Source organism: Shimia fortis (assembly GCF_040225985.1).
Classification (GTDB): Bacteria; Pseudomonadota; Alphaproteobacteria; order Rhodobacterales; family Rhodobacteraceae; genus Shimia.
The window spans coordinates 614,538-671,395 of sequence record NZ_JBBPEU010000002.1 but is presented as its reverse complement, the minus strand read 5'-3'; the positions used below and the strand labels follow the sequence as shown (position 1 = coordinate 671,395).

Genomic DNA, 56,858 nt, shown 5'->3' with positions numbered 1-56,858 from the left:
CTGGGGCGGGGATGTGAACCTTTATACCCAGATCGGGATGATCATGCTGATCGGCCTTGCCTCGAAAAACGCCATCCTGATTGTCGAGTTCGCCATGGAACGGCGCGCCAGCGGGATGAGCATCCGCGAAGCCGCGACCGAGGCCGCAGGCCAGCGATTCCGTGCCGTGATGATGACCGCCTTGTCTTTCCTTTTGGGCGTGGTGCCTCTGGTCGTGGCAAGCGGTGCCGGTGCGGCCAGCCAGCAGGCCATCGGTGTAGCCGTGTTTGGCGGGATGCTGGCGGCGACGGTTCTGGGCGTGATCCTCGTACCGGTGCTTTACGTGCTGCTGCAAGGAGCGCGGGAATGGGTCAAGGGCACCAAAAACGATCCTGAACCCGAGGCACCCGCCGAAGGGTAAGGCCCACCAGAAAGTTGAAAAGAGCGCCGGTTCCGGCGCTCTCTTTCTTTTAGCAGGGGGTGGACCCATCCGGCCCTAGATCACGTCTAGCGACACCTTGACCCGATCCATCACCACCGCAGTCTTGAACCGACTGATATTGCTGTTGTCAAAGAAATAGGTCTGGGTAAATTTTTCGTATTCGTGGATATCCCGCACCGTCAGGATCAGTACGAAATCGCTTTCTCCTGTGGTGTAGTAACACTGCTGCACACAGGGCGCGCTGCGCATCCGACGCTTGAACGCATCCAGTTGCGCGCGGCTTTCCCTTTCCAGAAGCACTTCGGTGATGATGGTCATGGGGCTGCCCATCATGCCGGGGTTCAAAACGGCGATTTCCCGTTCAATGGCGCCGCTCTTGCGCAGTTTCTGCAACCTTTTTTGCACAGCCGGGGCGGACAGGCCAACCTCGGCGCTTATGGCGTCCGCGGTCAGGCGGGCATTGCCCTGTACCAGCTTGAGAATAGCGCGGTCTGTCTCATCCATGTCTGAAATTTCTCTCAAAATTCTGTTTGGGAGACAAATTTAGTCGAAAATCTCAAAATTGATACGACTTTCCGCATTCCGACCGGATACGATCTCAGTTAGCATAAGCACGAGGGATCATGTCTGACTTTGTCGAAAATCTTGTGGCGTTGCGCCACGATTTGCACCGTCATCCCGAATTGGGGTTTCAGGAACACCGCACCAAACAAGTTGTCGCCAAGCGTTTGCGGGCGCTTGGGATCGAGGTACATGAAGGCGCGGGCGTTGTAGGCGTTCTCCGGCGGGGGGCGGGCAACCGCGCCATCGGGTTACGGGCCGATATGGATGCGCTGGCCATTTCCGAAACCTCGACGCATGACTACGTCTCGACCGCGCCGGGCGTCATGCATGCCTGCGGTCATGACGGACACACGACCATGCTTTTGGGGGCGGCGGAACGGCTGACCCGTGAAGGAGATTTTGACGGCACGGTCGTGTTCCTTTTCCAACCGGACGAAGAGCATGGCGGCGGTGCCCGCGCAATGATTGACGAAGGGGTGTTGCAGCGGTTCGAGGTGGACGAGGTCTATGCCATTCACAACCTGCCCGGCGCGCCGCTGGGGCAGGTGTCGTCGCGCACCGGCATGATTTGCAGCAGCGAAAGCCTGTTCACCTTCACGATTGACGGGCGGGGCGGGCATTCTTCGATGCCGCATGTCGGGGCCGAGGCGCTGACCGTGGGCGCGGAATTGGTTCTTGCCCTGCAAACGATTGTTTCGCGCAAGCTGCCGCCTGATGCAGGCGTTGTGGTGTCCCCGACCGAATTCACCACCAACGGGCAGCGCAACGTGCTGCCGGGGCAGGCGGTCATCAAGGGCGATGTGCGCGCCCGCGCGCCGGAGCAGCGTGCTGCTGTAGAAGGCTTCATGCGCCAGATCGCGGCGGGGCTGGCTACGGCGCACGGTGTGTCGATCGATGTCGCTTTCCAGACGGATTTTGTTGAAACCTTCAATGCCGAAACCCCGACCGAAGCGGTCTATCGCGCAGGCGTGGCGGCGCGATGTGATGTCTGGCGCGAGCGCCCCGCGATGAGCTTTTCCGAAGATTTCGCGCAATTCACCGCAGCCGTGCCGGGGTGTTTCCTGTTGATGGGCAATGGCGAAGAGGGCGCCAATGGCCAGCCGCTGCATTCGTCAGATTACGATTTCAACGATGCCCTTCTGCCCATCGGGGCCGAGTTCTGGGTGCAACTGGTGCGCGACCGTCTGCCCCACAGAAAGGATGCAGGATGATGCAAGAGTTCCGCAACGCCCGGTTGGGATATGCCCCCGGCGCACCCCGCGATGGCAAAGCCGCATGGCAGGTTCTGTCCCCCGAGGATTTCGCCCGCGCGCAGGCCGAGATCACGGCTTGGCCCGGCTATGCGCCGACGCCGCTTGTGTCTTTGGAGGCACTGGCCAAACAGGCCAAGGTAGCCCGCATTGAGTATAAACACGAAGGCCCGCGCTTTGGCTTGGGCAGTTTCAAGGCTCTTGGTGGCGCCTACGCCGCGATGCGGGTCTTGCAACGCGAACTGTCTGCGCGCCTTGGGCGGGACATCGCGCTGGCCGATATCCGCGCTGGCAAATATGCCGAAGCCTGTCGCGCCATCACGCTGGTCTCGGCCACGGATGGCAATCATGGGCGGTCGCTGGCATGGGGGTGCCGCAACGTGTGTGCTCCCTGCCGCATCTATATCCATGCAGAGGTCAGCGAAGGCCGCGCCCAGGCCATGCGCGATCTGGGCGCCGAGGTCATTCGCATCGACGGAGATTACGATGACTCGGTCGCCGTCGCCCGGGAAGAGGCCGCCGCACAGGGATGGTTCGTGGTCTCGGACACGTCGTGGGAGGGGTATTCCGAGCCGCCCCGCGACGTCATGGCGGGCTATGGCGTGATGACCTTCGAAGCTTGCGAGGCGCTGGATGCCGTACCGACTCATGTCTTTTTGCAAGGTGGTGTCGGGGGGCTGGCTGCGTCGGTCGCGGCGGCGCTTCGCCAGTATTGGAAGGATGACGCGCCACGCGTCGTGGTGGTAGAGCCGGACCGCGCCGCCTGTCTTTTCGAAAGCGCGCAGGCCCATGCGCCAACCGCTGTCGAGATCGCAGAGGAAACCATCATGGCAGGTCTGTCCTGTGGTGAGCCATCGGAGATGGCGTGGGAGATCCTTGCCGAGGAAGCACAGGATTTCGTCACGATCCCGGACAGCATCGTGGCCCCCACCGTGCGCCTTCTGGCCCTTCCCCAAAGCAGCGATCCGGCGCTTGAGGCGGGCGAAAGCGCGGTAGCGGGGCTGGCGGCCTTGCTTGCCGCGCGCTGTGACGCGGGCTTGTCGGTCAGACTGGGGTTGGATGCAACCTCGCGCATCTTGTTGATCGGGTCCGAAGGCGTGACAGACCCCGAGATCTTTGCGCGTATCATGGCCGGAGAGGCCGCGTGAGCCCCGCGCCTGAGCGCGGCTTTCCCGACGCGGAATTTGCCGCTCGCACCGCGCGGGCTCAGGCGCTCATGGCGCAACAGGGGCTTGAGGGGCTTTTGCTGACGCGCGAAAGCGAGGTGCGGTATTTCAGCGGGTTTCACACTCTGTTCTGGCAAAGCCCGACCCGCCCTTGGTTCCTGTTCGTGCCTGTCGAAGGCAAACCTGTAGCCGTGATCCCCGAGATCGGCGCGGCCCTGATGCGCCAGACATGGATCGACGATATTCGGACCTGGAGCGCCCCGTCTCCCGCCGATGACGGTTTGTCCCTGCTGGTCGACTTGCTCGGGCCCCTCGCGGCGCGGGGCGCTTCGATCGGCGTACCCAAGGGCCACGAAACCAGCCTGCGGATGCCGCTTGGCGACTATGAACGACTGCTGGGCCTGCTTGCGGGGCTGGATATTCGGGATAGCACCGACATCATCCGCGCCTTGCGCATGGTGAAATCCGAAGCCGAGATCGCCAAGCTGCGCCATATCTGCGGGATCGGGTCGGCCAGTTTCGCCGCCTTGCCCGAGATTGTGCATGAAGGGCAAGCTTTCGAGGACACGTTCCGCGCCTTCAGGCGCAAGGCGCTGGAACTGGGGGCGGATGACGTGCCCTATCTTGTCGGCGGGGCCGACAAGGGCGGCTATCACGATGTAATCTCGCCGCCCACGGCCCGGCCCCTGCAAAAAGGGGACATCATGATGTTGGACACGGGCGCGACATGGGACGGGTATTTCTGCGATTTTGACCGGAACTTTGCGATTGGCAGGGCCGATGACGCGTCGCGCCGCGCCTATCACACGCTCTGGCGCGCGACCGAGGCCGGTCTTGCTGCGGCCCGCCCCGGTGCGCGTTGCGCCGACCTGTTTCACGTCATGCAAAGCGTGATTGACAGGATGGACGACCAGGGTGGCGATGTGGGGCGTCTGGGGCACGGTCTGGGCATGCAACTGACGGAATGGCCCTCGCTCGCGGCATTTGACAACACGGCCCTTCAGGAAAACATGGTGCTGACGCTTGAGCCGTCCCTTAGCTATGGCGACGGGCGGATCATGGTGCACGAGGAAAACATCGTCTTGCGCGCCGACGGGGCCGAGTTGCTGACCACGCGCGCCGTGCCGGAACTGCCCGTGATCTGAAGGAGGTCCGATGAAACTGTCATTTGAAACGGATCAGGGGATCGGCACACGGGCGAGTTTTGGCGTGGTGCTGTTGCAAGAAGATGAAACGCTCGAGGCCGAGTTAGCCCGCCTCATGGCGCTGGACGGCGTGGCCCTGCATCACAGCCGCATCCGCATGGCGAACGAGATTCGTCCCGATACGCTGGCCCGAATGGAGGCCGACCTGCCCGATGCGGTGCGCATGCTGCCTTCGGCGCCTTCCTATGACGTGATCGGCTATGCCTGCACCTCGGCGGCGACGGTGATCGGATCTGACCGCGTCGCCCGTGCCGTGCAAACCGTGCTGCCCAACGCCGGGGTGACCGATCCGCTGGCGGCGATGATCGCGGCGGGACGGCATCTCGGGGTGCGGCGGCTGGGCTTTGTTACGCCCTATGTGCCCGAAGTTTCGCAACAGATGCGGAACCGGCTGAGCGATGCGGGGTTTGACATTGTTGCCTTCGGCAGTTTCGAGGAAAGTGACGACCGGGTTGTTGCGCGTATCAGGGCAGACTCTATCCTGAACGCCGCCCTGTCGGTGGCGGCGCAAAGCCGGTGCGAGGCGCTTGTGATCGCCTGCACGAACCTCCGGGTTCTGCGCGTATTGCCCGCGATCGAGGCGCGTTTGGGCATTCCGGTTCTCTCAAGCAACGTGGCGCTGGCCTGGCACATGTTGCGGCTTGCCGGGGTGCAGGGCGCGCGCCCTGACATGGGCTGCCTGTTTGCTGCACCTTAGGGCTTGTCCGGCCTCCCAAGGCCGCGTAGCAGGATGGAAGACACAGCTTAAACTGCGAGGCACACATGGCTGACATTATCCGCAAACACACGAACCAACGCATGAGCCAGATGGTCGTGCATGGCGACACGATTTATCTGGCCGGTCAGGTCGGCACCGCTGGCGCGTCGGTGGCGCAACAGACGCAGGATTGTCTGGACAAGGTCGACGCGCTTCTGGCCGAGGCGGGCAGCGACAAGACCCGCATTCTTCAGGCCACGATCTGGATGGCCGACATGGCCGATTTTGACGAAATGAATGGTGTCTGGGATGCCTGGGTACCCGAAGGCTGTGCGCCCGCGCGTGCCACTGGCGAATCCAAGTTGGCCACGCCGGACTTCCTTGTCGAGGTAATCGTGATCGCTGCCAAGGCCTAAACGGCTTTGGCTGGGGTGTCTGTTGCGGGCGCTCCGGCCAGTCCGCGGGCGGCAAAGATCGGGACGGGTTTGCTGATCCCCTTCAGGCTGACCGGGGGCAGAGGGGTGATCTCGAACTGGGTCGCCCCGTCCCCAAGTGCCGCGCGGGTATCCTCTTCCAACAGAACCTGCCCCGGCCCCGCTTGGCTGCACAGGCGAGCGGCAAGGTTCACGGTGGACCCGAGCACGGTATAATCCATGCGATCGCGCGCGCCCATGGCGCCCAGAACCACCTCGCCCGAGGCCATGCCGATCCCGACCTCCAGTGCGGCGCTGGCCTGTTGGCTTTGCATGAAGGCGGCCAGGGCCTTTTCGATCTCGACAGCGCAGGACACGGCGCGCTGTTCCTTTTCGTCGCCGGTGAACATCGCCATCAATTCATCGCCCACGAATTTGTCGATGTCACCGCCATGGCGTTCGACGATCTCGGCCTGTACCTCGAAATACTGGTTCAGAACCTGGATCACCTCTTCCGGCGACACGGTTTCGGAAAAGGCGGTATAGCCGCGGATATCGCTGAACAGCATCGTCACCGCGCGCCGTTCCCCGCCGCGCGACATGGTTTCGCCTTCGCGGGCCTGAATGGCGGACACGGTTTCGTGGCTGACGAATTTCATCAGTTCCAGCCGTTCGCCCAGTTCTCCGGCCATGATGTTGATCCGCTTGGACAGGTCGCCGATTTCATCGCGCGACCGCACATCGGCGACGCGGGCAGCAAAGTCGCCCTGGCCGATCCGGTCGGCCACCCGCCCGATCTTGAGGATCGGTCCTGTCAGCCCCCGCGAAAAGATCAGCGCCGCCGCCGAGGCTGCGGCAAAGCCGAACGCCCCGACAATCAGAATGCTTTGCATCATTTCGTGGATGACAGCATAGGCGTTTTCCTCGGACAGTTCGGTCACGATCGCCCATGGAAACCAGTCGGGAAAGGCATAGGCGCCAAGCATTTGCATCCCGTCCGGTCGGACATAGCTTTCCAGCGCATCGGCGCGCGCCCCCGCCACGATCAACGGCATGGCCGAGGCCACGATCGCGCGATCATTGATGACCTCGGGCCTGTCGACCAGCGATGTACGCCCGGCATGATCGACCACTGTGATCTCGCCGCGTTGCCGGAACGGATGCGCCTCTAGCGTGTCGCGCAGGGCGGCAAGATCAATCCGCGCGACCAGTGTCAGCTTGCGCCCCGCGATCCGGCTTTCCATCGGCAGAGCAAGCGTTGCGATCCAGTCGCCCGTGGCGTCCACCTGCGAAATCAGAGGGCGACCATATTGCCCCGTGCCAGCGATATTGGTGACAAGTGCCCCCGGCGCGCGCAGCATCTCTAGAGGGTCCAGCCCCTGTTCCTGAAGTCGCGCGGAAAACGCCTGATCAGTCACCATCAGCGGCAGGTCCGCGCCTTCGACGCTCAGTTGCAGGGCCACCACGCCGGGCAATTGTTCCATCCCCTCGGTCAGTAGGGATACCTTCTGCGAGACATCCAGTTCGGGATTGTCCACGCCGCTGCGGATCACCGACAGCGGTGCCAGCCAGCGCCCTTCGTAAAACCCGTCGAACTGGTCCCTGATCTGGGCGGCAACGCCGGTCAGGTCTTCGTTGGCGGCGCTTTTCAATTCGTCCCGCGCAATCCGCACGAGGTTTTCCCCGACAAGGGCAAGGGGCACAATCGCCACAAGCGCCGCGAACAGGAAGAACTTGAGCGTGAGGGGAAACCGCATTCGCGCTTACTCGTCCCGGGCCGTGGCCACAACCGTGGCGCTGTCAGTGGCCACACCGCAGGCAAGGCCGGTTGTGTCGCGCGCCGTGACCGTCACCGTATAGGTGCCGGGCGCCCCATAACGATGGCGGGCAATCGTGCTGTTGGTCGACGATTGATCGCCAAAGGCCCAGCTGACCTGCACCGCCTGTCCGTCCGGGTCGCTGGCCGTGCTGGCATCAAAGCGCAGCACATCATGGGCCGCACCCACGGGGGTTTCGCGGTCCGGGCCTGCATCGACCACGGGCGGGGCATTGACCAGAATGCGGGCGCTGTCCTGACCGGCGGCGCAGGCGCTTCCGCTGTCATCGGTGACGGTCAGTGTCACGTCTATCGTGCCACTTTCGTCAAACACGCGCTTTACGTCAGGCCCCTCCAGCGTGACCCCGTCCGAGAATTCCCAGACCCAGCTGGTGATATCGCCGTCCAGATCGCTGCCTACGGCGGAAAAGGCGGTTTCCGCCCCCGGACAGACCGTGCGGTCGGCTCCGGCATCGGCCAACGGCGCCGCGTTCACGCGTACATAGGTTTCGGCGCTGCGGATCGAATTGGCCAGACCCTTCCCGTCATCCGCCGTAACGGTCACGGGATACAGGCCTGGCTGGGCAAAGCTGTGGGATACCGCGGCCCCGTTCAGGCTCTGCCCGTCGCCGAATGCCCAGTTCACAGTGGTGCTGTCCGCGACCTCGATGGCCCAGTCGCGCGGAATGCCCGGGCAGATCGCGGGCGGTGTGGCCAGCCCGGCCAGCGGGGCGGGGTTGACGGTGATCTGTCGCGTCACAGACTGGCTGCTGTTGCCGGTGCCTGCATCGTCGCTGACGCGCAGGGTCACATCATAGACGCCGGGGCGGTCAAACCGGTGTTGGGCGGTCACGCCCGAGGCGGTTGTGCCATCGCCGAAATCCCAGTCAAAGGCCATGATCGCCCCATCCGCATCGCGTGACGGGCTGGCATCGAACGACACCAGCGTATCCATGGCCACCTGTTCGGCGACCGTCATCACGGGTTCGGGCGCGGCGTTCACGATGATCTTGTGACGACTGAAGAGGTTGCCGCAATCCTGCTCTCCACCGTCCAGCGAGGTTTCAAGCTCGGCAAAATAGACACCGGGTTCGGCAAAGACATGCGACACCTCGGCCCCTGTGGCCGTGCCACCATCAGAGAACCGCCAGGTGTATTCGGTGGGATCACCCGTGCCGGGCTCATCCCCGAGAACAGCCGCAAATGTAACCGGTTTTGCGGCTGGGGCGCGGGCCGGCGCGTCGATGTATTGCGTCTTGGCGGGCAGAACCGTGACCTGCATCGTGTCGGTATCGACGGGGCTGCACTGGCCGATGGCTTCGCCGGTGATGGTCAGGGTGACGATCTGGGTGCCGATCCGGTCAAAGGCCTTGACCGGCTGCGCGCCACTGGCGCGGCTGCCATCGCCAAAGGTCCACTCATAGGCGTTCACCGACCCGTCCGCGTCGGTCGAGGCGCTGCCGTCAAGACGCACTTCCTGATGGATGCAGACGGTCCGGTCGGGCCCAGCGTCGGCAATCGGGCCTTCGTTCACCACGATGGCCACGCGATCCAGATCGGTGCCGCGCTCGGATCCGCTTTCGTCATTGACCTGCAGGGTCACGGCATAGGTGCCGGGCCGTTCATAGGTCTTGGTCGGGTTCACGATCTCGGCAGTGTCGCCATCGCCGAAATCCCAGGCAAAGGCCAAAAGATCCCCGTCCGCATCCGAAGATCCCGACCCGTCAAACAGTACGGATTGCCCCGAACAAACCTCGCGGTTGCCACCTGCATCGGCAATGGGGCGCGCGTTGATCGTGACCGTGGTTGCATCTACCGCCCCCGCATTGGCCAGTTGCGTGCCGTCATCCACCCAAAGCGTGACCGGATAGCGCCCTGCTTTGGGGAAGATATGGGTGACCTCCCGCCCCATTACAGGGGGCGAGCCGTCGCCGAAATCCCATCTATAGGCCAGCGCGTCTCCATCGGCATCGCTGGACCCACCACCATCAAGGGTGATCTGCAGGCGGTCGGTGTCGATCTCGGGGCCGGCTTCGGCCACGGGGGTGTGGTTCACGCGGATCGTCACTTCGTCAAAGTCGGTCGCATTGGCGACGCCGCTGTCGTCCTCGACCGTCAGGCGGGCGGTATAGATGCCCGAGGTCGGCCAGGCGCGGTCGATCACCGCGCCTTCCAAGGCGTGACTCAGATCATCGAACTCCCAGCGATAGATCCCGATGCGCCCATCCGCATCATGCGAACGCCGCGCGTCAAAGCGGATGGTTTCATCCGGCGCGATCAGCCGGTCCGGCCCCGCCACGGCGGTGGGCGCAGCGTTCACCGTGATAAACACCTCAGAGTCGTCCGAGGCCCCGCCACCGCGGAAATCATCCGTCACCGACAACCCGATCCGGTAGACGCCCGGCGCCTCGAAACTGCGGGCAAGACGCGGGCCGGTGTCAGTTGTGCCATCGGGGAAGCGCCAGTCATAGCGGGCGATCAGGCCGTCGGGATCCACCGAGGCACCCGCATCCAGCACGAATTCCTCGCCCGGGGCCACGGTCAGGGCGGGGCCTGCATCGGCGATCGGGCTGGCGTTCACGGTGACCTGCATCGTGTCACGGTGCGAACTTTGCGGCGCGCCGCTGTCATCGGTGACAGTCAGAGCCACCTCGTAGGTGCCGGGGTGGCGATAGCTGTGGGTCGGGCGCGGCCCCTGTCCTGTGCGGCCATCGCCGAATTCCCACAGATAGGTCAGAATCTTGCCGTCAATATCGCGCGACGCTGTGCCATCGAAGGTCACTTCCGACGTGGTGACGAACTGGTCCGCGCCGGCTTCGGCCACGGGGCGGGTATTGACGATCACCGGAACGCTGATGGTCTGGATTGCGCTGGCGGTGGCGGAATCATCCATCACCGTCAGGGTCACATCATAGACGCCGGGGCTGGCCCAGGCATATTCGACGGTCTGGCCTTCGCCCATCGCGCCATCGCCAAAATCCCAAAGATAGCTGATGATCGTGCCGTCATCGTCAACCGATCCGCTGCCGTCCAGAGATACCGCTTCGCCCACCGCGACCGGTTCAGTCGGTACCACTGCGTCCGGACGGGGCGGGGCGTTGATGCGGACCCTGACGCTGTCGCTGGTGGTCTGGTTCGCGACACCGCTGTCATCTGTGACGGTCAGGCGGGCCGTAAAGGTGCCAGGCACCTGATAGGCATAGGACACATTCGGCCCCTCGATCACCGTGCCGTCGCCCATATCCCACGAGTAGCGCTGGATGGTGCCATCCACGTCATAGCTGGCCCGCCCGCTCAGCCGGATCGCCGCACCCACGACCGAGGTCTGGTCGGTGCCCGCCTCGGCGACGGGGGCGGCATTGACCGTGACCATGCGGGTGGCGATGCCAAAGTTGCAGGGGTGGTCGCTGTCGTCCGACACTCGCAACAGGGCGCGGTAAATGCCGGGGGTGTCATAGGCCTTTTCGATCTCGGCCACGGGGGCGGTGCTGCCGTCTCCGAAGGTCCAGAGATAGCGCGTGATCGGCGAATCGGAGGGCACCGAGCCGCTGCCGTCAAAGGGGATCATCTCACCCGGGGCCACCGTGATGGCCTGACCGGCTACAGCGCGCGGCGCGACCCTCAGGTGCACGGGGACAAACCCCTCGGCCCCGCGAGCGGCCCGTGTGCCGGGCTCCAGAACGCGCAGACGAGCGGTGGGGCGGCCCGGCGCGCCATAGCTGTAGACGATGACCGGCTCGTCCGAGGTGCTGCCATCGCCGAAATCCCATTGATAGCTAAGGCGCGGATCGGCGCCTTCGACACTGGCATCAAAGGCGACCGAGGAACAATCGGCAAGGGCACGGGCGCGCGGCGCGGCCACGGGGCGTTCGGGGGCCATGACCGCGCGGGGTGGCAGCAGGAAAGCCAGCGCCGCACCGGATGGATCAAAGGCGCTGAGGGTGATGTCATTGGGGGTTTCAAAGCCCCCGCGCAGGGTTACGGCCAGCAGGTCTTCGTCCGTCTCGATGGCTTGCGAGGCCCATGTGTTCTGGCCCGAGGCAGGCAGCGTGATGTCCGAATACATCTGGTTCAGACGCAGGTCGGCGGCAGCCCCGTCGAAATTCTGCACGGTGATCGGCGTCTTGTCGGGGTTCCAAAGCTCGACCCGCGTACCGGCCGGTCCGCCGGGCCAGCGGATCGTGGGCTGATAGGTCATCATTTCAAGGCCGTCCGGCGCCTTATGGCGGTCGCGCGCAAGACTGACATCGACGTTGAAACCGTTGCCGTCATTGCCGCCGGTGCCCAGAACGTCCAGACGGAACCATGCTCTGTCGCCGATCACTTCGCCCTGACGTGCCCGCACTGCGCCCAGCGAAACCCATGTGCCATCGGTCTTGGCATCGGCGCGGAACACCTCTTCGCGCAATTGCTTGCCGGGGCCGGGGTCACGCAGGGTATGATTGCGCACCGGGCCGGGGCGGGCGCCATCCGCCACTGCGACCGGGCGTTCAACGCCGGTAAATGCAGAGTCGCCGCCATAGATACGGAACACCGTTTCGGTGTCGCCATGCCCGCCATAGCGGAAATCATGCGCGCCGCTCATCTCGGGGTCGAAGACCCGCACATAGATCCGGTCGCGCAGATCCTTGGGCACGCTGAAAAAAATCTGTTCGCGGTAGTCGATATCACCTTCGCGCGTCGGCGCAAGACGGCCATAGACCACCAGCAACCCTTCATCGGGCGGGGCGGCCCTGTTTTGCGCGACCAGCGGCGCGGGCAGGGCAAGAACCGTGCAGAGACCAAGGGTCAGGCGCCCCATGCGCTTGCGTTTCAAAGTTGCCGTCATCACCAGATCGCCTCGTTTCCTGCATAGTCCTGAAGGATGACCTCGACCAGCTCCACCTCGCCCGGCTCTGCCGGCAGGGTGGCGCGGCACAGTCCCGCCGCGCTGTCGCATCTGAGATATCCTTCGCGTTCCGCGTCGCCGACCATCACGATGAACTGCGCCGCCTGCCGCAGCCCCGATATGTCGCGCGCCTCGACCGAGATTTCGATCGGGCCGGTGTCACCCTCGGGCCGGTCAAGCGACACACTCACGATTTCCGGCGGATCAAGGTCCAGCACGGTTTCCACCGCCAAGAGACCGACATTCCCCGCCGCGTCCAAAGCCCGAAGTGCAAACCGGTTGCGCCCCGGCGCCAGGGGCAGCGACAGGGTAAAACGGCCATCGCTCAAGGCCTCGTCGCGCCCATCCACCTCAAGCGACACCGCCCCGGTGACTGTGCCGGCAAGATCGAGCGTTTCTTTGAAAGAGGATCGAGGCGGGGGCGCATCAAGCGCAACAACGGGTGGGGTCTGGTCGCGCTGTACGGCGAATGTGCCACGCCCGAGTTCCTTGCCGCTGTCGGAGAGGATGGCGAGGTCATAGCTTTGTATGGTCTCGACCGCTGCGATCAGGAACCCGATCTGCCCGCCGTCAACAACCTCGGTGCGGACAACTTCGGTGCCCTGCATATCTGTCACGACCACGCTGCGCCCGTCATCCGCGCTGGTGCGCGCAAGAACGGTCAACTCAGCATTGCGGGTCACCAGAATATCGCCGTCGCGAGGCAGACCCGCATCCAGCGTAATCGTGGCGGTTTCGCCCGGTCGGTAGGTGATGGTCTGGGTCTTGGTGCTGGTGTTGCCAGCGGCATCCACCGCTTCCAGCAACAGGGTATTCGTCCCCGGTTGCAGGGTCAGCGGCACAATAAAGCTACCATCGACCCCGATCGTGACATCCTGTCCGTTCAGTTGCAGCAACGCATCCTTTTCCGAGGCACCCAGCACCTCGATCTCGGGGGTTTCCACGGTGATCGCATCCGGCGGTGCAAACAGGGCAAGGAAAGGCGGCGTAGTGTCAATGCGCAGTTCGAACGCGCCGGTTTCGCTCCACTTTCCGGGAAGGCCCAGCTTGTCCAGTGCCGCCACGCGCCAGAAATAGGCCCCCGGAGCAAGGTTCTCGGCACGGAAGGCGGTGCCGCTGATGCCCCATTCTGAGACGACCATCTGGTTGAACCCGCGATCCGAGGCCAGTTCCAGCCAATACCCCGCCGCGCCGTCATGCGGGCGCCAGCCCAGCGGAACGTTGCTGCCAAAGACCTTGGCATTGCCCAAGGGGGCGGTCAGGGTCGGACGGTCCAGCGCCTCGGTCTTGAGGGCCTGACCGTCCGGCGTGATCACGACGCCTTCGTCCCGCCCGAGGCTCACATTCTGCGTGCCGGCCTGAATATCCAACGCCGCAGCGTCGTAATTCACGAAGCGGGCGTTCTGGTCATCGTTCTTGATCCAGAAATCATTGGACTCGGTGGTTGTCTTGATGCCCGGAACGTCGATCTCAAAGCTATCCTGATCCGAAAGCTGGTTCAGCAGCGCATAGAAATCCCCGCTTGCAAGGCTGACCTTCGTCACTTCCTTGCCAGTCAGCGGATCCGAGCGCATCCGCTGGATCGTCGCGTTGGAATTGGGGTTCAGCCGCAACCGGCTAAGATCGCGAAAGGTCACCTGCGTGGTCGAGTTTGACAATGTCCGCACACGTTCAAACTCCACGAGGATATCGCGCAACGCGCGGTCACTCCAGGCCGCTTCGGTCGGGTCGCGCCCTTCCACATTGCCATGAATGTCGGTGATCAACGCCTCGGCAGACCGGTCACGTTGCTGGACCGAGATGTCAAAGGCCTCGTTGGCGTGTTCGGTGGCCACTTCGGCATGAACCACAACCTCTTGCCAGGCCCCTTCGCCCCTGTGAAAAATGGCGGTCTCGCGGTTTTCAAAGGCGGCCCCGATCTGTTCGGGCGCAAACAGACGCGCGCCCTCGGCGGTGGCTTTCTGGATCGCGGTCAGCGACGCCAGAAGCGCGTTGTCGGCAAAGGCCACCTGTTGCACAGGCATTTGCACGATCATGCCCGGCGTCAGGTCGGCAGGCGACGGCACCTGATTGATCCTGAGCACGGTGGGCCAGAGGTCGGGATCATTGAGGTGGCGCGCCACGAAATCGCGCAAGGTTTCTTCGCCGGAAAAGGTGATCGGCTCGTAAGGGGCGTTCAGGGGGCTGTCTTGGGAGGGCGCAGAAATGGCAAGCCCACCGATCATGATGGGTATCGCAAGGCACGCCGACCACAGCGCCGCGCGCAGCAGATTTACGCTCTTCCTTGGGCGCAACATGCCCGTCTCCCGAAAATGTCTTGACTGAAACAAAAAATAGTACTGCGACAATAATCCGCAGTTTGACCGAATAATCAAGAAAAATGAGATGTTTCCGGGTGAAACGGAATGCGCTTCATTCCCGTGATGAATTTATCCGCACGTTCAGAAAACCGATGGCGGGACGCCTTCTGGTCCTGTTGTCAGGCAGTGCGGTTGGCAGGCATGTCCGGTGCATTGCCCTGACAAACTGCCCGGACAATCTCGGCCACGGGTTTCAGGCGGTCCGACATCGGGTTGCTGCGCCGCCAGATCATGCCGATGGTTCGGCTGGGCTGGGGGGCGGGAAACCGGGCAACCGCGACGGGCGCCGAGCGGGTTTCAACAGGCACCGCCATTTCCGGGATAAGGGTCACCCCCATGCCTGCGCCGACCATTTGCACAAGCGTGGTCAGCGAGCTTCCGTCAAGGCTTTCACGGGGCAGGGCGGATTGGATATTGCAGAAAGAGAGGGCCTGATCGCGAAAGCAATGCCCCTCTTCCAGAAGCAATAGCCGCATTTCCCGTAGGCTGCTGGCATCTGGCGTCGGCTTGTCCGCGTCCGCCTCGGGGCGCACAAGCACGAAAGCCTCGTCAAACAATGGGGTTTCCACGAACGCGGGTTCCGATACGGGCAGGGCCAGAATGGCCGCGTCCAGCCGCCCCGCCCCCAACGCGTCGAGTAGTTTCGAGGTCTGGGTTTCGCGCACTTGCAGGTCCAGCTGAGGGTAGTGATAGGTCAGGTGCCCGATCAGGCGTGGCAAAAGGTAAGGCGCGATGGTGGGAATCACCCCAAGCCGCAGGCGCCCCGCCAGCCCGTCACGGCTGGATCGGGCAAAATCATCCAACTCTTCGACCGATCGCAACACGGCTTGTACTCGTGCAGCCACTTCTTCCCCGATTGCGGTCAGCCGCACCTGCCGCGCGCCGCGTTCAAACAGCGGCAGGCCCAATTCTTCTTCCATTTCTTTGATTTGCACGGAAAGGGCCGGTTGCGAGATGGCACAGGCCTCGGCTGCGCGGCCAAAGTGTTGATGGCGGGTCAGAGCCTCGAAATAGCGCATCTGTCGGAGGGTCAGGTTTGTCATAGTTTTTGGTTATCACGACAATCAGAAAATGCAACTTTGGATTATCAAAATCCTTTGTTAGGCTCATCTCGGAGACGCATCGGAGCGGGCCGGACATTGGGTCTGGCTACGCCCCCATGCAGGAAGCGTCGAAAGACAATCAGCGACAAAGGGAGTGTAAAATGGACGGAAACAATATCGGCAAATGCCCGGTGATGCATGGCGCGACGAATGTCAGCATGCGATCCAACAGTGACTGGTGGCCGAACCAGCTGAACCTGAAGATCCTGCATCAGAATTCCGAGAAATCGGATCCGATGGGGCAGGGGTTCGATTATGCCGAAGAGTTCAAGAAGCTTGACCTCAAGGCGCTGAAAGAAGACCTCTATGCGCTGATGACTGACAGCCAGGATTGGTGGCCTGCGGATTACGGCCACTATGGCGGTTTTTTCATCCGGATGGCATGGCACAGTGCGGGCACCTACCGCGTGGCAGACGGCCGTGGCGGTGGCGGCACTGGCCAACAGCGTTTTGCGCCGCTGAACTCGTGGCCGGACAACGGCAACCTCGACAAAGCCCGCCGCCTGCTGTGGCCGATCAAAAAGAAATACGGCAACCAGATCAGTTGGGCCGACCTGATGATCCTCGCCGGCAACTGCGCCATAGAATCGATGGGCGGCAAGACCTTTGGTTTTGCAGGTGGTCGCGCCGATGTGTGGGAACCCGAGGAAGACGTCTATTGGGGCGCTGAAACCGAATGGCTTGCGCCGACCGAAAACCCCAACAGCCGCTATTCGGGCGAACGCGATCTGGAAAATCCGCTGGCCGCCGTACAGATGGGCCTGATCTATGTGAACCCCGAAGGCCCCGACGGGCAGCCCGATATTCTGGCTTCGGGCCGCGACATCCGCGAAACCTTTGCCCGCATGGCGATGAATGACGAAGAAACCGTTGCGCTGGTCGCGGGTGGCCACACCTTTGGCAAGGCTCATGGCGCCGGAGATCCCGCGTTGGTCGGCCCCGAGCCCGAGGCTGCGGGCATCGAAGAGATGGGCTTTGGCTGGATCAACGCGCATGGCACGGGCAAAGGCGGAGACACTACCACTTCGGGGATCGAAGGCGCATGGACGGCGAACCCGACCCAATGGGACAACGGCTATTTCGACCTCCTGTTCGGCTACGACTGGAACCTGACCAAGTCGCCTGCGGGCGCATGGATCTGGGAACCGGTCGGCGTCAAGGAAGAGGACATGGCCCCCGACGCGCATGACCCGTCGAAGAAGGTCAAGACCATGATGACCACCGCCGACATGGCGATGCGCATGGATCCGATCTATGGCCCGATCTCGCGGCGATTCCATGAAAACCCGGAAGAGTTTGCCGATGCCTTTGCCCGCGCATGGTTCAAGCTGACCCACCGCGACATGGGCCCGCGGTCCCTGTATCTGGGGGAAGAGGCCCCGACGGAAGAACTGCTGTGGCAGGACAACGTCCCAGCCGTGGATCATCCGCTGGTGGAGGACGCAGATATTGCCGACCTCAAGACCCGCATCGCGGCCTCGGACCTGACTGTCCGCGAGATGGTGTCGACTGCATGGGCCTCGGCCTCGACCTTCCGTGGCTCGGACAAGCGTGGTGGGGCCAATGGCGCGCGCATCCGTCTTGAACCGGCGCGTGGCTGGGCCGCGAACCAGCCCGAGCAACTGGCCCGCGTTCTTGGTGTGCTGGAAGGCATCCAGAGTGATTTCAACGCCGCCGCAAGCGGGGGCAAGAAGATCTCGATGGCGGATCTGATCGTTCTGGCTGGCGGTGTTGGCATTGAACAGGCGGCCAAGGCAGCCGGGCACGACATCACCGTGCCGTTCACGCCGGGCCGCACTGATGCCACGCAGGACCAGACCGATGTCGAAAGCTATGGCGTGCTCGAGCCCGAAGCTGACGGGTTCCGCAACTATGCGCGCACGGCCTTTACCATCTCGCCCGAGGAGCTTCTGGTCGACAAGGCCCAGCTGCTGACCCTGACCGCGCCGGAAATGACGGTGCTGGTGGGTGGTCTGCGCGTGATGGACACCAACCACGGTGGCACCGCCCACGGTGTTCTGACCGACCGCCCTGGAACGCTGAGCAACGACTTCTTCACCAATATCACGGATATGGGTGTTGCCTGGTCCGCGTCGGATGTGGAAGGCGTCTACGAGGCCCGCGACCGTGCCACCGGCGACGTCAAGTGGACCGGCACCCGTGTCGATCTGGTGTTTGGCTCGAACTCGCAACTGCGGGCCCTTGCCGAAGTCTATGCTCAGGACGATGCGCAGGAAAAATTCCTTGGCGACTTTACCGCCGCCTGGGTCAAGGTCATGGAAGCGGATCGCTTTGACCTGAAATAAGCCAACAGGGCGCGGCCGGTGTTTCGGCCGCGTCCCCTACACGTCTTTCAGCAAAAGATCGGCCACATAGCGCGCATTGCGCCGCGCCTTTTCGGCGTTCAGTGGTCCTTTCGACTGCGCCGCTTCAAGCCAGACACCGTCCATGTAACACTGCAGCGCATCGCGCACGGTGTCCCTCCGTTCGGGATCGGGGAGCAGCGATTTCAACTCGGCCCGGAAATGGCTGGTCACGCGCGACCGGTTGATCCGGTGCAAGCGCGCCAGCGACGCGGTATAGGGCGCGCTGGACCAGAACTGCATCCAGAAATTGCAGTGTTCTACCGTGAAGAACCGGTCATCGAAGTTGGCATCGAGCACCGCGATCAGGCGATCCTTTGGCGTCTGGGACACGGCATACCGGTCCAGCATCGCCGCCTTCAACATCTTCAGAAGACGCCGCATGGTCGCCTCCATCAGGTTTTCCTTGGACCCGAAATAGTAATTGATGCTGGCCGCTGTCGCGCCGATTTCCTGTGCGATTTCCGTCATCGTAACAGCGGCATAGCCACGTTTGTGCACTGCCGTGATCGTTGCGTCGATCAGCTCTTCATGCCGGATGTCGCGAATTCGTTTTCTGCCCATGACCGGTATAGTGGCAAGCCACATGTACCCCCGCAACAGGTATTTGTGCCGAACATTCAAACAAAAAATTATACGATCATTTAAGATTTGGATTTTTCATGCTGGAAATTGGTGCTACGGTTGGTGTCCGGGGCATGGAGGATCCAGAAAACTGGACCCGCCCCCACCACCGGACGGAGCGCGAAGATGGATACACACCCCAAGGCCAGCCATTTCATCAATGGCCACTATGTCGAAGACACGAACGGCACGCCGATTCCCGTGATCTATCCGGCGACCGGCGCACAGATTGCCACGGTGCATGCCGCGACACCGCAGATCATCGAGCAGGCGATCACCGCGGCCCGAGCGGCTCAGGTCGAGTGGGCCGCGATGACCGGAACCGAGCGGGGCCGGATCCTGCGTCGGGCTGCCGACATCATGCGCAGCCGCAACCATGAGCTTTCGGTGCTTGAAACCTATGACACTGGCAAGCCGTTGCAGGAAACACTTGTGGCGGATGCGACCTCGGGTGCGGACGCGCTGGAGTATTTCGGCGGTCTGGCAGCGACGTTGACCGGCGAACATATCCCGCTGGGCGAAGACTGGGTTTACACGGTGCGGGAACCGCTGGGGGTGTGCGTCGGGATCGGGGCGTGGAACTACCCGACCCAGATCGCCTGCTGGAAAGGCGCGCCCGCGCTGGCCTGCGGCAATGCCATGATTTTCAAACCGTCCGAGACCACGCCGCTTTGTGCTTTGAAAGTCGCAGAAATCCTGCATGAGGCGGGGCTTCCTGCGGGGCTCTATAACGTGGTGCAGGGCATGGGCGAGGTCGGCAGCGCGCTGGTCTCGGATCCGCGCGTCGACAAGGTATCGCTGACCGGCTCGGTCACGACCGGTAAAAAGGTGTATACCGCCGCGGCGGCGGGCATGAAACACGTCACGATGGAACTGGGGGGCAAGTCGCCTCTGGTCATTTTCGACGATGCCGATCTCGACAATGCCGTGTCGGGTGCGATCAACGGCAACTTTTATTCCACGGGGCAGGTCTGTTCCAACGGCACCCGCGTGTTCGTGCAGAAAGGTATCAAAGAGGCATTTCTGGCCCGGCTCGCCGAACGCGTGCAGGGCGCGATTCTGGGCGATCCGCTTGACGAGGCCACGAATTTCGGGCCGATGGTGTCGGAACGCCAGATGGAGATTGTGAAATCCTATATCGCCAGGGGCACGGCCGAGGGTGCGCGCCTTGTCTGTGGCGGCGGTCAACTGGACAAAGACGGGTTCTGGCTTGAACCCACCGTGTTCGCCGACGTGACCGACAACATGACCATCGCACGCGAGGAAATCTTCGGACCTGTCATGGCCGTGCTGGATTTCGACGACGAGGCCGAGGTCATTGCGCGCGCCAATGACACGGAATTCGGCCTGTCCGCCGGTGTGTTCACCCGAGATATCAGCCGCGCGCACCGCGTGATCGGCAAGCTGAGGGCGGGAAGCTGTTTCATCAACTCCTACAACGATGCGCCGGTCGAGGCGCCGTTTGGCGGGGTCAAAGCCTCGGGTGTGGGACGCGAGAACTCGAAAGAGGCGATCCAGCACTATAGCCAGGTCAAATCCGTCTATGTGCGCATGGGCGATGTCGAAGCGGCGTTTTAAGAACGCCCGTTTTGGGGAAGAATGACATGCAAGCGGATTACGTGATTGTCGGGGCCGGATCGGCGGGATGTGCGCTGGCCTATCGCCTATCCGAGGCGGGGCGGTCGGTCTTGGTGATCGAATATGGCGGTTCGGACGCCGGTCCGTTCATCCAGATGCCAGCGGCGCTGAGCTATCCGATGAACATGAAACTGTATGACTGGGGCCTCAAGACCCAACCGGAACCGCATCTCGGCGGTCGTCGCCTTGTGACGCCGCGTGGTAAGGTGATCGGTGGGTCCAGCTCGATCAACGGTATGGTCTATGTACGTGGCCACGCGGGAGACTATGAACACTGGGCCGAGTCCGGCGCAGCGGGCTGGGCCTATGCCGACGTCTTGCCCTATTTCAAGCGCATGGAAACCTGGCATGACAGCGGGCAGGGCGGCGACCCTGACTGGCGCGGCCAGGATGGCCCGCTGCACATCACCCGTGGCCCCCGCGACAATCCCCTGCACACCGCCTTTGTCGAGGCGGGGCGGCAGGCGGGATATCCCGTGACCTCCGACTATAACGGGCAGCAGCAAGAAGGCTTTGGCCCGATGGAGATGACGGTCTACAAGGGGCGCCGCTGGTCATCGGCTAATGCCTATATGCGGCCCGCTTTGAAGCGCGACAATTGTGACCTCGTGCGTGGGCTGGCCCGCAAGGTCGTGATCGAGAACGGGCGCGCTGTCGGGGTCGAGATCGAACGCGGCGGCAAGGTCGAGGTGATCCGCGCCACACGCGAAGTGATCCTGTCGGCGTCGTCGCTGAATTCCCCCAAGCTGTTGATGCTGTCCGGAATCGGTCCGGCCGCAGAACTGGCCAACCATGGGATCGAGGTGATCGCGGACCGTCCCGGCGTGGGCAAGAACCTGCAGGACCATCTGGAGCTTTACCTGCAGGTTGCCTGCAAACAGCCCATCACCCTGTTCAAATACTGGAACCTGATCGGCAAGGGGCTGATCGGGGCGCAGTGGTTGTTCACCAAGACGGGGTTGGGTGCATCGAACCAGTTTGAAAGCGCGGGGTTCATCCGCTCGCGGGCGGGGGTGAAATATCCCGATATCCAGTACCACTTCTTGCCAATTGCCGTGCGCTATGACGGGCAGGCCGCGGCCGAGGGGCATGGCTTTCAGGCCCATGTCGGCCCGATGCGCAGTCCTTCGCGCGGCGAGGTAACGCTGGCCAGTGCCGATCCAAAGGATGATCCGAACATTCTGTTCAACTACATGTCCCACGAACAGGACTGGGAAGACTTTCGCACCTGTATCCGCCTGACGCGCGAGATCTTCGCGCAAGAGGCGTTTAAGCCCTATTTCAAACACGAAATCCAGCCCGGCGACGCCTGCCAGTCGGACGAAGACCTGGACGGGTTTATCCGCGAGCATGTCGAAAGCGCCTATCATCCCTGTGGAACCTGCCGCATGGGGGCAGGGGATGACCCGCATGCCGTAGTGGATCCCGAGTGTCGCGTGATCGGGGTTGACGGGTTGCGCGTGGCAGACAGCTCGATTTTTCCACGCATCACCAACGGCAACCTGAACGGGCCGTCGATCATGACGGGGGAAAAGGCTGCGGACCATATCCTTGGCAAGGGGATGCTGGCCCCCGCCAATGACGCGCCATGGTTCCACCCCGACTGGCAGACCGCCCAACGCTAGGACCGGACACGCCCTATCCAACTTGCGCCGCCCTGCCAATCAGTCTAAAGGCGTCGTCAGCCTAAAATTTCCGCAGTTGTTTGATCCCGGTCAAAGTCGGGCCGAACGGGCGGACGTTACAAATTTACGGAACAAGAAAAACAGGAGCGCAGACAGATGTCCCACGTCCCCCATGAACTCGCCGAAGAATTCCCGGAATTCGTTGAAAAAATGCACGACCTGAAAGTCTCGGACGCGCATTTCGCCAAGATGGCCGAAGAGTACCACGAACTGAACCGCAAGGTACACCTGGCCGAGACCAATGTCGCCCCGCGCGAAGAACTGGCCGAAGTGGACCTGCGCAAGCGTCGCGGTGCCCTCAAAGACGAGATCTACGCCTATCTCAAGGCAAACTGATCGACGAACCGCCAGAGGCGGGGCAGGATGTCGGACCGCCAAAGGTCCGTATGTCCTGCGCCTTTGACGGTGATCATGTCCTTATCGGATGACGGGGCGGCAGAGAATATCTGCCGCCCCTGTTCTATGGGGATGAGCGTATCCGCATCCCCGTGCAGGACCAGCAGCGGCATTGTCAGGGCACCCGCCCGATCAAGGCTGCGCCATGTGTTCTCGAGTCGCGCGGCAAGGTCGCGGGTGCCGGGGTAGTGATGCTCGGCAAGGTCGGGAATCGACGTGAACGGGGCCTCGAGCACCACGGCCGCGGGCCGATCTCCCGCCAGCGCGGCAACAAAGGCCACCGCCACCGCTGTGCCAAGGCTTTCGCCATATACCACCACGGGTGCACGCGTGTCGCGATAGACGGCCAGCGCATCGGCAATCAGCGCGGCCTCGGACGGGGTGCCCGTGCTGCCCGAAGACCCGCGATACCCCATCGCCAAGAGGCCATAGCCCCGCTCCAGGAAGCGGCCAAACCGCCCCGCGCGCAGCGCAAGGTTGCCCGCGTTTCCGTGTAGATAGAAAATCACCGGCTGGCCCGGCGCGGGCGGCGCTGTCCAGACAACCAGACTCTCGCCGTCCAGCGCAAACCTCTCGACCGTGATGCTCTCAAGGCCCAGCGTGCCGGGGGAAGTTTCCGTGCCGTCAAACGGGTAGATCACCCAGCGTTCGGCCAGGTTCCCCAGCGCAATCGTGCCAAGGCCAAGCGCTGCCAGCACAAGGCACACACGGATCAGCATCCGCATGGATCAGCCGACCTCGTAAGGCAGGACGCCGCGTTCGTTTTCCTTGATGGTCAGGCGCCGTTCCAGCGGTGGCACCGATCTTTGGTGGCAATCGGTGCGTTCGCAAATCCGGCAGGAAATACCAATAGGCTCAAAGGCTTCGGCGGTCGACATGTCCATGTGGTCAGCATAGACCAGCGCGTCGGCATGGCGGATCTCGCACCCCAGCGCGATGGCATAGCGGCGCACCGGCGCGCCGTAATGCCCGCCGGTTTTCGACACGTCCCGTGCAAGGCTGAAATACCGCACCCCGTCTGGTGTTTCGGCCAGTTGCCGCAGGAACCGACCGGGTGTTTCAAAGGCCTGATGTACGTTCCACAGCGGGCAGGCCCCGCCGAACCGCGCGAATTGCAACCGCGTCGCCGAGTGGCGCTTGGTGATCGTGCCGGCCTGATCGACGCGGACAAAGAAAAACGGAATGCCCTTGGCGCCGGGGCGTTGCAGCGTCGACAGGCGGTGTGCAACCTGTTCGATCGAGGCCCCAAAGCGGTTGGCCAGCACCTCAAGGTCGTGGCGTGTTTCACGTGCGGCGGTCAGGAAGGTTTCATAGGGCATCATCGCGGCCCCGGCAAAATAGTTGGCCAGCCCGATCTTGGCGATGGCGCGGGCGGCGTCGGTCTGGAACCGGGCCAGGTCAAGCGTGGCCTCCAACAGCTTGTCCGACAGGATCAGCGCCACCTGCAAAAGCATCTGGAAGGTCTGGGTTTCCGGTGTCGCCCGCCCCGAAAGAAACAGCGTGCCGGTTTCGGGGTCAAAGTGGCGCAGGCGGTCGCGGTCGACGATTTCCACTGCAATGCTCTTGCCGTTCAGGGCATGAATCGCCGCGTTGCGAATACCGCCCTCGGATTTGGCGCGGGTCGCAAAATGCTCGGCGGCATGGTCCACGGCGTCGATATAGTTGTCGCAGTAGTGGAAGAAATCGCGCACCTCGTCCCAGGGGCTGGGCTGCATCTGCACATCTTCACGCCCCAGTGCCTCGTCCAGCGATGCCAGCCGTTCGTGGGTTTGCCGATAGGCGCGGTGCAGTTCCAGAAAGGCGCGTGCAAAGGCCGGTGCGTTCGATGCCGTCAGGCGCAGATCGGCCAGCGGCGCGGTGCTGTCGGCCAGAACAGGGTCGGCCATCGCCTCGCGCATGTCACTGACAAGGCGTTCACTGTCGCCTGTGCTGAGTTCGGTGACGTCCAGACCGAATTCCTGTGCCAGCGCCAGAACCACCGTGGTCGAGACCGGGCGGTTGTTGTTTTCCATCTGGTTGAGATAGGGCAGCGACACGCCCAGCTTGGTGGCGAATTCTTTCTGTGTCAGCGACAGGCGCGTGCGGATCTCGCGCAGCTTGGCGCCGGCATAAAGTTTCTGGGTGGCCATGACAGTCGGGTCCGTTCGCGGGGTTTGCTCTTGCAAACATACATTTGCAAATTCCCCGCGTCACGCGGTTTGTGGCGCAGGAGCGCTCCCGCCATCTTCGGGGTTTGCGCCCCTGCCAAATGTTGGGCGTGGCCTCGCGGCGCTCGGGCGGAGGTCAAAGGCCGAGGTGGGTCTCGCGACGGATCACCAGCTGGATCGCCACCACGCCGCCGATTGAGGTCAGAAGCATGATCCACAAGAGCGGATAGGCCCCGCCTTCGGGCGTCAGAAGCGCACCCGCCAGCGCCGAGAGGCCCGCGCCGCCGCCGATCATGATCGCGCCGGACAGCCCCGAGGCCGTTCCAGCCAGATGCGGGCGCACTGACAGGGCGCCTGCGGTGGCGTTGGGGATGCTCATCCCGTTGCCGATCCCGACAAAGGTCATCAGCCCGAAAAAGACCTCGGCGCTGCCCTGTCCCATCAGGAACAACAGCATCGACAGGCTCACGCCAAAGGCATTCACCCAGCAGCCCCAGTTGACCATGCGGTTCACACCAAAGCGGCTGGAATACCGCCCCGACAGGAAGTTGCCGAAGAAATAGCCAAGGGCCGGAGCCCCGAAATAAAGGCCCATCTGCGAGGGCGGCATGCCGAACAGCTCGGTCGCCACGAAAGGCGCCCCCCCGAGATAGGCAAAGAATGCCCCCGAGGACAGGCCCGAGGCCAGCGAATAGCCCCAGAAGCGCGGGCTGGTCAGAAGTTCGGGGTATTCGCGGAACTGCCGACCAAGCGACAACCCGCTTTGCGATCCGGTTTCCCCAAGATCGGCATAGGTCAGGGCAAGGATAAGTGTGCCCGCGCCGAACAGCATCCAGAAATTGGCCTGCCAGCCAAAGCTCTCATCCAGAAAACCGCCGATGGCGGGGCCGATCATCGGCACCACGGTCATGCCCATGGTCACATAGCCAATCATCGAGGCAGCCTGATCCTGCGGAACCATGTCGCGGATCACCGCGCGACTCAGGACCATGGCGACCACCACCACCGCCTGCATCATGCGGAACATGAGGAACAGAGCGGCATTGGGCGCATAGATGCAGCCCAGCGTCGCCAGCAGGAACAGGGCCACCCCCCAGAGGATTACCGGTCGCCGCCCGATCTTGTCCGAGATCGGCCCGACAAGGATCTGCATCACGGCATTGACCCCGAGATAGACCGCAACGGACAGTTGCATGATCTGGTAATCCGTCTGGAAATACTCGGTCATGCGCGGCAGGGAGGGCAGGAAAATGTTCATGCTCAATGCCGAAAGCCCCGCAAGCAGGGTCAGGGTCAGTACGTGAGGTGGGGACTGCCGGTTCAAGAACCGTCCGCGTGGCAGATCAGACATGCCAAGAACCTAGGAGCGAGGCGCGGAGAAGGAAAGTACCTCATAGGTTAATTAGCTAATTTGCAATTTTCACCGGATGTATTTTCCAAAATTTGCAAATTTGCCGGATTCTACTTTGAACGCGGGGGCACAATCTCTAAGGTCGGCCCAAATTTAAGGGGACCTATCATGAAAGACATCCTCCAGGAACTGGAAGAACGCCGCGAAGTCGCCCGTCTGGGTGGTGGCCAGAAACGCATCGACAGCCAGCACGCCAAGGGCAAGCTGACAGCGCGCGAGCGGATCGAACTGCTGCTCGACGAAGGCAGCTTCGAAGAATACGACATGTTCAAGACCCACCGCTGCACCGATTTCGGCATGCAGGAGCAAAAGCCCGCCGGTGACGGCGTGGTGACCGGCTGGGGCACCATCAACGGCCGCATGGTCTATGTGTTCTCGCAGGACTTCACGGTTTTGGGTGGGTCGGTTTCGGCCACCCACGCACAGAAGATCTGCAAGATCATGGACATGGCGATGCAGAACGGGGCACCCGTGATCGGCATCAACGACTCGGGCGGGGCCCGGATTCAGGAAGGCGTCGACTCGTTGGCCGGGTATGGCGAAGTGTTCGAACGCAACATCATGGCCTCGGGCGTGGTGCCGCAGATCTCGCTCATCATGGGGCCGTGCGCCGGTGGTGCCGTCTATTCGCCCGCGATGACCGACTTCATCTTCATGGTGAAAGATTCGTCCTACATGTTCGTGACCGGCCCCGACGTGGTGAAAACCGTGACCAACGAACACGTCACCGCAGAGGAACTGGGCGGTGCGACCACCCACACCAAGAAATCCTCTGTCGCGGACGGCGCGTTTGAGAACGATGTCGAGGCGCTGGCAGAAGTCCGCCGCCTTGTCGACTTCCTGCCGCTGAACAACCGGGAAAAGCCCCCCGTGCGTCCGTTCTTTGACGACGTGGACCGGATCGAATCCTCGCTGGACACGCTGGTGCCCGAGAACCCGAACCAGCCCTACGATATGAAAGAGCTGATCACCAAGATCGCGGACGAGGGCGACTTCTACGAAATTCAGGAAGATTTCGCAGGTAACATCGTCACCGGATTTATCCGCCTTGAGGGTCAGACAGTGGGCGTTGTCGCCAACCAGCCGATGGTTCTGGCAGGCGTTCTGGACATCGACTCGGCCCGCAAGGGCGCGCGTTTTGTGCGCTTCTGTGACGCGTTTGAAATACCGATCCTGACCCTCGTCGACGTGCCGGGCTTCCTGCCGGGCACCAAGCAGGAATATGACGGCGTCATCAAGCACGGCGCGAAGCTGCTGTTTGCCTATGGCGAAGCGACCGTACCGAAAGTCACCGTGATTACCCGCAAGGCCTATGGTGGTGCCTACGTGGTGATGGCTTCCAAGCACCTTGGCGCTGACGTGAACTATGCCTGGCCGACCTCCGAGGTTGCCGTGATGGGGGCCAAAGGGGCCGTGGAAATCCTGCACCGTTCGGATCTCGGCGATGCCGACAAGATCGCCGCGCACACGCAGGAATACGAAGATCGCTTTGCGAACCCCTTCGTGGCCGCCGAGCGTGGTTTCATCGACGAGGTGATCATGCCGCATTCGACCCGCAAACGGGTTTCCCGCGCATTCGCCATGCTGCGCAACAAGTCGCAGAAAATGCCGTGGAAAAAGCACGACAACATTCCGTTGTAAAAGACCTTGGATCGGGCGGGCAGCGTGCCCGCCCCATTCCCACACAGGCAGGTTTCAAACCCGCCCGACGGAGACCGCATGACCCAACTCTGGAAAAACCAGGCGTTCACCATTGCCCATGCTGATGACGGCAAATTCGAAGGGGCGGGCCTGCGCCCGTTCTTTGAATACCGCCAGCTTGGCATTGCCGAGGCCACACAGGGCAAGTTCGGTGCGCATGTGATCCGGGCGGTGCCGGGTATGGAAAGCCCCGGTGCGTGGCACAGCCACGAACTGGATTTCCAGTTGGTCTATGTGACCAAGGGCTGGGTGGTTTTTGAGTATGAAGGGCAGGGCGAGCATATCCTTCGGGAAGGCTCCTGCGTGCTGCAGCCTCCGGGCATCAAACACCGCGAGGTCCGCCATTCCGACGATATGGAGCTGATCGAGATCATCAGCCCCGCCGAATTTGACACCAAGGACGAGGACGCCCCCGCGTGACCCGCAACCGCTGGCATATCCTGCGCGACAACGACACGCTGACCGTGGCGCGGCGTCTGCCCGTGCGGTTTGACGTGTCAGCGGGCACGGTACTGCCGTCAGGGTCGCGCCTGCGCATGGCCCAGCAGGTCCGCCAGGACATGTGGCGCCGCCTGCAAGGCGTGCGGGGCTTTTCGCCCGTGGTGTCCGTCACCGCGCAGGATGGCGCGCTGCACGTCACCGCCGGTGGCAGCATCGACGGGCGCTTTCCCCGCGCCCGAGTCGAAGAGAAGATCGCAGGCTTGTTGGCCGATCCCTCCTGCCGCGCCCGCTGGAGCGCCTATGCCGCGCATCGTGAGGTGTGGCATGGCTGATCGCATTTCGATGTCTCTTTCCAAGGCAAACTTTTCCAGAAAGTTTTGTGCCTTCGCGTTTATTGCATTCGCCGCGATAGGAGGGGCCCAATCGGGCGCGGCCATGGCCGGGGATAGGGAGGAGTCCCCGGCCGTGCCCTCTGGCTATGAGCTCTACCTGCAGGAAATGCTGTTCGAAACACGGCAGGACGAAAGCCGCGTGGCCCGTTTCCGCTTTGTGATGCCGATCATCGGACAAGAGGGCGTGACCTTTGACATGGTCTCGCTTGATTTCGATGTGCTTTGTGTCACCGAGGCGCTTCCGGCGCTGGCCAAAAGCGGCGAAGAGGTCGATCAGGTCATCATTTCCCTGTCGGACCGGGAAACCGACTTCGGGGTCATTTCCTCGGTTGCAACCCAGTATTTCGAAGCGTACCGCATCGAAAACGGGTCCTGTATCTGGGAGGGTTTCTGATGGCACCACTATATCTTGCGCATCATGGGGGCGGGCAACCTGCAATTGCGGCTTTGTTGCCACAACACATGAGCTTGGGCCGCTATCTATATATTTTTACGTCTGAATCTACTATTCTTGGCCTCGGTACCCTTCGGGGTGCCATGCATAAACTCATGAGGCAGGCAGGGAAAAAATACCCTGCGCACAAGAACTGGAGAAAGACATGTCGCACAGCATCAAAGCTTTGCTGGCCGTTGGATTGGTTGCTCTCGTCGCAGCTTGCGCCGACACAGCGCCGGTTGAAGAATACGTCGTGGTCGAGCCCGAGCCGATCTCGCAAGAACCGGTCTATACCGGCAAATACAAGTAATTCGCCCTTTGGGGCCGGGCGGGCCACACGGTCCGCCCCCCTTTGGCACAGCCCCCTTCTGCAGCAGGAGGGCGCGGCATGCTGAAACACCGTGGGTTCCCCGGACGCCTGACCGGCACAGATTTCCAATTCGTTATCCGTCGCGCCAACCCCAAGGGGGTTACGCCGATCACGCGCCGTGAACGCTATCGCGACCGGCGACCGGCCGACCGTCGTGCCGATGCTGGTTTCATGAAGGCGCTTTGGGAACATTTCGGCGACCAGCCCTTTGAACGGGGCAATCTGGATGCAGGCCGCCTGAGCTGGCTGTTCGGGCGCGAAGTGGTGCCCGCCGATCCCGAAACGTTCGATCCCGAGGATTACGAGGCGCTGCTGGTGATTGACGAGGCCGTGGCGCGCGCATCCTTCCCCGATGCCTTTGATGATGATGGGGAGTGGGCATGATTCTGCCGATCACACAAGGATTTGCGCGGGAAGCGGCCCATTTCGACGGGGCCGTCCTTTCTGATGTTGCGGCATCAGTGTCGGCTGCCGATAGTCATTGTGGCTGCGGGCAGACCAGGGTCCGCACCTGTAACAGTATTTTCCGTTACCCTTCCCCTTGTGGATGGTCCGGTGTCCCCACCGGATCATCCCTTTTTTCTACCGAAATGCCGGAAAGCCGCAGCGATGCGCGGGGTTTTGCCGAAAATACTGTCGCTGAAGGCCAAGTCTTTTCCTTCCGTGGGAATATGGTCACACCTCAGGGTGATAAAAACACTCAAAACCGAGGCGACCAGTCATGCGAACACTCAAACTTGCCCTTTGTGGCGCGGCCTTTGCTGGGCTTGCGGCCTGTGGTGACAATTTCAACGAACAAGCCCTCATCGGGGCAGGCGCCGGTGCGGCCACAGCCGTGGTCGTGGACGGCAACCCGTTTGTCGGCGCGGTCGTTGGCAGCGCGGCCAACGTCATCTTCTGCAAGGAAAACCCGGGACGGTGTAACTAACCCGACCCTCCAACCTGTTGCGGCGGGCGCGTCCCTGCGTCCGCACCGTGAAACAAAAGCCATTCGTGCCCGCGCGGCACGGGTGGCTTTTTTCGTATCCACGTGCCTGCGGGACACCGCGGGCCAAGAACCAGAAAGGACATCAAATGTTCGATAAGATCCTGATTGCCAACCGGGGCGAGATCGCCTGCCGTGTGATCAAGACCGCCCGCAAGATGGGTATCAAGACCGTCGCGATTTATTCGGACGCGGACAAGCAGGCGCTGCACGTGCAAATGGCGGACGAAGCCGTGCATATCGGCCCGCCCCCTGCGAACCAGTCCTACATCGTGATCGACAAGGTCATGGATGCAATCAAGCAGACCGGCGCACAGGCCGTGCACCCCGGCTATGGCTTCCTTTCGGAAAACTCGAAGTTTGCCGAAGCTCTGGAAGAAGCTGGCGTTGCTTTCGTAGGCCCCCCCAAAGGTGCGATTGAAGCAATGGGTGACAAAATCACCTCGAAGAAAATCGCACAGGACGCAAACGTGTCGACCGTGCCCGGTTATATGGGCCTGATCGAAGACGCGGACGAAGCCGTGAAAATCTCGAACGAGATCGGCTATCCGGTGATGATCAAGGCGTCGGCCGGCGGCGGCGGCAAGGGTATGCGGATCGCATGGAACGACCAGGAAGCCCGCGAAGGTTTCCAATCGTCCAAGAACGAAGCTGCCAACAGCTTTGGTGATGACCGGATCTTTATCGAGAAATTCGTGACGCAGCCGCGCCACATCGAAATTCAGGTTCTCTGCGACGCGCATGGTAATGGAATCTACCTGAACGAGCGCGAATGCTCGATCCAGCGCCGTAACCAGAAGGTTGTGGAAGAGGCGCCGTCGCCCTTCCTTGATGAAGCCACCCGCAAGGCGATGGGCGAACAGTCGGTCGCGCTGGCCAAGGCCGTGGGCTATACCTCGGCCGGGACCGTGGAATTCATCGTTGATGGCGACAAGAATTTCTACTTCCTCGAAATGAACACCCGCCTTCAGGTGGAACACCCCGTGACCGAGCTGATCACCGGTGTGGACCTTGTGGAACAGATGATCCGCGTCGCCAATGGCGAGCCGCTGTCGATCACGCAGGACGACGTGGGCATCAACGGCTGGGCGATCGAAAACCGCGTGTACGCGGAAGATCCCTATCGCAACTTCCTGCCCTCGATTGGTCGCCTGACCCGCTATCGCCCGCCGGCAGAGATCGCCGCCGGTCCGATGCAGGACAATGACAAATGGGCCGACAAGGCGCTGGAAGGCAAGGATTTTGCCGTGCGCAACGACACCGGCGTCTATGAAGGCGGCGAGATCTCGATGTACTATGACCCGATGATCGCCAAGCTGTGTACATGGGCCCCGACCCGTGAAGAAGCGATCGAAGCCATGCGCAACGCGCTGGACGGGTTCGAACTGGAAGGTATCGGTCACAACCTGCCTTTCGTGAGCGCGGTGATGGACCACCCGAAGTTCATCAGCGGTGACATGACCACGGCCTTTATCGAAGAAGAATATCCCGAAGGGTTCGAGGGTGTGACCTTGCCCGGTGATACGCTGCGCAAGATCGCGGCTGCGTCGGCTGCCATGCATCGCGTCGCCGAAATCCGTCGCGCCCGTGTGTCGGGCCGGATGGACAACCACGAACGTGTGGTCGGCAAGAAATGGGTCGTCACCCTTCAGGGCGAAGAATACGCGGTCAAGATCAAGGCGGACAAGAAAGGCTCAACCGTCAAATTCGCGGATGGCACCAAGATCCGCGTGACCTCGGACTGGACGCCGGGCGATCAGCTGGCCACCCTGTCGGTCAATGGCGAAACGCTTGTGCTCAAAGTGGGCAAGATCTCGGGCGGGTTCCGCATCCGCAGCCGCGGTGCCGATCTCAAGGTACATGTCCGGTCGCCGCGTCAGGCCGAACTGGCCCAGCTGATGCCGGAAAAACTGCCGCCGGATACCTCGAAAATGCTGCTCTGCCCGATGCCGGGTCTGATCGTCAAAGTCGACGTGGAAGTGGGCGACGAAGTTCAGGAAGGTCAGGCGCTCTGCACCGTCGAGGCGATGAAGATGGAAAACATCCTGCGCGCCGAGAAAACCACCGTGGTGACCAAGATCAACGCGGGTCCGGGCGACAGCCTGGCCGTGGACGACGTCATCATGGAATTCGAGTAAGACCATGCAGATGCGCGCATATCAACGGGCAGGGCGGGGCAGCACCCCGACCTTTCCGCTGCGCGCATCTTACCGGATCGGTGCGTCGCGCCGATCGCGTACTTCCTGTTGGCGCAAGGGCATTTTGTCGATGGAGCGCGTGATCTCGCGAACGTCCCAAGGGGCGGGTTTGCGCAGGTACACGATGCCATCTTTGCCGATCAGAACCATCATGAACCCGCGCGGGCGCAGTTTTTCACGTAGCGCACTGCGGGCGGACGGGTCGGTATCAGTCAGCACCACAACATCGCGGGTTTCCAGCATGTCGGGCCGTGCCCTGAGCAGGTCCATCTGCTGGATGAACCGCGGATCATTGGGGCTATCGGCGAAAACTACCACCGGTCGTTTCAGCCAGTGGTATTGCTCGAGCGTGACCGTGGTGCCATCCACGAACAGTGCGTCCTCGGGGGCCGCGGCATCCGCCGCCATCGCGGCGCTTCCGAGAAAAGCAATCAAAACAAACACTAGACGGTGCATCTGGGATCTCCTGTTACGATCCAATATAGGGCTGCTCCGGCTAAATCATAGAGAAAACGGACCCCTTTCTTTGCAAGGGCGGCCCGAGAAGAGGACAAGGATATGACCAAGAAAGAAGACTGGTCGGCGCTTGCGGAAAAGGAACTCCGCGGTCGCCCGCTCGAGGATTTGACCTGGAAAACGCTGGAAGGCATCGACGTCAAGCCGCTCTATACGGCGGAAGACACCGATGACCTTGACCACATGGGATCGTTGCCCGGGTTTGGCCCCTTCACCCGTGGCGTGAAGGCCACCATGTATGCAGGCCGTCCCTGGACGATCCGCCAATATGCAGGTTTCTCGACCGCCGAGGAATCCAACGCGTTTTACCGCCGCAATCTGGCCGCCGGTCAGCAGGGCGTGTCGGTGGCGTTCGACCTTGCCACACACCGTGGCTATGACTCGGATCACCCGCGCGTGGTGGGCGATGTCGGTAAGGCCGGTGTGGCCATCGACAGCATCGAGGACATGAAAATCCTGTTCGACGGTATTCCGCTCGACAAGGTGTCGGTCTCGATGACCATGAACGGTGCGGTGATCCCGATCCTGGCAAACTTTATCGTGGCAGGTGAAGAGCAGGGACACGACAAGGCATTGCTGGCGGGCACCATTCAGAACGACATTCTGAAAGAGTTCATGGTGCGCAACACCTACATCTATCCGCCGGAACCGTCGATGCGGATCATCTCGGACATCATCGAGTACACCTCGAACGAGATGCCGAAATTCAACTCGATCTCGATCTCGGGCTATCACATGCAAGAGGCCGGGGCGAACCTTGTTCAGGAACTGGCCTATACGCTGGCAGACGGCCGGGAATACGTGCGCGCCGCGATGAACGCGGGCATGGATGTTGACAAGTTCGCAGGCCGCCTGTCGTTCTTCTTTGCGATCGGCATGAACTTCTTCATGGAAGCGGCCAAGCTGCGCGCGGCACGTACCCTGTGGCACCGTGTGATGACCGAGTTCGGCGCCAAGAACGAACGGTCGAAAATGCTGCGCACCCACTGCCAGACCTCGGGTGTGTCGCTGCAGGAACAGGATCCCTATAACAACGTGATCCGCACCGCCTACGAGGCGATGAGCGCGGTTCTGGGCGGCACCCAGTCGCTGCATACCAACGCGCTGGACGAAGCGATTGCGCTGCCGACCGATTTCTCGGCCCGCATCGCCCGCAACACCCAGCTGATCCTACAGGAAGAAACCGGTGTGACCAACGTGGTCGACCCGCTGGCGGGGTCTTACTATGTCGAGGCACTGACCGATGACCTGATCCAAAAAGCCTGGGCGCTTATGGAAGAGGTCGAGGAAATGGGGGGTATGACCAAGGCCGTGGCCTCGGGCATGCCAAAGCTGCGCATCGAAGAATCTGCCGCTACCCGTCAGGCCATGATCGACCGTGGCGAAGAGGTGATCGTCGGCGTCAACAAGTACCGCAAGGACAAGGAAGACCCGATCGACATTCTCGAGGTCGACAACCAGGCGGTCCGCGAGAGCCAGATTGCCCGTTTGGAACAAATCCGCGCGACGCGCGACAACGCGGCCTGCGAGGCAGCCCTGACCGAGCTGACACGTGTGGCCAAAGAGGGGGGCAACCTGCTGGCCGCCGCTGTCGAGGCAGCGCGGGCACGGGCATCAGTCGGGGAAATCAGCATGGCTATGGAAAAAGAATTCGGCCGTCACCGCGCCGAGGTCAAAACGCTGGCCGGGGTCTATGGCGCCGCCTATGAAGGCGACGAAGGCTTTGCCGCCATCCAGAAATCGGTCGAGGACTTTGCCGAGGCAGAAGGCCGCCGCCCGCGGATGCTGGTGGTCAAGATGGGGCAGGACGGGCACGACCGTGGCGCCAAGGTCATTGCGACCGCCTTCGCCGATATCGGCTTTGACGTGGACGTGGGCCCGCTGTTCCAGACCCCGGACGAGGCCGCACAGGATGCCGTCGACAACGACGTGCACGTGGTCGGTATCTCGTCGCAGGCGGCCGGTCACAAGACGCTGGCCCCGCAACTGATCGAGGCTCTGAAGGCCAAGGATGCCGAGGACATCATCGTGATCTGTGGCGGTGTGATCCCGCAGCAGGACTATGATTTCCTCAAGAAGGCAGGGGTCAAGGCGATCTTCGGACCCGGCACAAACATTCCCGAAGCTGCGCAGGATATCCTGAAGTTGATCGGCGAAGCGCGGGCCTGACCTACTCTTTTCCTGCCGCGCATGGCAGCAGACAAAAAGAAACGCGGCCCCGTCGGGCCGCGTTTTTTGGTTTAGAGAGATTGGCGCGCCGCTTATGCGGTTTGCGCGGCCTCGTCCTCGTCTTCGCTTTCGGGATCGACCTCTTGCGGGCTGCCCGCCATCCGCAAAAGCGTATAGCCAAGGATCCCCGATATGGCCGAGCCACCCAGTACGCCCAAACGCACCTGGTTCATCAGCTCGGGGCTTGCAAAGCTCAGCCCGCCGATGAACAGCGACATGGTAAAGCCGATCCCGGCCAGACAGGCGACACCATAGATGTGCATCCAGTTCACCCCGTGGGGCAGGCGGGCGACACCGGACTTGACGATGACCCATGTAAAGCCGAACACGCCGATCTGTTTGCCCAGAACAAGGCCAAGGATAATCCCCAGCGGCAGCGGCTGTGCCAACGCCTCGAGCGAGATATCCCCCAGCACCACGCCTGCGTTTGCAAAGGCAAAGACCGGTACGATGAAGAAATACACATAGGGTTCCAGCCCGTGTTCGATCCGGTGCAGCGGGGATTTGCCCCACTTGTCATAAAGCGGGATGAAGAACGCCAGCACCACACCGGCCAGCGTCGCGTGCACGCCCGATTTCAGCACCAGAACCCAGAGCACGATCCCGACCAGCACGAAGGGCGCGGTGCGGTGGATGCGGGCACGGTTCATCAGGAACAGCACGATTAGCGGTGCGATGGCCATGACCAGGAAGTTCACCTTGAGGTCCGCCGTATAGAACAGGGCGATGATGATGATCGCGCCGATATCGTCGAGGATTGCGAGGGTCAGCAGGAACACCTTGAGCGAGGCTGGCGCCCGCGCGCCCACAAGCGCAAGGATACCCAGCGCAAAGGCAATGTCGGTCGCAGCCGGAATCGCCCAGCCAGACAGCGTTTCCGGGCTGTCCCAGTTCAGATAGGCAAAAATCAGCGCCGGAAGCGCCATGCCGCCCACGGCGGCCGCACCCGGCAAGATGACATCCCGCGGGTTCTTGAGCTTGCCCTCAAGAAATTCCCGTTTCAGTTCAAGGCCGATCAGGAAAAAGAACACGGCCATAAGCCCGTCGTTGATCCACAGGACCATGGGCTTTTCAATGCCCTTGCCATTCATTGTGATGGTACCCTGCGTGTCGAGAAGGAAATTATATCCGGAGGCAAGAGGCGAGTTGGCCACGATCATGGCCAGCACCGCCGCCATCATCAACATAATGCCGCCCGCGGCCTCGTGCTTGAAAAATCGATCGATTGCTGCTGTTAGCATGTTATTCCCTGAAGTCTGACGTCATTGTAACCTAGATGGGGCGTCTGCCTTTTCAGACAATACCAATATTTGGGGATTTGTATGCAGTTTGATCACCTTGCCGTCGCAGGAGAGACTCTTGAGGCCGCTGTTGCACATGTCGAGGACGCTTTGGGCGTTAAAATGGGGCCGGGCGGGCACCATGCTCATTTCGGAACCTACAATCGGCTTTTGGGGCTGGGGGACGGATTGTACCTCGAGGCGATCGCGATTGATCCCAAGGCACCCGCGCTGGCTTATCCGCGCTGGTTCGACCTTGACCGCTTTGCCGGGGCACCGCGCATTTCCAACTGGATCTGCCGGGTGCATGACATGCAGGCGGCCTTGCATGATCTGCCCGACGGCGCGGGCGATCCCGTGGCCCTGCAACGCGGGGATCTGCGCTGGCTGATGGCGGTGCCCGCGACGGGTATCCTGCCCTGTGACGGGGCCTTCCCCGCCGTGATCGAATGGCAGGTGGCCGACATTCCGGGGCAAAGCCTGCCACCGTCGGGCTGCCGCCTCACACGGTTCGAAATCGCCCACCCCAAGGCTGACTGGTTGCGCCGCGTGGTGCCGCTGGGCGATCCGCGTGTCGTCTTTGTCGAGGGCGCACACGAAATGCGCGCCACGTTCGAGACACCGCACGGGGTGCGGGTGCTGGCATGATGCAACTGCGCCGCGCAGAGCCGCACGATGCCCCGGCCATTGCCGAGATCTGGAACCGGGAAATCCGCGAAGGCGTCAGCACTTTCAATTCCGAGGAAAAGCCGCTTGCCGAGATTCGCACCCTGATCGCCGCGCGGTCGGGACGGTTTTTCGTGGCAGAGCTGGACGGGCAAGTCGTCGGCTTTGCCACCTATAGCCAGTTTCGCGGCGGTGTCGGCTATGCGCACACGATGGAACACACGATCCACCTGTCCGATGCGGCCCGTGGCAAGGGGGCAGGGCGCGCGCTGATGCAGCGGGTCGAGGCTGCTGCCGCGGATAACGGCGTGCACGCCCTGATCGCCGGGATCGCCGGAGAGAACACGGACGGCATCGCCTTTCATACCGCACTGGGCTATGCCCATGTTGCGCGCCTGCCCGAGGTCGGGCGGAAATTCGACCGCTGGATGGATCTTGTGCTGATGCAGAAAATTCTGTGATGCAGCACTGACAATGCCGCGCCTGCAGGGTAAACTGGCCCCATGTCGATCTGGACCCGCATACATGCCGCCGTTTCCGCGCTGACGCAGGGCGAAAGCCTCTCTACGGTTTTTGACAAGCTGCGCGCCCCGCCGGAGCGGTCCGTGGCCTTTGCTATCGCCGTGATCGCGCTCGGGGCGAAGATGGCCAAGGCCGACGGCCTCGTGACCCGCGACGAGGTGACCGCCTTTCGCGAGGTGTTCCAGATCGCGCGCACCGACGAAAAGGAAGCGGCCCGCGTGTTCAATCTGGCCCGCCAGGATGTGGCCGGGTTCGAGGAATACGCCTATCGCATCAAGGGCCTGTTCCAGCAGGATCACGTCTGTTTCTGCGACCTCATGGAGGGGCTGTTCCACATTGCGCTGGCCGACGGGGAATATCACGATAACGAGGACATCTTCCTGTCACGGGTGGGCGAGATTTTCGGTATGACCGAGGCTGAGTTCAAGGCCCTGCGCGCCCGTTTTGTTCCCAATTCCGAGCATGACCCCTACACCATTCTGGGTGTGCCGCAGGACATGCCTGTGGCCGATATCCGCAAGGTCTGGCGTCGGCTGGTACGGGAAACCCACCCCGACGCGATGATCGCACGCGGCGTCCCGGAAGAGGCGATCCGTCTTGCCGAAAAACGCATGATCGACATCAATCGTGCCTGGGACGAGATCAACGGGGCTGCAGCCTGATGCGGATCGCCACGTATAACGTGGAATGGTTCAACACACTTTTTGACACGACGGATCACCTGTTGATGGACGATGGATGGTCCGGTCGACAAGACGTGACCCGCGCCCAGCAGATCGAGGCGTTGGGCATTGTCTTTACCGCGATGGATGCCGATGCCGTGATGGTGATCGAGGCCCCGGACCAGAACAGCAAGCGATGCGCGGTCACCGCGCTTGAAAACTTCGCTGCCGCCTTCGGTTTGCGCACGCGCAAGGCCGTCATTGGCTTTGCCAATGACACGCAACAGGAAATCGCGCTGCTTTATGATCCGGATGTCTTGTCGGTGCAGCATGACCCGCAAGGCCCCGAGACCGGCAAGAAGGGCGCGGGCGATGCGCCGCGCTTTGACGGGGTGTTCCGTATCGACCTTGATATCGACGCCACCGAAGACATGGTGCGGTTTTCCAAGCCGCCCCTGGAACTGGCTGTGACCACGCAAAGCGGCGCAGCCCTGCGTCTGATCGGGGTGCATTTGAAATCCAAGGCTCCGCATGGTGCGCGCTCGCGGGACGAGGTCATGCGCCTCTCGATTGCCAACCGGCGCAAGCAACTGGCCCAGGCGATCTGGCTGCGCCAGCGCATCGAGAGTCACCTGACGGCGGGCGACTCTCTCATCGTGCTGGGGGATCTGAACGACGGTCCGGGCCTGGATGAATATGAAAACCTGTTCGGGCGGTCCTCGGTCGAGATCGTGATGGGCGAAGAGGGGCCGCTGGGCCTCTATGATCCTCATGCCCGCCGCGCCCTTGGCGCTCGGCTTGGGGCCACGGCGACGACTTCGCGGTTTTTCCTGCCGAAACAGAAACGCTATCTTCAGGCGCTGCTGGACTATGTCATGGTGTCCGAAGACCTTCGGTCCCGGACTCCGCGCTGGCGTATCTGGCATCCGTTCGATGATGTGGATTGCTGGTCCGTGCCCGCTTTGCGCGAAGCTTTGCTCATGGCGTCGGACCATTTTCCCGTGACTTTGGATCTGGACCTTTAAATCTTCATTCAGGCTTCCTAGATGAGCCGCATGAAGAAATTGTCGATCATCCAGAGTTTTGCGCTGGCGGCCGCGTTGCTGGTGGCCATTCTTGCCGCGCCGGTCCGGGCGGAAGAGCCTGTCTCCCCTCCTGCCCAAGAGGAGGGCCTCAGCCTTATGGAACAGGGAATGCTCTTGTTCTTTGAAGGGCTGCAAAAAGAGATGGAACCTGCGATCGGCGAATTTCGCAAATGGATGGAAGAGGCCGAACCTGCGCTGCGCGATTTTGCCGCCGAGATGGGCCCCGCCCTCAGCGATTTGATGGAGCAGGTCGAAGACTGGAGCGCCTATCATCCGCCCGAGATGCTGCCAAACGGTGATATCATCATCCGCCGCAAGGCCGACGACGAACTCAACTCGGAAGAGACCGAGATCTGATCTCGGGCATGTGCCCCAAGACCCATTTATGTCCTATGTCTTGATCTTGACGCGCACCTCGGCCTGCAACGATCCCGCAAGAGACTGCAACCGCGCCTCGGCGACCTCGCCGAAAAGGGCTTGCGCCGAAGGAGGTATGGTCAGAGTCAGTTCGCGCTTCTTGGGCCGCCAGTCCAGCTTGCCGATGTCGGCCCCCTTGTCGAGCCAGAGCATCGCCCCAAACCGCATCGCCTTGCCCAGAATCTCGGCCTCGAGCTGGGCCTTTTCGTCGATCAGCGCATAGAGGTTTTCAAACCGCGTGCCCTCGCGCTTGTTGCGATAGCGGTGCAACAGCGCCATCCCAAGGAACACCCGTTCCGAGTGGCGCAGGCCGCCCAGGTTGGCGCGGGTGGCATTGTCGAAACATACCTCGGCACGATAATCGGGATGCGCGCGCCAACTGACATCGTGTAGCAGGCAGGCCGCCTTTACCAGTCGTTTCTTTTCGGGTTTCCAGCCGGAAAACAGTGGTCCCACGAAATCATACAGCGTCTTGCCAAACCCTGGCAGGCGTGCGTCCTTGGCCTCGGCAAAGCGGGCCGCCTCGACCAGCGGGTCGCGTTTGCGCAGGGCGGGAGGCATCTGTTCGTAAAGCAGCCCCTCGCGAATACCATAGGAACTCACCGCGATATCATGGGGTTTGAACCGTCGGATCACGCCTTTCAACACGTCAATCGCATAAGGCACCAGCGCCATACGGTTGGCGGACACGCCGCTGCGCTGGCGCAACTCTTCCAGATCGCTTTCCTCGATATAGCGGGCGGTCGCGTTTATGGATTTCGCGGTCATCCGGTATTCGTGCAAAACGTGCAGCGGATAACCGCGCCGCTCCATGTCGATCCGCGCAATGGCCCGCCAAGAACCACCGACAAGAAACAACCGGTTGCGCTGGCTGCCCATCGTGTCCTTCAGATCGTCCAGCACCTCGTTGATATAGGCGCGGCGACCCTTTTTGCCGCCTTTCAGATCGCGCAGCTTCAACGGCCCCAGCGCCGAGGTCACGCGTTTGCCCACCGTGTCGTTGCCGATCTCGGCCAGCTCCATGGACGAGCCGCCAATATCACAGACCAGCCCGTAAGATCCCGGCCAGCCCAGCAACACGCCCTGCGCGGACAGGCGCGCCTCTTCCTGACCGTCGATCACGTGGATTTTCAGCCCGGTCTGGCGCAGAACCTCGTTGCAGAAATCCGGCCCGTCCTCGGCTTCGCGGACTGCCGCCGTGGCCACGGCGCTCAGCGCCCCGTCACAGATCTGGCGGGCGATTTCCTGAAACCGGCGAATGGCCTTCAGGGCGCGCACGCGCCCTTCGGGGTTCAGGCGCCCGGTCTCGGACAGCCCCGCGCCAAGCGCGCACATGATCTTTTCGTTGTAGAAATAGGCGGGGCTGCGTGCCGCACCGTCAAACACCACAAGACGGACCGAGTTCGACCCCACATCCACCACGCCGACCCGCGACAGGGCGCGCGCGGATGGGTCGTTGAAAAGAGGCCGCCCAAACGGCCCCCAGTCCTGTGCAGGCTCGGTATTCCCGTCCATCTGTCTTCCCAAGCTGGTCTTGCGCCCAATGTGCGACAGCACGTCGGCGGGGTCAATCTTCGGTATGGGTCAGTTTGGGCACATCCGACGCCCCGGCCGAGCCGCGGCCAGACAGGGAAGGGTTCTCCATGAAGAACCTGTGGCAATTGAACGCGAATTCACCTTCGGGGATCTCGGCGCGATCAAAGCTGCCATCGGCATTCATGACCCAGCTTTGCGCCACATCGGCCAGATTCGCCGCCATGACCTGGCTGACGATCTGCGCCTTCACGGTGGTGTTCTTGATCTCGACAAGCGTTTCAATGCGCCGGTTCAGGTTGCGCCCCATCCAGTCGGCTGACGAGATATAGACCTTGGCCTTTTTAGAGGGCAGTCCTTCGCCATTGCCGAAACAGACGATGCGGGAATGTTCCAGAAACCGGCCCACGATGGATTTTACACGGATGTTTTCCGACAATCCCTTCACGCCCGGGCGCAGGCCGCAGATGCCCCGGATCACAAGGCTGATTTTTACCCCGGCCTGGCTTGCGGCATACAGCGCGTCGATCACCTCAGGTTCGATCAGGGAATTCATCTTGGCCCAGATTTCGGCCGGTTTGCCCGCCTTGGCGTGTTCGATTTCCTTTTCGATCATCTCGATCAGGCGTGATTTCAGCGAATGCGGCGAGATTGCGAGATTGTCCAGCTTTTCGGGTCGCACGTATCCCGACAGATAGTTGAACACCTTGGTCGCATCGCGGCCCAGATCGGTGTCACAGGTGAAAAAGCTGAGATCGGTGTAAATCTTGGCCGTAATCGGGTGATAGTTGCCGGTCCCATAGTGGGTATAGGTGACAAGCTGGTCGCCTTCCCGCCGGACGACGGTCGAAATCTTGGCGTGGGTTTTCCAGTCGGTAAATCCATACACCACATGCGCGCCCGACCGTTCAAGGCGGCGCGATTGCTGGATGTTGGCGGCCTCGTCAAAACGCGCCTTGAGTTCAACCAGCGCGGTGACCGATTTGCCGTCTTCGGCCGCCTCGCACAGGGCCTCGACAATGGGGGAATTCTTCGAGGTCCGATAAAGGGTCTGCTTGATTGCCACCACGTTCGGATCGCGCGCGGCCTGATGCAGGAAGCGCACCACCATGTCGAAGGTTTCATAAGGATGGTGCAGCAGCATATCTTTCTGGCGGATCGCTGCGAACATATCGCCGTCGAAATCCTGTACCCGTTCCGGCACGCGTGGCGTGAACGAGGGCCATAGAAGGTCCGGCCGTTCGTCCAGCACCAACTCGCTCAGATCGGCCAGCCCGATCATGCCGTCGATCTCGACCACCTCGTCCTCGGTGACGTGTAATTCTTCCATGATCAGCTTTTTCAGCGCCTTGGGCGCATCCGCCGAAATCTTCATGCGCACGACTTCGCCGCGACGGCGGCGTTTCAATGCCACCTCGAATTCGCGCACAAGGTCTTCGGCCTCGTCCTCGACCTCGAGATCGCTGTCGCGCAGCACGCGGAACGAACAATGTCCCTTGGCCTTGTAGCCGGGGAACAGGCTGTCCAGATGCAACAGAAGCAGCTCTTCCAGCGGTAGCGCGCGGATGCGGCCATCTTCCGAGGGCAGGAAGGTGAAGCGGTCGATCTGGTGCGGGATCGGCAACAGCGCCTTGAGCGAGGATTTTGTTTTGTTCCGCTCCAGCTCTAGTGCCAGAGAATAGCCGAGGTTCGGGATAAAGGGGAAAGGGTGGGCCGGATCAATGGCCAGCGGCGACAGGACCGGGAACACCTTGTTCAGGAACACGTCGGACAGGAACACCTTGTCGTCTTCGGTGACCAAGGTGTGGTCAAGGATCACGATGCCTTCCTGCTCCATCTCGGCGCGCAGGGATCCATACATTTCCTGTTGTTTCTGAAGCAGGTTGCGGGCGTCCTCGTTGATCAGGACCAGTTGTTCGGCGGGGGTCAGGCCATCCTGCGCGGGGGTCGTGTTGTGTTCCCGCACAAGTTCGCGCAGTCCGGCGACCCGCACGGTATAGAACTCGTCAAGGTTGGTGGCCGAAATCGACAGAAAGCGCAGCCGCTCAAGCAGGGGCACGCGTGCATTTTCGGTTTCTTCCAGAACGCGCCAGTTGAAACCCAGCCAGCTAAGTTCGCGGTTATAGAACCGGTCCGGCCCGGTCAGGTCCAGAGCGGGCATGTCAACGGGGGCGGGAAAGTCGGATTTCAGAAAGTCTGCGTAAGTCATACCAATCCAAATGCCATCTGGGGGTAACAGGATGGTGACAGTATCCGATTGTTTTTTCAGGAAGTCCAGCCGCCCACGGTTGAGTTCACAACCCCAGAACGCGCTTGGCCAGAGCCCGCGTGATCGGACGTTGCTCGGCCAGCGACGCGCGGTCCAGCGCCTCGACAATCCGGCGCGCGCTTTCGAAAGACCGATCCATGTTCTTGACAAGATAAGGGATCGTGTCGGGGTGGGGCGTCAACTGGCGGTCGGCGAACTGCTTGGCCATGATGACGCTGAGCAACATGTCGTCGGGCTGTTCCAGGGCGGCCACGGTCGTGCCCTGCATCCGGCTTTTGAGGTCGGGCAGGTCAAGCCCCCAATGCGCCGGTTCGCCTGCCCCTGTCAGCAACAGGCTGTGCCCCTCGGCCAGCGTCAGGTTGTGCAGATGGAACAGCGCCTTCTGCGCCGCGCCGTCGCCGACGATCTCGGGCACATTTTCCACCGCGACGGGGCCTTGTGCCAGATTGGGCACATCCGCCTCTGCAAGGTCTCGCGCCGCGATCACGCGCGCACCGCTCTGGGCGGCCCAGACATGGGCCAGATGGGTCTTGCCCGACCCTTTGGGGCCCACCAGCAGCAATTTGCCCCCGGGCCAGCCGGGCCAGGCGTCAATCAGCCCCAAGGCCATCACATTGGCGGGGCTGACAAAGAAATCATCGCGCCCCAATGCAGGGCGCACGGGCAGGGTCAGGCTGAGTTGTTCAGGCATTTCCGGGGCCTCAATCATCCCTCAGGGACTGGTCGCCGGTGTAAAGATAAGACCGGGTATATTGCCCGATAAAGAACCGCGCCAGCACGCCCAGCACCGCCGCCACGGGCACCGCGACCAGCATCCCGACAAAGCCGAACAGTGCGCCAAACACCGACAGTGCGAACAACAGCCAGACGGGATGCAACCCGACCGAATTGCCGACCAGCTTGGGGGTCAGGAAATTTCCCTCAGCCACCTGTCCAATCACAAAGATAGCGGCGACAAGGCCCAGCGACACCCAGTCACCCCAAAACTGGAACAGACCCAGCCCGATCGCCAGTACCCCGCCGATCAGCGCCCCGAGATAGGGGATGAAGGTCACCGCACCGGCAAAGAACCCCACGGCCAGCCCGAAATTCAGCCCCACCATCATCAGCGATACGGCGTAGTAAGTACCAAGGATCAGACAGACGGATCCCATGCCGCGCACGAACGAGGCCAGCGTCTTGTCGATCTCCGAGGCCAACCGGCGGACCACCGGCGCATGTTCGCGCGGCAACAGGTCGTCGACCCGCGCCACCATCTTGTCCCAGTCCAGCAGCAGGTAAAACGCCACCACCGGCACGATCACCATCAGCATGACCACATTGACCAGCGACGCCGCCGAACTCAGCACGCCTTGCAGCAGCGCACCACCCTTTTCCTTTACCACGTCGCCGATCGAAGACAGGGTCTGATGCATCACCGAGTTTTCGTTCAGCAGATCGGGGAAACGCTGCGAGATGAAACTGCGCAGATCGCGCATCAGCTCGGGCATGATGTTGAACAGGGAAATGGTCTGCTCGATCAGTACGGGCAATACGGCCAGCGTGCCGACAAGAAAGATCAGGATCCAGAACAGGGTAATGATGACTGTCGACATGACCCGCGACAGGCCCATCCCTTCCAGCCGGTCGGCGACCGGGTCAAGGAAATAAGCAATCGCCCCGCCAAGCACATAAGGCAACATGATATCGCCGAGAAACCACAGCGACAGCACGAAGACCACGGCGAAAATGCCCCAGTATTTCATCTGTTGATTGATGGTCATGCGTCTGTCTCCCGCGTCCTGCCCGGTTGTTGCCTCCTCTTGTTGCCCATGGGGCGGCGTCATGCAAGGGGAATGGACAGATGCCGCAGCCCGTGCTCTGATCCTGCGTAACCAGCGGTCACTTGCGGGAGAAACGCCATGAATGAAAGCTTTGATCTGGACGGGTTCGTCGACGCGTTGCGCCATGCCGCCCTGCAAGAGGACGCCCCGAAGGCGCTGCGCCGCCTGATGGACGAGGCCGTGTCCGACAGTGATCTGATGGCTGCCGCGATCCCCGATTTCGGCGAGGATCTGATCCTGTTCGAGGATGACACTGTGTCGATCTGGTATTGCCACTTCACGCCCGGCATGACCGTGCCGCCCCATGACCACCAGATGTCGGCGGTGATCGGCGTGTTCCGCGGGCAGGAACGCAATGACTTTTTCGAACGCGCCCCGGATGGCGGGTTGCAGAAAAGCGCCGAGGTGGTGCTGGGGGCAGGGGATGCCCTGTCCATCGGCCCCAGTGCGATTCACGCGGTGACCTGCACCAGCGCCACGCCCTGTAACGGCATTCATGTCTATACCGGGCGCCTGACCACGGTCACCCGCAGCCTGTTTGATCCAAAGACGGGCCGGGCCATCCCCTTTGACGACGCAAACTACGAGGCGCTGATGCGTCCGGACGGATGAGGGGCGCAGATTTCCCGTAAAAATCTGCCCGCCACAGGATTTTCCAGAAAATCCTGTCCGCCCTTGTCTGGCGTCGCGCAAAGCCATAAACGGAAGGCCAACACCGACCTTTTTGCCGAAGAGAGCCAAAATGCGCCTGTCCCGCTATTTCCTGCCCGTTCTGAAAGAAACGCCTGCCGAGGCGCAGATCGTCAGCCACCGCTACATGCTGCGCGCCGGCATGATCAAACAGCAATCCGCCGGCATCTATTCCTGGCTGCCGCTGGGCTTCAAGGTGCTGCGCAAGATCGAGAACATCGTGCACGAAGAACAGATGCGCGCCGGTCATATCCCGATCCAGATGCCGATCCTGCAGGGCGCGGACCTTTGGCGCGAATCCGGTCGCTATGACGATTACGGTCAGGAAATGCTGCGCATGCAGGACCGTCACGGCCGCGACATGCTCTATACGCCGACCGCCGAGGAAATGGTCACGGACATCTTCCGCAGCCACGTGTCGTCCTACAAGGACCTGCCGCTGACGCTTTACCAGATCCAGTGGAAGTTCCGCGACGAGATCCGCCCGCGGTTTGGCGTGATGCGGGGCCGCGAATTCTATATGAAAGACGGCTATAACTTCGACCTCACCAAGGAAGATGCGCTGCACGCCTATAACCGTCACTTGGTCAGCTATCTGCGCACCTACGAACGCATGGGCCTGCAAGCCATTCCGATGCGGGCCGATTCCGGCCCCATCGGCGGGGATGACACCCACGAATTCCTCGTGCTGGCCGACACGGGTGAATCCGAAGTCTTCTATGACAGCGCCGTCACTGACCTCAGCTTTGGTGACCGCGAGATCGACTATGACAGCGTTGAGCAATGCGCGGGCGTGCTGGAAGAGTTTACCTCGAAATACGCGCGCACGGACGAAACCCATGACGAGGCCCTGTTCAACGAGGTGCCCGAAGAACGCCGCCGCGTGGCCCGCGGCATCGAAGTGGGCCAGATCTTCTATTTCGGCACTAAATATTCCGAGGCGCTGGGGGCAGAGGTGCAGGGGCCGGACGGCAAGAAAACGCCTGTGCATATGGGCAGCCACGGCATTGGCGTGTCGCGCCTTTTGGGGGCCATCATCGAGGCCAGCCATGACGACAAAGGTATTATTTGGCCCGAGGGTGTGACCCCGTTCCATTGCGGGATCGTGAACCTGAAACAAGGCGACGGCGAGGCGGATGCCGCCTGTGAGGCGCTGTACAAGTCGCTGACCGCGCTGGGCCTCGAGCCGCTTTACGACGACCGCAAGGAACGCGCCGGGGCCAAATTCGCCACGATGGATCTGATCGGTCTGCCCTGGCGCATCACCGTAGGGCCCCGGGGCCTCAAGAACGGGGTTGTGGAACTGACGTGCCGCCGCACAGGTGAAAGCGAAGAGATGCCCCCCGAACAGGCGGTGGCCAAGATTGCCGCGATCTACGAAAACCATCGGGTGCACGGCCTTTAAGGCGTGATCCGATTGTGCGCGCCTGTGGCGCGCGCAGGGTTTGCAGGCCCCTTCGGGCCCTGCGGTGTGCCTACGGCGGAGGTATTTTGACCAAGAAAAAGAAGGGGCGCCTGCAAGCGCCCCTTTTCATTTGTCGTGTTGGCACCAGATCAGGCCAGCAGGTCGAACATGCCGTCCTGCGTGCGCACCATGATCGAACTGTTGTCGGCCCCATCAACCAGCGCGAACAGGATGTGACCGTTATAGTCGACAAAGGCTTCCTGGATCGCGTCGTTGCCTGCGGCTTGACCACCCGGTGACACAGCGTCGTTGAAATGCACGACAAAATCGTCCGCGGTAACGCCCGAAAGCTGGAACTGGAGATAGTCGCCCTCGGCATGCGAGAAGTCCTGGATCCAGTCGGTGGCGTGGTCGGCATGGGCCGTGTGATAGAACCGGTCCGCCCCATCACCGCCATTCAGGCGGTCAAAGCCCCAGGCCCCGTGCAGGAAGTCGTCCCCGTCGCCGCCAAACAGCGCATCCGACAGCGAACCGCCAGTCAGGAAGTCATCCCCGGCCTGGCCCACCAGCTCGTCCGAGCCGGAGCCGCCGAAGATGGTGTCATGGCCCGCTTCGCCATAGACAAGGTCATTGCCCGCGCCCGAGTCGATCATGTCATTGCCGGCCCCGCCAAAGATGACGTCGCGCAGGTCCGCCTCCGTGCTGCCGGAATAGATCATGTCATCGCCATCTCCGCCCGCGACCGTGTCGGCCCCGTCGCCCGAGCGCAGCGTGTCCATGCCCTCGCGGCCCAGCAACAGGTCATCCCCGCCGCCAGTCATGCCGACATCATTCCCGTCGCCCGCCAGCAGCACGTTGTTGCCCCCGCCCAGATCGGCAAGGTCATTGTCCGCGCCCAGATTGACGGCGTTGTCCTCGTCCCCGCCAAAGACCAAGTCCACGTCATTTGATCCGTCCGAGACCAGAAGGTCAGCCGGGATCAACACGCCATCGATCACGTGCACGATACCGTTACTGGCTTGAATGTCGGTGGCAATGATGCCCGGATCCGGCAGGTCGGGGTCGGCATCGCCAAGGCTGGCGCCGTTCACGCTCAGCATGCCCGACTGCAGGGTCGTGATCATGTCGGACGAAAGCACCTGGCTGGCTTGCAGCGACTCTCCGGCGACATGGTACAAAAGCACCTGCGACAGCAGGGGCAGGGGATCTCCGCCCCCGCTGAACAGCGACAGGGCGCGCAGGATCACGTCGGTTGCGCCTGCCTCGTCCATGCCGGCATAGCCGAGGGTCTGCGCCAGCGACAGGAAGGCGTCGTCATTCGGGGCAAAGACGGTCAGGTCGGCATTGCTGTCGGCCAGCGCGCTGCCCAGACCGGCGGCAGACACCGCCGTATGCAGAATGTCGAAGTCGCTGCCGTTCATGTCAAAGCTGCCTGCCATGCCAGACGCCGCGACGATCTCGACGATCGAAGGTGCGTCATTGCCGGGCAGGTCCGCGGGCAGCAGCACGCGGTCAATCACATGCACGATGCCGTTGTCGGCCATCACGTCAGTGGCGATCAGCGAGGGGTCGATCAGGTCGGGCTCGGCGTCGACAAGGGTCGGGTTGTCAAAGGTGATCGTCCCGCCGCCCAGCGGCATGACGGTGCCCGCCTGCGCCACGGCCGCCGCGTCCAGCGCGCCTGACGCGACGTGATAAAGAAGCACGTCGCGAATCGTTTCGGCGGGTAGGGCGCCGACGATAAAGGTTGTCACGGCATCTGCATCCGACGTGTCGCCCATGAATCCCAGATCCGCCGCCAGTTGGCCAAACGCCGCGTTGGTGGGGGCGAAGACCGTGAAGGATCCGCTTTCATCCGCCAGGGTTGCGACGAGGTTCGACCCCGGTAGGGCGCTGTCCACATATTGCAGCGCCGAGACGAGGATCGAAAAATTGCTGTCGCCCACGGCGACGTCGGTGATGGTTGGCATTGGTTTACTCCTCCGTTGGAATGCTGTCTTTACGAAGCGCGGCAAAATTTGGTTCATCACGACACTGTCACGTTCCTGTGAGTCCGCCGTCGCGCCTGCTCACGCGGCGCTGCTTGACCCTCTGAGCGCCGCCCAATAGGTTGGCCGCAAACACCAAGCCGGAGCAGTCATGGCAGGCACACCTCCCCCTTTTGCCCCGTTCGAATGGATGATCGCGTGGCGCTATTTGCGCGCCCGCCGCGCCGAGGGCGGCGTCAGTGTGATGACGTGGATCAGCCTGATCGGGATCACGCTGGCGGTGTTTGCCCTGATCGCGACGCTGGCCGTGCGCTCGGGGTTCCGGGCCGAATTCGTGGATACGATCCTCGGGGCGAACGCACATGTGACAGTGTATCAATCCGGTGTGGTGGACGAGACCGGGCGCCTGACCCGCACCATCGACAATTACGACGAGATGGCCACGGCCCTGCGCGCCGTTCCCGGCGTGACCCGCGCGGCACCGCTGATCAAAGGGCAGGTCATGGCCAACCTGCGCAGCCGCAATGCAGGCGTGCAGGTGTTCGGCATGAGCGCCGAAAACCTTTCACAACTGCCCCGGATTGCGGACCCCGAGACAGGGCGTGGCGATCTGGAGCGATTTGATGACGGCATCGCAATCGGAGCGGGCGTCGCCCAGAGCCTTGGCGCGATGGTGGGCGACCGGATCAAGATCATTTCGCCCAACGGGGTGAAAACCGCCTTTGGAACCTCTCCCCGCATCAGCGCCTTCGAGGTGGTCTATATTTTCTCGGCGGGGCGCTTTGATATCGACAATACCCGCGTCTACCTGCCCTTTGCCGAAGCGCAGAACTTCTTTGGACGCGAGGGGGTAGCGGATGAAATTGAAGTGATGGTTGAAACGCCGGAGGCGGTGGACGAAATCGTGCTTGACCTGATCCGCGCTGCCGGAGACCGGGCGCTGGTCTGGACGTGGCGGGATGCGTCGGGCGGGTTCCTGCGCGCACTCGAGGTCGAGGACAACGTGATGTTCATCATCATGTCGATCCTTGTTCTCATCGCCGCGATGAACATCGTGTCGGGCCTGATCATGCTGGTCAAGAACAAGGGGCGCGACATCGGCATCCTGCGCACCATGGGGCTGACCGAGGGCACGGTGTTGCGGGTGTTTTTCATCTGTGGGGCTTTCACCGGTCTGATTGGCACGGTGCTCGGGGTGACGCTCGGGTGCCTGTTCGCGATCTATATCGACCCGATCTTTTCTTTCGTGAACATGGCGATGGGGGGCGGGGTCTGGGATCCGTCGATCCGTGGAATCTATCACCTGCCGGCCAAGCTCGAGGCGGCGGATGTGCTCAGCGCGGTGGCCCTGTCGTTGGGGCTGTCTTTCGTTGTCACCATTTTTCCAGCGCGTCGGGCGGCGCGCATGAACCCGGTCGAGGCGTTGCGATATGAATGATGTGGTGTTGCGCCTTGAAGGGATAGAGAAGCGCTATAACAAGGGGTTGCCGAGCGAAGTGAATGTCCTGCGCGGGGTCGACCTGACCCTGCAGGCGGGCGAGGTCGTGGCGCTGGTCGCGCCGTCGGGCGCGGGGAAATCGACGCTTTTGCATATTGCAGGGCTGCTGGATTCCCCCGATGCGGGCACGGTTGAAATCGGCGGCGCGCGGCTGGACGGCAAATCCGACCGGCGGCGCACCATTGCGCGGCGGCAGGACGTGGGCTTTGTCTATCAATTCCACCATCTGCTGCCCGAATTCACGGCGCTGGAAAACATCGTTCTGCCACAGTTGGCCAATGGCACGGCACGGGCCGACGCCGTGGCCCGCGCGCAAGGCTTGCTGACAGGCGTGGGCGTGGGAGAGCGGGCCGATCACCGTCCGGCGGCGCTGTCTGGGGGCGAACAACAGCGGGTTGCCTTTTGTCGGGCGCTGGCCAATGCGCCGCGCGTGCTGCTGGCGGATGAACCGACGGGCAACCTTGACCCGGACACCTCGGATCAGGTGTTCGGCGCGCTGATGTCGCTGGTGCGGGACACCGGGCTGGCCGCGCTGATTGCGACCCACAACCTTGACCTAGCGGCGCGCATGGATCGGGTGTTGCGGATGGAAAACGGTGCACTGACCCCTGTCACATAACAGGCAAAATTTTGTACAAACCAGACATCTAGCCTCGCAGGCTTGTACAAATCGAACAATTTTCCGGTTTTCACTTATGCCTGTTGGGTCAGCCAGACCCCCGCCGCCATCAGCCCGATCCCGCCCGCGCGTGTCAGGGACAGCGGTGAAATTTGCGCACCGAACAATCCGAAATGGTCGATTGCTGCGGCCGATATCAACTGCCCCAGCAATACGAAAAAGACTGCATTCCCAACCCCGAACTTCGGCGCCACAAAGGTGATCGACAGCACATAAAAGGCCACAAGGACCCCGGCGAGAAACAGGTGTTTCGGGGCGTCTGCGGCCTTGTGCAGATGGGTGGCGCCCCCGGTCAGCAGCAGCACGACCACCGTGCAGAGCAGGGCCACGCAAAACAGGATCGTGCCCGCCGCCACTGGCGCGCCAAGCCGTTGTCCAAGGGCGGCATTCAGCGCCGCAAGCACCGGGATACCAATCCCTGCGGCCAGCATCACACTGGCATATGTGGTCGTTGCAGACATGCTAAATCCTTATGGTACAAAGAAAGTTGCTGTCGCCGTGGCCACGACTTTGTCAGAAGGCAGCGCCGTCATCGTGGCCTTGCAGAAGATCAGCGCCTTGCCCGCGCGCACGATTTCGGCGTCACAGCGGATCATGTCGCCGACGCCGGGGCGCAGGAATTGCGTGTCGAGATTGGTGGTGGCCACGGGGCGAGCGGCCTGCAAATGTCCAAAGGCCGCAAATACCATGCTGGTGTCGGCCATCGCGGCCAGCGCCTGTCCCGAGATAATGCCGCCCACGCGTGCCAGATCGGGGGTGATCGGCATGGTCAGGGTCGCGCCTTGGGGCGAGATATCGGTGATGGTCAGATCTAACGCTTTGACCCAAGGGGCAAAATTGTCTTCCAGAAACTGTTGTGCGTCCTGCGGTGTCAGGCTCATATGCTCCTCCGTCGATGTAATGTCTCGACAATGGCGCGGTGTTGCGGGATTGTCATCCTCATATGACACGGGTCAAGGAAGACCCGGCGGATTTTTGGCAGGGTCGGACGGAACAAGTCGGGGAACAGGATATGCGGTTGATATGGGGTGCAGCGGTTTTCGGGGCGATTGGCATCATGACCGCCTGTGCGCAGATCGGGGTGTCCGGTCAGGCGATCTATAACGAACACTGCGCCATGTGCCACGGCCCTGGCGGCAAGGGTGATGGAGATTTTGCGGGTAAGCTGTTGAAATTGCCTCCAGATTTGACCGTGTTGACGGTCGAGAACGGTGGCACCTACCCGCGCTTGCGCGTGACCGAGGCCATCGCGGGCAAGGGGCGAGGCGATCATTTCAGCGGTGCAATGCCCGAGTTTTCAGAGATGATGGGCACGGGCGCAATGGCCGATGCCCGACTTGAGGCGGTGGTGGACTATCTCGAGTCCCTTCAGGTCTCTGGCTGAACCAATCAGAGGAGGTGGACATGAAGCATGTTGTCATCCTGGCGGCCCTGGGCCTTGCGGCCGATACGGGCTGGGCAGCGGATGTAGCGCGGGGTGGTGCGTATTACGCGGAACACTGTGCGACATGTCATGGAGTCGATCTGGACGGCGCCGGGCCGATGGCGGGCGTGCTGACGATCAAGCCCACTGACCTGACAGCCCTTGCGCGACGCAACGCGGGGCTGTTCCCCACCCAGCGCGTGGCCGAACGGATCGACGGGCGTGACCCCTTGGTTGCGCATGGCAGTCCGATGCCGGTCTATGGGTTCTTTTTCGAGGGGCCGACCACGCGGGTCAAATTGCCGGAAGGCGGCAGTTTGAAAGTTAGCCGTCCGGTGGCGGATCTTCTGGCCTATATTGGGGCAGCACAGGACTAGGGGCGTAGGACGCGCCTTATTCCGCAGGCTGGAACCCTTCGATCAACTGGCGCAGACCGATGGCCGCGCCGGCAAAGATCGCGAGAAACGTGACTGGCGCCGAGATTGCCAGCAGCGAAAAGGCCGTGATCCCCTGACCCACGGTGCAGCCGATGGCGAGAATGGCCCCGGCCCCCATGATGATTGCACCGAAGATCTGGCGGCGCAGCTCGCGCGGGTCTTCGCAGGCCTCCCACCGGAAATGGCCTTTCATCATCGAGCCGATGAAAGCCCCAAGCCAGACCCCGGCGACCGATCCGACCGCAAAGGACAGGGGCCGCACCGAGCCGTTCATGGCAAACAGGATGGATTCGCCGACGGGCGCCGAGAAGCTGTGCGAGACAAGCTGCACTCCGTCAAATCCGTTGGTGGCGACCCACTGGCTTCCGGCCCAGCCCGAGACGATGGCGGCGGCCACCATGAGGGCCCAGAAGATTGCCTTGACGTCTTTCCGCATTTCTGACGACCACAGCGCGGCGATCATGATAAGCGCACCGATGGTCATGCCCACAGGGGCGGCGGCCAGTCCAGTCCAGTTGCCGATGTGGTGGGCGATGCCGGGCGGGACCGGGGCGGTGACGTCGATTTGCGGGAACAGCCAATTGCGCAACGGGGCAAGGGGGCCTGCCAGCACCACATAGGCCGATACGCCCATCACCAGCACGATCACAAAGCTGCGCAGGTCCCCGCCGCCAAGACGCGCAATCGCGCCATAGCCGCAGTTTCCGGCCAGTGCCATACCATAGCCGAACATCAGCCCGCCGATGATAGAGGCTACGGGCATCCAGCGGATCGAGAAATAGAACGAGGTTTCCGCCTCGAGAAATCCGGTGCCGATCAGGGCAAAACTGCCGACGATGGCCCCGCCGATCGCAAGGGCCCACATGCGCATCCGCAGATCGCTGCCGCCATATAGAAGGTCTTCGATGGCGCCCAGCGTACAGAACCGGCCAAGGCGTGCTGCAAGGCCAAGGACGATTCCCCCAAGCATGCCGAAAAGGGCGACAAGATTATTGTCGCCGATCCTGTCCAAGAGTGTTTCGAGCAATGCCAGCATGAACCGGAGCCTCCCTGATGCCTGACCGGTGCGGGTCACGACATCGGGTGCGGACGCCGGACGGAGTTATTCGTCGTCGCTGCAGAAGAGATCGTAGACCACTTCCAGTATACGGCGCGGACGGTGATCCGCCAATCGGTAATATATGGTTTTGCCTTCGCGGCGCGGCACCACCAGACCTTCGAGGCGCAGGCGGGAAAGTTGTTGCGATACAGCGGCTTGTCGGGCGGACAGTAGGTCTTCAAGCTCGGTCACGGATTTTTCACCGCTGACCAGATGACACAGGATCATCAATCGGCCCTCGTGGCTGATGGCCTTGAGGAAGTTGGAGGCATTGGTGGCGTTGACCACCATACGGTCCATTTCTTCTTCGCTGATGTCGTCCGAGAATACCGGAAGCGCCATGGTCTTTCCCCTCGTCAGTGTTGCGCGCCCCGCATGCGTTGTGCATTGGAGGGCGTTGCCTACGGTCTGATGGCGAAGGACCACTCAGAACCGCGTTCCCTGTCCCGGCATAGTCTAGTGTTTTGGACAGGTTTCGGGCGCCGGTTACACCAAACCCTGCCATAAGAAAACCTTTACCGCACCGAAAGGGACGAAACGTTACCGTGTCGCACCTTGAAAGCCTGCCTTTTCGGCAAGCATTTTCTCGATATGCCACCAGAAGAAGTCTTCGCCCGGATAGCCCTCGAGGCGGGCGATCTCTTGTCCGTCCTCGATCAGGATAAAGGTCGGCGTGAAGTTCACACGCCGGGCATATGTCAGATCATCGGGTTTCGCGCGCAGGTTTTCGCGCCGCAAAGGGGCGAACTGGCCTGCTTCGGTCTTTGGATAGATGGGTCCGATCTCTTCGTTCCAAAGCTTGCAGGTGTAGCACCCGGCCTGTTCCACGATCACCAGTTCGGCTGCCCAGGCGGGCAGGGTGGTGAAAACAGTGACGGCCAGTGCCGACAAGAAAGAGCGCGCTTGCATGCAGCCCCCCGTTGATGACAGTATGACGCACAACGTAATATGAATATGTGCATAAATCAAGGAAGGGCGCTGATGCTCGAGATTTCCTTTGCAGGAGCCGCCTTGGCTGGGCTGCTTTCTTTTCTCACACCATGCATCCTTCCCATGGTGCCGTTCTACTTATGCTACATGGCCGGAATTTCCATGTCTGAATTGCATGGGGATGGCGATATTGCCCCTGGGGCACAGAAACGTCTTGTTTTGTCGGCGGTTTTCTTTGCCCTCGGGGTGACGACCATCTTTGTACTGCTGGGGATGGGGGCCACCGCGTTGGGGCAGGCCTTTGCCCAGTTCCGTGATCCGTTGTCCTATGTCGCGGCGGGGTTGCTGGCGCTGTTCGGCCTTCATTTCCTTGGCGTTCTGAAAATTCCGCTGCTGTATCGCGAAGCCAAGATCGAGAGCACGGCCGAACCGACCACGGTGCTGGGCGCCTACCTGATGGGGCTGGCCTTTGGTTTTGGCTGGACGCCCTGTGTCGGCCCGGCGCTGGCGTCGATCCTGATGGTGGCCAGCGGCATGGGCGATATCTGGCGCGGGGCGCTTTTGCTGCTGGTTTACGGGCTGGGCATGACGGCACCCTTCATCATTGCCGCCCTGTTTGCCAAGCCGTTCCTGCGCTGGATGCAGCGCAACCGCAAATACATGCCGTATGTCGAAAAGGTGATGGGTGTGATGCTGCTGGTCTTTGCGTTCCTGATCGCTACGGACAGCGTGAACCGCATTGCCGATCTGATGCTACGCTATGCGCCCGGGCTGAGCGGTCTGGGCTAGGATGGGAACACACAGGGAGGAAAGACCAATGAGAAAAATTATTGCGACACTTGCCGCCGCGATGGTGGCCCTGCCGGTCTGGGCGGCGGAACTTGGGGATGATGGGCTGCATAAGACCGCATGGTTCCGCGATACCTTCAAGGACCTGCAAGAGGATTACGAGGACGCCAAATCCGAAGGCAAGCGGCTGTTGATCATCGTCGAACAGCGCGGCTGCATTTACTGCAAGGACATGCACGAGCGCGCCT

At 61.8% G+C, this 56,858-nt stretch carries 53 protein-coding genes (2 of these 53 cut by a window edge); 32 read left to right on the top strand and 21 right to left on the bottom strand.

Annotated features, from left to right (window positions below):
* On the top strand, positions 1–400 hold the 3' portion of the coding sequence (locus tag WNE31_RS06545) for an efflux RND transporter permease subunit (RefSeq protein ID WP_349978898.1). Its footprint begins 2,741 nt before the window's first position; 400 of the gene's 3,141 nt are visible here — the last part of the coding sequence; its start codon lies beyond the left edge, outside the window; its stop codon occupies positions 398–400.
* 75 nt (positions 401–475) lie between these two features.
* Here the strand turns inward: WNE31_RS06545 and WNE31_RS06540 are convergent, their stop codons facing one another.
* Positions 476–925, bottom strand: coding sequence for an Lrp/AsnC family transcriptional regulator (locus tag WNE31_RS06540; protein WP_349978897.1), 450 nt, complete (start codon positions 923–925; stop codon positions 476–478).
* 119 nt (positions 926–1,044) lie between these two features.
* On the opposite strand from WNE31_RS06540, the gene WNE31_RS06535 reads away from it, so the two are divergent.
* From WNE31_RS06535 to WNE31_RS06515, 5 genes are all read left to right on the top strand, one after another.
* Entirely contained in the window at positions 1,045–2,196 is a 1,152-nt protein-coding gene (locus tag WNE31_RS06535; RefSeq protein ID WP_349978896.1) for an amidohydrolase, read from the top strand.
* Positions 2,193–3,383: a diaminopropionate ammonia-lyase gene (locus tag WNE31_RS06530; protein ID WP_349978895.1), complete on the top strand. Its 1,191-nt coding sequence runs from the start codon at positions 2,193–2,195 to the stop codon at positions 3,381–3,383. The genes WNE31_RS06535 and WNE31_RS06530 overlap by 4 nt, the downstream gene beginning before the upstream one ends.
* Complete coding sequence (locus WNE31_RS06525) at positions 3,380–4,546, top strand: M24 family metallopeptidase (RefSeq protein ID WP_349978894.1); 1,167 nt, start codon at positions 3,380–3,382, stop codon at positions 4,544–4,546. The genes WNE31_RS06530 and WNE31_RS06525 overlap by 4 nt, the downstream gene beginning before the upstream one ends.
* Positions 4,547–4,556: 10 nt before the next feature.
* Positions 4,557–5,303, top strand: coding sequence for a maleate cis-trans isomerase family protein (locus tag WNE31_RS06520; RefSeq protein WP_349978893.1), 747 nt, complete (start codon positions 4,557–4,559; stop codon positions 5,301–5,303).
* A gap of 65 nt (positions 5,304–5,368) precedes the next feature.
* Complete coding sequence (locus tag WNE31_RS06515; RefSeq protein WP_349978892.1) at positions 5,369–5,719, top strand: RidA family protein; 351 nt, start codon at positions 5,369–5,371, stop codon at positions 5,717–5,719.
* On the opposite strand, the gene WNE31_RS06510 is transcribed toward WNE31_RS06515, so the two are convergent.
* The 4 genes from WNE31_RS06510 to WNE31_RS06495 all read right to left on the bottom strand — a co-directional run bounded on the left by WNE31_RS06510 (position 5,716) and on the right by WNE31_RS06495 (position 15,823).
* Positions 5,716–7,473, bottom strand: coding sequence for an adenylate/guanylate cyclase domain-containing protein (locus WNE31_RS06510; RefSeq protein ID WP_349978891.1), 1,758 nt, complete (start codon positions 7,471–7,473; stop codon positions 5,716–5,718). The genes WNE31_RS06515 and WNE31_RS06510 overlap by 4 nt on opposite strands.
* A 6-nt stretch (positions 7,474–7,479) precedes the next feature.
* A complete protein-coding gene (locus WNE31_RS06505) occupies positions 7,480–12,360 on the bottom strand; it encodes a PKD domain-containing protein (protein WP_349978890.1) in 4,881 nt (1,626 codons plus the stop codon).
* The gene (locus WNE31_RS06500) at positions 12,360–14,717 is read right to left on the bottom strand and encodes a FecR domain-containing protein (protein WP_349978889.1); all 2,358 of its coding nucleotides are present in this window, start codon (positions 14,715–14,717) and stop codon (positions 12,360–12,362) included. The genes WNE31_RS06505 and WNE31_RS06500 overlap by 1 nt, the downstream gene beginning before the upstream one ends.
* A 182-nt stretch (positions 14,718–14,899) precedes the next feature.
* A complete protein-coding gene (locus WNE31_RS06495) occupies positions 14,900–15,823 on the bottom strand; it encodes a hydrogen peroxide-inducible genes activator (protein ID WP_349978888.1) in 924 nt (307 codons plus the stop codon).
* Positions 15,824–15,984: 161 nt separating this feature from the next.
* Between WNE31_RS06495 and katG the strand changes: the two genes are divergently transcribed.
* A complete protein-coding gene (katG, locus tag WNE31_RS06490) occupies positions 15,985–18,189 on the top strand; it encodes a catalase/peroxidase HPI (protein WP_349978887.1) in 2,205 nt (734 codons plus the stop codon).
* A gap of 36 nt (positions 18,190–18,225) precedes the next feature.
* On the opposite strand, the gene betI is transcribed toward katG, so the two are convergent.
* Positions 18,226–18,810, bottom strand: a complete 585-nt coding sequence (betI, locus tag WNE31_RS06485) for a choline-binding transcriptional repressor BetI (RefSeq protein ID WP_349978918.1) — start codon at positions 18,808–18,810, stop codon at positions 18,226–18,228.
* 186 nt (positions 18,811–18,996) lie between these two features.
* On the opposite strand from betI, the gene betB reads away from it, so the two are divergent.
* The 3 genes from betB to WNE31_RS06470 all read left to right on the top strand — a co-directional run bounded on the left by betB (position 18,997) and on the right by WNE31_RS06470 (position 22,529).
* Positions 18,997–20,448 carry a betaine-aldehyde dehydrogenase gene (gene betB / locus WNE31_RS06480; protein WP_349978886.1) on the top strand — a complete coding sequence of 484 codons (1,452 nt, stop codon included), beginning with the start codon at positions 18,997–18,999 and terminating at the stop codon, positions 20,446–20,448.
* 26 nt (positions 20,449–20,474) lie between these two features.
* The gene (gene betA / locus WNE31_RS06475; protein ID WP_349978885.1) at positions 20,475–22,133 is read left to right on the top strand and encodes a choline dehydrogenase; all 1,659 of its coding nucleotides are present in this window, start codon (positions 20,475–20,477) and stop codon (positions 22,131–22,133) included.
* Between the two features lie 156 nt (positions 22,134–22,289).
* On the top strand, positions 22,290–22,529 hold the full coding sequence (locus tag WNE31_RS06470) for a YdcH family protein (protein WP_349978884.1): 240 nt from the start codon (positions 22,290–22,292) through the stop codon (positions 22,527–22,529).
* Here WNE31_RS06470 and WNE31_RS06465 read toward each other — a convergent pair.
* The 3 genes from WNE31_RS06465 to WNE31_RS06455 form a co-directional block, all read right to left on the bottom strand.
* Positions 22,511–23,314, bottom strand: a complete 804-nt coding sequence (locus WNE31_RS06465) for an alpha/beta hydrolase (protein WP_349978883.1) — start codon at positions 23,312–23,314, stop codon at positions 22,511–22,513. The two genes, WNE31_RS06470 and WNE31_RS06465, sit on opposite strands and share 19 nt — an antisense overlap.
* 3 nt (positions 23,315–23,317) lie before the next feature.
* Entirely contained in the window at positions 23,318–24,718 is a 1,401-nt protein-coding gene (locus WNE31_RS06460; protein ID WP_349978882.1) for a helix-turn-helix domain-containing protein, read from the bottom strand.
* Between the two features lie 154 nt (positions 24,719–24,872).
* The gene (locus WNE31_RS06455; RefSeq protein WP_349978881.1) at positions 24,873–26,087 is read right to left on the bottom strand and encodes a multidrug effflux MFS transporter; all 1,215 of its coding nucleotides are present in this window, start codon (positions 26,085–26,087) and stop codon (positions 24,873–24,875) included.
* Between the two features lie 168 nt (positions 26,088–26,255).
* Here WNE31_RS06455 and WNE31_RS06450 point away from each other — a divergent pair, with 168 nt between their 5' ends.
* The 8 genes from WNE31_RS06450 to WNE31_RS06415 all read left to right on the top strand — a co-directional run bounded on the left by WNE31_RS06450 (position 26,256) and on the right by WNE31_RS06415 (position 32,610).
* Complete coding sequence (locus WNE31_RS06450; RefSeq protein ID WP_349978880.1) at positions 26,256–27,788, top strand: acyl-CoA carboxylase subunit beta; 1,533 nt, start codon at positions 26,256–26,258, stop codon at positions 27,786–27,788.
* A gap of 78 nt (positions 27,789–27,866) precedes the next feature.
* Positions 27,867–28,268 carry a cupin domain-containing protein gene (locus tag WNE31_RS06445; protein ID WP_349978879.1) on the top strand — a complete coding sequence of 134 codons (402 nt, stop codon included), beginning with the start codon at positions 27,867–27,869 and terminating at the stop codon, positions 28,266–28,268.
* Positions 28,265–28,621, top strand: coding sequence for a hypothetical protein (locus WNE31_RS06440; protein WP_349978878.1), 357 nt, complete (start codon positions 28,265–28,267; stop codon positions 28,619–28,621). The genes WNE31_RS06445 and WNE31_RS06440 overlap by 4 nt, the downstream gene beginning before the upstream one ends.
* Positions 28,590–29,075 (top strand): DUF6497 family protein, encoded by a 486-nt coding sequence (locus WNE31_RS06435; RefSeq protein ID WP_349978877.1) that lies wholly within the window; start codon positions 28,590–28,592, stop codon positions 29,073–29,075. Before WNE31_RS06440 ends, WNE31_RS06435 begins: the two co-directional genes overlap by 32 nt.
* A 205-nt stretch (positions 29,076–29,280) precedes the next feature.
* On the top strand, positions 29,281–29,427 hold the full coding sequence (locus WNE31_RS06430) for a hypothetical protein (RefSeq protein WP_349978876.1): 147 nt from the start codon (positions 29,281–29,283) through the stop codon (positions 29,425–29,427).
* Between the two features lie 78 nt (positions 29,428–29,505).
* Complete coding sequence (locus WNE31_RS06425; RefSeq protein WP_349978875.1) at positions 29,506–29,871, top strand: hypothetical protein; 366 nt, start codon at positions 29,506–29,508, stop codon at positions 29,869–29,871.
* A gap of 337 nt (positions 29,872–30,208) precedes the next feature.
* The gene (locus WNE31_RS06420) at positions 30,209–30,415 is read left to right on the top strand and encodes a hypothetical protein (RefSeq protein WP_349978874.1); all 207 of its coding nucleotides are present in this window, start codon (positions 30,209–30,211) and stop codon (positions 30,413–30,415) included.
* A 146-nt stretch (positions 30,416–30,561) separates the two neighbouring features.
* Entirely contained in the window at positions 30,562–32,610 is a 2,049-nt protein-coding gene (locus tag WNE31_RS06415) for an acetyl/propionyl/methylcrotonyl-CoA carboxylase subunit alpha (RefSeq protein WP_349978873.1), read from the top strand.
* A gap of 69 nt (positions 32,611–32,679) precedes the next feature.
* On the opposite strand, the gene WNE31_RS06410 is transcribed toward WNE31_RS06415, so the two are convergent.
* A complete protein-coding gene (locus WNE31_RS06410; RefSeq protein WP_349978872.1) occupies positions 32,680–33,126 on the bottom strand; it encodes a DUF4174 domain-containing protein in 447 nt (148 codons plus the stop codon).
* Between the two features lie 102 nt (positions 33,127–33,228).
* On the opposite strand from WNE31_RS06410, the gene scpA reads away from it, so the two are divergent.
* On the top strand, positions 33,229–35,355 hold the full coding sequence (gene scpA / locus WNE31_RS06405) for a methylmalonyl-CoA mutase (RefSeq protein ID WP_349978871.1): 2,127 nt from the start codon (positions 33,229–33,231) through the stop codon (positions 35,353–35,355).
* A gap of 92 nt (positions 35,356–35,447) precedes the next feature.
* Here scpA and nhaA read toward each other — a convergent pair whose 3' ends face one another.
* Positions 35,448–36,656, bottom strand: coding sequence for a Na+/H+ antiporter NhaA (gene nhaA, locus WNE31_RS06400; RefSeq protein WP_349978870.1), 1,209 nt, complete (start codon positions 36,654–36,656; stop codon positions 35,448–35,450).
* 81 nt (positions 36,657–36,737) lie between these two features.
* Here nhaA and WNE31_RS06395 point away from each other — a divergent pair, with 81 nt between their 5' ends.
* Genes WNE31_RS06395 through WNE31_RS06375 form a run of 5 tightly spaced genes read left to right on the top strand, consistent with a single transcriptional unit; the run spans position 36,738 to position 39,987 of the window.
* A complete protein-coding gene (locus WNE31_RS06395) occupies positions 36,738–37,343 on the top strand; it encodes a VOC family protein (RefSeq protein ID WP_349978869.1) in 606 nt (201 codons plus the stop codon).
* Positions 37,343–37,822 carry a GNAT family N-acetyltransferase gene (locus tag WNE31_RS06390; RefSeq protein ID WP_349978917.1) on the top strand — a complete coding sequence of 160 codons (480 nt, stop codon included), beginning with the start codon at positions 37,343–37,345 and terminating at the stop codon, positions 37,820–37,822. The genes WNE31_RS06395 and WNE31_RS06390 overlap by 1 nt, the downstream gene beginning before the upstream one ends.
* A 42-nt stretch (positions 37,823–37,864) precedes the next feature.
* Positions 37,865–38,545: a TerB family tellurite resistance protein gene (locus tag WNE31_RS06385; RefSeq protein WP_349978868.1), complete on the top strand. Its 681-nt coding sequence runs from the start codon at positions 37,865–37,867 to the stop codon at positions 38,543–38,545.
* On the top strand, positions 38,545–39,570 hold the full coding sequence (locus WNE31_RS06380; RefSeq protein WP_349978867.1) for an endonuclease/exonuclease/phosphatase family protein: 1,026 nt from the start codon (positions 38,545–38,547) through the stop codon (positions 39,568–39,570). The genes WNE31_RS06385 and WNE31_RS06380 overlap by 1 nt, the downstream gene beginning before the upstream one ends.
* 21 nt (positions 39,571–39,591) lie before the next feature.
* The gene (locus WNE31_RS06375) at positions 39,592–39,987 is read left to right on the top strand and encodes a hypothetical protein (RefSeq protein WP_349978866.1); all 396 of its coding nucleotides are present in this window, start codon (positions 39,592–39,594) and stop codon (positions 39,985–39,987) included.
* 33 nt (positions 39,988–40,020) lie between these two features.
* Here the strand turns inward: WNE31_RS06375 and WNE31_RS06370 are convergent, their stop codons facing one another.
* The 4 genes from WNE31_RS06370 to WNE31_RS06355 all read right to left on the bottom strand — a co-directional run bounded on the left by WNE31_RS06370 (position 40,021) and on the right by WNE31_RS06355 (position 45,612).
* Positions 40,021–41,562, bottom strand: coding sequence for a Ppx/GppA family phosphatase (locus WNE31_RS06370; protein ID WP_349978865.1), 1,542 nt, complete (start codon positions 41,560–41,562; stop codon positions 40,021–40,023).
* A gap of 52 nt (positions 41,563–41,614) precedes the next feature.
* The gene (locus WNE31_RS06365; RefSeq protein ID WP_349978864.1) at positions 41,615–43,789 is read right to left on the bottom strand and encodes an RNA degradosome polyphosphate kinase; all 2,175 of its coding nucleotides are present in this window, start codon (positions 43,787–43,789) and stop codon (positions 41,615–41,617) included.
* A gap of 85 nt (positions 43,790–43,874) precedes the next feature.
* Positions 43,875–44,540, bottom strand: coding sequence for an HdaA/DnaA family protein (locus WNE31_RS06360; protein ID WP_349978863.1), 666 nt, complete (start codon positions 44,538–44,540; stop codon positions 43,875–43,877).
* Between the two features lie 10 nt (positions 44,541–44,550).
* On the bottom strand, positions 44,551–45,612 hold the full coding sequence (locus WNE31_RS06355) for an AI-2E family transporter (protein ID WP_349978862.1): 1,062 nt from the start codon (positions 45,610–45,612) through the stop codon (positions 44,551–44,553).
* A 138-nt stretch (positions 45,613–45,750) separates the two neighbouring features.
* Between WNE31_RS06355 and WNE31_RS06350 the strand changes: the two genes are divergently transcribed.
* Positions 45,751–46,284 carry a cysteine dioxygenase family protein gene (locus tag WNE31_RS06350; protein WP_349978861.1) on the top strand — a complete coding sequence of 178 codons (534 nt, stop codon included), beginning with the start codon at positions 45,751–45,753 and terminating at the stop codon, positions 46,282–46,284.
* A gap of 130 nt (positions 46,285–46,414) precedes the next feature.
* The gene (proS, locus tag WNE31_RS06345; protein WP_349978860.1) at positions 46,415–47,767 is read left to right on the top strand and encodes a proline--tRNA ligase; all 1,353 of its coding nucleotides are present in this window, start codon (positions 46,415–46,417) and stop codon (positions 47,765–47,767) included.
* 149 nt (positions 47,768–47,916) lie between these two features.
* On the opposite strand, the gene WNE31_RS06340 is transcribed toward proS, so the two are convergent.
* The gene (locus WNE31_RS06340; protein ID WP_349978859.1) at positions 47,917–49,737 is read right to left on the bottom strand and encodes a fasciclin domain-containing protein; all 1,821 of its coding nucleotides are present in this window, start codon (positions 49,735–49,737) and stop codon (positions 47,917–47,919) included.
* A 169-nt stretch (positions 49,738–49,906) separates the two neighbouring features.
* Between WNE31_RS06340 and WNE31_RS06335 the strand changes: the two genes are divergently transcribed.
* Positions 49,907–51,193 (top strand): lipoprotein-releasing ABC transporter permease subunit, encoded by a 1,287-nt coding sequence (locus WNE31_RS06335; protein WP_349978858.1) that lies wholly within the window; start codon positions 49,907–49,909, stop codon positions 51,191–51,193.
* Entirely contained in the window at positions 51,186–51,872 is a 687-nt protein-coding gene (locus tag WNE31_RS06330) for an ABC transporter ATP-binding protein (protein WP_349978857.1), read from the top strand. Before WNE31_RS06335 ends, WNE31_RS06330 begins: the two co-directional genes overlap by 8 nt.
* 74 nt (positions 51,873–51,946) lie before the next feature.
* Here WNE31_RS06330 and WNE31_RS06325 read toward each other — a convergent pair whose 3' ends face one another.
* Positions 51,947–52,393 (bottom strand): DMT family transporter, encoded by a 447-nt coding sequence (locus WNE31_RS06325; protein ID WP_349978856.1) that lies wholly within the window; start codon positions 52,391–52,393, stop codon positions 51,947–51,949.
* 9 nt (positions 52,394–52,402) lie between these two features.
* On the bottom strand, positions 52,403–52,813 hold the full coding sequence (locus WNE31_RS06320) for a PaaI family thioesterase (protein ID WP_349978855.1): 411 nt from the start codon (positions 52,811–52,813) through the stop codon (positions 52,403–52,405).
* Between the two features lie 131 nt (positions 52,814–52,944).
* Between WNE31_RS06320 and WNE31_RS06315 the strand changes: the two genes are divergently transcribed.
* The gene (locus WNE31_RS06315) at positions 52,945–53,316 is read left to right on the top strand and encodes a c-type cytochrome (protein WP_349978854.1); all 372 of its coding nucleotides are present in this window, start codon (positions 52,945–52,947) and stop codon (positions 53,314–53,316) included.
* A gap of 20 nt (positions 53,317–53,336) precedes the next feature.
* Positions 53,337–53,732, top strand: a complete 396-nt coding sequence (locus tag WNE31_RS06310; RefSeq protein ID WP_349978853.1) for a c-type cytochrome — start codon at positions 53,337–53,339, stop codon at positions 53,730–53,732.
* A 16-nt stretch (positions 53,733–53,748) separates the two neighbouring features.
* Here WNE31_RS06310 and WNE31_RS06305 read toward each other — a convergent pair whose 3' ends face one another.
* The 3 genes from WNE31_RS06305 to WNE31_RS06295 all read right to left on the bottom strand — a co-directional run bounded on the left by WNE31_RS06305 (position 53,749) and on the right by WNE31_RS06295 (position 55,800).
* Entirely contained in the window at positions 53,749–54,828 is a 1,080-nt protein-coding gene (locus WNE31_RS06305) for a YeeE/YedE family protein (protein WP_349978852.1), read from the bottom strand.
* Positions 54,829–54,894: 66 nt separating this feature from the next.
* On the bottom strand, positions 54,895–55,233 hold the full coding sequence (locus WNE31_RS06300) for an ArsR/SmtB family transcription factor (protein ID WP_349978851.1): 339 nt from the start codon (positions 55,231–55,233) through the stop codon (positions 54,895–54,897).
* 198 nt (positions 55,234–55,431) lie between these two features.
* Positions 55,432–55,800, bottom strand: coding sequence for a hypothetical protein (locus tag WNE31_RS06295; RefSeq protein WP_349978850.1), 369 nt, complete (start codon positions 55,798–55,800; stop codon positions 55,432–55,434).
* 72 nt (positions 55,801–55,872) lie between these two features.
* Between WNE31_RS06295 and WNE31_RS06290 the strand changes: the two genes are divergently transcribed.
* Together WNE31_RS06290 and WNE31_RS06285 are read left to right on the top strand one after the other, a co-directional pair.
* Complete coding sequence (locus WNE31_RS06290; RefSeq protein ID WP_349978849.1) at positions 55,873–56,610, top strand: cytochrome c biogenesis CcdA family protein; 738 nt, start codon at positions 55,873–55,875, stop codon at positions 56,608–56,610.
* Positions 56,611–56,638: 28 nt separating this feature from the next.
* Positions 56,639–56,858, top strand: the start of a protein-coding gene (locus WNE31_RS06285) for a thioredoxin family protein (protein WP_349978848.1). 359 nt of this gene lie beyond the right edge of the window; only the first 220 of its 579 coding nucleotides appear in the window; the start codon lies at positions 56,639–56,641; its stop codon lies beyond the right edge, outside the window.

Bases quoted from the DNA above. Each gene is read 5' to 3' on its own strand.
- WNE31_RS06305 (WP_349978852.1), bottom strand. From the start codon at position 54,828: ATGCTGGCATTGCTCGAAACACTCTTGGACAGGATCGGCGACAATAAT.
- WNE31_RS06510 (WP_349978891.1), bottom strand. From the start codon at position 7,473: ATGCGGTTTCCCCTCACGCTCAAGTTCTTCCTGTTCGCGGCGCTTGTG.
- WNE31_RS06315 (WP_349978854.1), top strand. From the start codon at position 52,945: ATGCGGTTGATATGGGGTGCAGCGGTTTTCGGGGCGATTGGCATCATG.
- proS (WP_349978860.1), top strand. From the start codon at position 46,415: ATGCGCCTGTCCCGCTATTTCCTGCCCGTTCTGAAAGAAACGCCTGCC.
- nhaA (WP_349978870.1), bottom strand. From the start codon at position 36,656: ATGCTAACAGCAGCAATCGATCGATTTTTCAAGCACGAGGCCGCGGGC.
- WNE31_RS06500 (WP_349978889.1), bottom strand. From the start codon at position 14,717: ATGTTGCGCCCAAGGAAGAGCGTAAATCTGCTGCGCGCGGCGCTGTGG.
- WNE31_RS06355 (WP_349978862.1), bottom strand. From the start codon at position 45,612: ATGACCATCAATCAACAGATGAAATACTGGGGCATTTTCGCCGTGGTC.
- WNE31_RS06350 (WP_349978861.1), top strand. From the start codon at position 45,751: ATGAATGAAAGCTTTGATCTGGACGGGTTCGTCGACGCGTTGCGCCAT.
- WNE31_RS06375 (WP_349978866.1), top strand. From the start codon at position 39,592: ATGAGCCGCATGAAGAAATTGTCGATCATCCAGAGTTTTGCGCTGGCG.
- WNE31_RS06325 (WP_349978856.1), bottom strand. From the start codon at position 52,393: ATGTCTGCAACGACCACATATGCCAGTGTGATGCTGGCCGCAGGGATT.
- WNE31_RS06435 (WP_349978877.1), top strand. From the start codon at position 28,590: ATGCCGCGCATCGTGAGGTGTGGCATGGCTGATCGCATTTCGATGTCT.
- WNE31_RS06360 (WP_349978863.1), bottom strand. From the start codon at position 44,540: ATGCCTGAACAACTCAGCCTGACCCTGCCCGTGCGCCCTGCATTGGGG.
- WNE31_RS06320 (WP_349978855.1), bottom strand. From the start codon at position 52,813: ATGAGCCTGACACCGCAGGACGCACAACAGTTTCTGGAAGACAATTTT.
- WNE31_RS06495 (WP_349978888.1), bottom strand. From the start codon at position 15,823: ATGACAAACCTGACCCTCCGACAGATGCGCTATTTCGAGGCTCTGACC.
- WNE31_RS06410 (WP_349978872.1), bottom strand. From the start codon at position 33,126: ATGCACCGTCTAGTGTTTGTTTTGATTGCTTTTCTCGGAAGCGCCGCG.
- katG (WP_349978887.1), top strand. From the start codon at position 15,985: ATGGACGGAAACAATATCGGCAAATGCCCGGTGATGCATGGCGCGACG.
- betA (WP_349978885.1), top strand. From the start codon at position 20,475: ATGCAAGCGGATTACGTGATTGTCGGGGCCGGATCGGCGGGATGTGCG.
- WNE31_RS06380 (WP_349978867.1), top strand. From the start codon at position 38,545: ATGCGGATCGCCACGTATAACGTGGAATGGTTCAACACACTTTTTGAC.
- WNE31_RS06460 (WP_349978882.1), bottom strand. From the start codon at position 24,718: ATGGCCACCCAGAAACTTTATGCCGGCGCCAAGCTGCGCGAGATCCGC.
- WNE31_RS06420 (WP_349978874.1), top strand. From the start codon at position 30,209: ATGCGAACACTCAAACTTGCCCTTTGTGGCGCGGCCTTTGCTGGGCTT.
- WNE31_RS06470 (WP_349978884.1), top strand. From the start codon at position 22,290: ATGTCCCACGTCCCCCATGAACTCGCCGAAGAATTCCCGGAATTCGTT.
- WNE31_RS06430 (WP_349978876.1), top strand. From the start codon at position 29,281: ATGTCGCACAGCATCAAAGCTTTGCTGGCCGTTGGATTGGTTGCTCTC.
- WNE31_RS06515 (WP_349978892.1), top strand. From the start codon at position 5,369: ATGGCTGACATTATCCGCAAACACACGAACCAACGCATGAGCCAGATG.
- WNE31_RS06290 (WP_349978849.1), top strand. From the start codon at position 55,873: ATGCTCGAGATTTCCTTTGCAGGAGCCGCCTTGGCTGGGCTGCTTTCT.
- WNE31_RS06390 (WP_349978917.1), top strand. From the start codon at position 37,343: ATGCAACTGCGCCGCGCAGAGCCGCACGATGCCCCGGCCATTGCCGAG.
- WNE31_RS06520 (WP_349978893.1), top strand. From the start codon at position 4,557: ATGAAACTGTCATTTGAAACGGATCAGGGGATCGGCACACGGGCGAGT.
- WNE31_RS06370 (WP_349978865.1), bottom strand. From the start codon at position 41,562: ATGGACGGGAATACCGAGCCTGCACAGGACTGGGGGCCGTTTGGGCGG.
- WNE31_RS06385 (WP_349978868.1), top strand. From the start codon at position 37,865: ATGTCGATCTGGACCCGCATACATGCCGCCGTTTCCGCGCTGACGCAG.
- WNE31_RS06540 (WP_349978897.1), bottom strand. From the start codon at position 925: ATGGATGAGACAGACCGCGCTATTCTCAAGCTGGTACAGGGCAATGCC.
- WNE31_RS06295 (WP_349978850.1), bottom strand. From the start codon at position 55,800: ATGCAAGCGCGCTCTTTCTTGTCGGCACTGGCCGTCACTGTTTTCACC.
- WNE31_RS06425 (WP_349978875.1), top strand. From the start codon at position 29,506: ATGCTGAAACACCGTGGGTTCCCCGGACGCCTGACCGGCACAGATTTC.
- WNE31_RS06310 (WP_349978853.1), top strand. From the start codon at position 53,337: ATGAAGCATGTTGTCATCCTGGCGGCCCTGGGCCTTGCGGCCGATACG.
- WNE31_RS06340 (WP_349978859.1), bottom strand. From the start codon at position 49,737: ATGCCAACCATCACCGACGTCGCCGTGGGCGACAGCAATTTTTCGATC.
- WNE31_RS06535 (WP_349978896.1), top strand. From the start codon at position 1,045: ATGTCTGACTTTGTCGAAAATCTTGTGGCGTTGCGCCACGATTTGCAC.
- WNE31_RS06530 (WP_349978895.1), top strand. From the start codon at position 2,193: ATGATGCAAGAGTTCCGCAACGCCCGGTTGGGATATGCCCCCGGCGCA.
- WNE31_RS06300 (WP_349978851.1), bottom strand. From the start codon at position 55,233: ATGGCGCTTCCGGTATTCTCGGACGACATCAGCGAAGAAGAAATGGAC.
- WNE31_RS06365 (WP_349978864.1), bottom strand. From the start codon at position 43,789: ATGACTTACGCAGACTTTCTGAAATCCGACTTTCCCGCCCCCGTTGAC.
- WNE31_RS06335 (WP_349978858.1), top strand. From the start codon at position 49,907: ATGGCAGGCACACCTCCCCCTTTTGCCCCGTTCGAATGGATGATCGCG.
- WNE31_RS06415 (WP_349978873.1), top strand. From the start codon at position 30,562: ATGTTCGATAAGATCCTGATTGCCAACCGGGGCGAGATCGCCTGCCGT.
- WNE31_RS06450 (WP_349978880.1), top strand. From the start codon at position 26,256: ATGAAAGACATCCTCCAGGAACTGGAAGAACGCCGCGAAGTCGCCCGT.
- betI (WP_349978918.1), bottom strand. From the start codon at position 18,810: ATGGGCAGAAAACGAATTCGCGACATCCGGCATGAAGAGCTGATCGAC.
- scpA (WP_349978871.1), top strand. From the start codon at position 33,229: ATGACCAAGAAAGAAGACTGGTCGGCGCTTGCGGAAAAGGAACTCCGC.
- WNE31_RS06330 (WP_349978857.1), top strand. From the start codon at position 51,186: ATGAATGATGTGGTGTTGCGCCTTGAAGGGATAGAGAAGCGCTATAAC.
- WNE31_RS06455 (WP_349978881.1), bottom strand. From the start codon at position 26,087: ATGTCTGATCTGCCACGCGGACGGTTCTTGAACCGGCAGTCCCCACCT.
- WNE31_RS06465 (WP_349978883.1), bottom strand. From the start codon at position 23,314: ATGCGGATGCTGATCCGTGTGTGCCTTGTGCTGGCAGCGCTTGGCCTT.
- WNE31_RS06445 (WP_349978879.1), top strand. From the start codon at position 27,867: ATGACCCAACTCTGGAAAAACCAGGCGTTCACCATTGCCCATGCTGAT.
- WNE31_RS06395 (WP_349978869.1), top strand. From the start codon at position 36,738: ATGCAGTTTGATCACCTTGCCGTCGCAGGAGAGACTCTTGAGGCCGCT.
- WNE31_RS06505 (WP_349978890.1), bottom strand. From the start codon at position 12,360: ATGACGGCAACTTTGAAACGCAAGCGCATGGGGCGCCTGACCCTTGGT.
- betB (WP_349978886.1), top strand. From the start codon at position 18,997: ATGGATACACACCCCAAGGCCAGCCATTTCATCAATGGCCACTATGTC.